A 57,671-nucleotide genomic window follows, 5' to 3' on the forward strand; every position below is an offset into this window, starting at 1 on the left:
GCACGACGCCGGGCTCGGCGGCTTCCTCACCGTCACGCCCGAGCGCGCGCGGGCCCAGGCCGCCGAGGCGGAGGCCCGGGTGCGGGCCGGCGGGGAGCTGCCACCGCTGCTCGGCGTCCCGACCGCGATCAAGGACCTGAACAACACCGCCGGGGTCCGGACGACGTTCGGCTCCGCCGCGCTGGCCGACTTCGTGCCGCAGGTCGACGACGCCGTCGTCACCCGGCTGGCCGAGGCCGGGACGATCAGCGTGGGCAAGACGAACACCCCGGAGTTCGGCTTCCCCTGCTACACCGACAACGACCTCGTCGGGCCGGCCCGCTGCGTCTGGGACCCCTCGCGGCTGGCGGGTGGCTCCAGCGGGGGAGCGGCGGTCGCCGTGGCGGCGGGCTTCGTGCCGTTCGCCCAGGGCAGCGACGGCGGCGGCTCGATCCGCATCCCCGCCAGCGTCAACGGGCTGTACGGGATCAAGCCGACCCGCGGCCGGATCAGCAACGCGCCCTACGGCAGCGAGGTCACCGGGCTGGGCACCAGCGGGCCGCTGGCCCGCACCGTGCGCGACGCGGCCGCGATGCTCGACGCCATGGCCGGCCCGGAGATCGGCGACCCGTCCTGGGCGCCGCCGCTGCCGCCGGGGGAGACCTTCCTCGGATGGGCCGACCGCGACCCGGGCCGGCTGCGGATCGGCCGCTACACCGAGTCGGCCATGCCCGGCACCGAGCTGGAACCGGAGGTCGCCGAGGCGTTCGACGACGCCGGCCGCCTGCTGGAGCAGCTCGGGCACACCGTCGAGGACGTGCCGCACGGGCTCCTGGACCCGGCGGTGCTGCCCTCCTTCGAGCGGGTGTGGGCGCTGAGCGCGACCACGCTGCCGGTGCCCGCCGGCCGGGCCGACCGGCTGCAGCCGCTGACCCGCTGGATGCAGGACCGCGGTCTCGCGCTCTCGGCCCGGGACGCGATGGAGGCGATGTTCGCGCTCCGGGTGTTCTCCCGGCAGTTCCTGCGGGCGACGGCAGGCTTCGACGTGCTGCTCGCGCCCGTGCTCACCATGACGCCCCGGCCGATCGGCTGGTTCACCGAGGACGGCGAGGGCGGCCCGGACTTCGAGCGGCAGAAGCGCTACGCCGCGTTCACCGCGCTGTTCAACGTCACCGGCCAGCCGGCGGTCAGCGTTCCGCTGCACTGGACCGCCGACGACCTGCCGATCGGGACCATGCTCGTGGGCCGGCCCGCGGACGAGGCCACGCTGATCGCGCTGTCGGCCCAGCTGGAGGCCGCCCGGCCGTGGGCGGGACGCCGCCCCGCCGTCTGGACGGCGAGCCGGTGAACCGGGCACGTCACCGGTAAGTTGTCCCCCGTGAACGTCGCCGAAGCCCTCCTCGTGTTCGCGGGCATCCCGCTGGCCATCGTCGTCGTCCTCGCGTTCCTGACCCTCAAGCCCGGCGCCGACCGGCGCCCGCGCTACAAGCCGGGTCAGGCCTGGGACTACGCACCGGTCTGGTTCGAGCCGCACCCCGCCCACACCGGCGGTGGTCACGGGCCCGCCCCGGCGCACGGCCCGGCCGCCGTCCCCGGCAGCAGCGGCACCGCGGCGCTCGGCTCCTCGGTGTACCCGGAGCAGCCGGCGGAGCGCAGCACCGACAGCGGCCACGGCGCGGGCCCCGCGGCCGGCCACTCGCACGGCGGCGCGGTCCGCGCCCCTCAGCCTGCCGGCCCGCTCGGCGGCGCCCGCGGCACCTGGTGACGGTGCTCCGGTGACCCCTTCCGACGTCCTGACGCACACCCCCGGAGACCGGCGATGACCCGAGCGCTCGAAGTTGACTCACACGACACCGCGACGCAGACGACGGCCGCCGCCCGCACCGACGAGGGCGGTGGCTCGGCCGACAAGATCTTCAGCTACAAGGAGCTGGCCCGCCTCGACGAGGCGCTGACCATGTCCTCCCGGGAGACCGGCCTGCGCTTCACCCTCTACGTCGGTGAGCTGCGCTCGCCCACGCGGCTGCACGCCGAGGAGCTGCACGCCCGCTCCGGCGACCACCCGACCGACGCGGTGCTGATCGCGATCTCGCCCGGTCAGCGCGTCGTCGAGGTCGTCACCGGTGCGGCCGCCGCCCGCCGGCTGCCCGACCGCGCGTGCGCGCTGGCGGTGCTCTCGATGACCAGCTCGTTCGCCAACGGCGACCTGGTCGGGGGGACCGTCAACGGTCTGCGCCAGCTCTCGGACCAGGCCGGCCACCCGGCGTCCCTGCGCCACTGACGAAGGACCCCCTGCCCCCACGGCTCGCTAGCTCGCCGCGGGCCCCTGCAGGGGGCCGGACGAAGGCGCCGAACCCCTCGGGGTGCGGCGCCTTCGTCGTTCCTGCTGCTAGGCCTCCGCGGCAGCGGCGTCGGCGTCCCGCTCGCGGGCCCGCAGCGCGCGGGCGATCCCGTCCCGGCCCTCGAACACCAGCCGGCGCAGGGCCGGGGGCTGCTCGCCGTCGGACAGCCAGGCGTCCGCGGCCACGAGGGTGCGCGGCTCCACCACCGGCGGGAACAGGTACTGGACGGCGTTCTTCGCGATCTCGCCCGGCCGGCGGTCCCACATCGGCCTGATGTCGGTGAAGTAGCGGTCGACGTAGCCGGCGGTCAGCTCGCGCTGGGCGTGGTGCCAGAAGCCCTGGAGCATCGCCTCGTGCACGGCGTTGGGGATCGTCTCGTCGGTGAAGGCCCGCTGCCAGGTCTCCTCCTTGGACTCCGCCGTGGGACGCAGCGCCCGGGCGGTGGCCGCCCGGCGGATCCCGGTGGCCGTGGCGTCCCGCTCGGCCTCGGCGTCGATCTCCGCGTCGCCGGCCGCGCCGATGGCGACCAGCCCGTGCAGGAAGGCCCAGCGCGCGTCGGCGTCCACGGTCAGCCCCTCCAGCGTGCGCGAGCCGTCGAGCAGGCCCCGCAGCACCGCGGCGTGCTCGTCGCTGCGGGCAGCGGTGGCCAGGGTGCGCGACCACAGCAGCTGCTGGTCGCTGCCGGCCGGGGCCGACTCGAGCGCGGCGAGCGCGTGGTCGGCCAGCTGCGTCCAGCCCGTCGGCGCCCACGCCGGGTCGGCGAAGCTGGACAGCGCGGTCTGCGTCCGGGCCAGCAGGGACTGGATGACGCTGCTCTCGGTCTCGGTGCCGATCCCGGCCAGCACCAGCTCCACCCAGTCGCGGGCGGGCAGCTCGGCGTCGCGGGTCATGTCCCAGGCGGCCGACCAGCACAGCGCGCGGGCCAGCGAGTCGGGCATGGAGCCGATGCGGGCGCGGAGGGTGGCCAGCGACCGCTCGTCCAGGCGCAGCTTGGCGTAGGTCAGGTCGTCGTCGTTGACCAGCACCAGGTCGGCCGCGGGGTGACCGGCCAGCTCGGGCACCTCGGTGCGGGCTCCGGCGACGTCCAGCTCCACGCGGTGGCTGCGGGTCAGCCCCTCGGGACCCTCGCTGTAGAGACCCACGGCGAGCCGGTGGTTGCGCAGCACCGGGTGCTCGGCGACGGCGGTCTGCTCGATGGCGAAGCTCGCGTAGCGGCCGTCGTCGGTGAGTTCGAAGATCGGGCGCAGGGTGTTCACCTGGCTGGTCCTGAGCCACTGCTCGACCCACTCGGTCAGGTCGCGCCCCGAGCTCTCCGAGAGGGGGGCCAGCAGGTCGGCCAGCGTGGTGTTGCCGTACTCGTGCTTGCGGAAGTACCGCCGCACCCCGGCGAGGAACTCGTCCCGGCCGACGTAGGCCACCAGCTGCTTGAGCACCGAGGCGCCCTTGGCGTAGGTGATGCCGTCGAAGTTGACCGTGACCGCCTCGACGTCGGGGATGTCGGCGGCGATCGGGTGCGTGGACGGGAGCTGGTCCTGCGCGTACGCCCAGGACTTCTCCGCGTTGGCGAACGTCGTCCACGCGGTCGTGAACTCGGTGGCCTCGGCCTGGCACAGCGTGCTGATGTAGGTGGCGAAGGACTCGTTGAGCCACAGGTCGTCCCACCAGCGCATGGTCACCAGGTTGCCGAACCACATGTGGCCCAGCTCGTGCAGGATCGTCTCGGCGCGCCGCTCGTACCGGGCGCGGCTGACCTTCGAGCGGAAGACGTAGTCCTCGAGGAACGTCACCGCACCGGCGTTCTCCATGGCCCCGGCGTTGAACTCGGGCACGAAGAGCTGGTCGTACTTGTCGAACGGGTACGGGTAGTCGAAGACCCGGTGGTAGAAGTCGAAGCCCTGCTTGGTGATCGCGAAGATCTCCTCGGGGTCGAGGAACTCCGCCAGCGACGCGCGGCAGTACAGGCCCAGCGGGATGCCCTCGTGCAGGTCGGTGACGCGGGCGTACGGCCCGGCGATCAGCGCCACCAGGTAGGTGGAGATCCGCTTGGTCGGCACGAAGTGGACCAGCTGGGAGCCGCCCTCACCGGCCTCGATCGTGCGGTCACCGGTGTTGGAGACGACCTGCCAGTCGAACGGGGCCGTCACGTGCATCGTGAACGTGCCCTTGAGGTCGGGCTGGTCGAAGCAGGTGAACATGCGCTTGGCGTCGGCCGGCTCGAACTGGGTGTACAGGTACACCTGGCCGTCGACCGGGTCGAGGAAGCGGTGCAGGCCCTCGCCGCTGTTGGAGTACCGGCAGTCCGCCGTCACCACGAGCGTGTTCTCCTCGGCCAGGCCGGGCAGCGGCAGGCCGCCCTCCTCGGTGTACGTGCTCACGTCGAGCTCGGTGCCGTTGAGGGTCGCCGACAGCACGTTCTCGGCGACGAGGTCGATGAAGGTGTCCGCGCCGGCCCGGCGGCTGGTGAACTCGACCGTCGTCGTCGACCGGAAGGTGTGCTCCCCGGGGCGCCCGGCCCCGTCGGTCACGTCGAGGGAGATGTCGTAGCTCTGGACGGCGAGCAGCTCCGCGCGGGCGGCAGCGTCGGTGCGGGTCAGGTTGGGTACGGCCACTCCCGCAGCTTTCCACGCGGTGGCGACAGCCCGCGCAGCGCACGGGAACAACGGGCGTGCGCCGGGCCTTGCCAGCGACCAGACGGCGTCGGGCGACCACCTGCCCGGCCACGGGAAGAGGAGTACGGATGACCGAGGCAGTGCAGAGCGCCCCCACGAAGGCCCGGGTGGACTTCTGGTTCGACCCGCTGTGCCCGTGGGCCTGGCTGACCAGCCGCTGGGTGCTCGAGGCGGCCAAGGTCCGCGAGATCGACCTCCACTGGCACGTCATGTCGCTCGCGGTGCTCAACCGCGGGCGGGACCTGCCGGAGGAGTACCAGGAGATGATGAAGAAGGCGATCGGCCCGGTTCGCGTGGCCGTCGCCGCCGCCCAGCAGCACGGCGACGAGGTGCTCGGCGACCTCTACACCGCGATGGGCACGCTCCGGCACCACGAGGAGCTGGAGCTGGACGAGCTGATCGCGCCGGCGCTCGAGCGCGTCGGCCTGCCGGCCGAGCTCGCCGCCGCTGCGGAGTCCACCGAGTACGACGAGGCGCTGGAGAAGAGCCACCACGCCGGCATGGACCCGGTCGGTGACGACGTCGGCACCCCCGTCATGCACATCGACGGCGTGGCCTTCTTCGGTCCGGTCATCAGCAAGGTGCCGACGGGTGAGGACGCCGGCAAGGCCTTCGACGGCGCCGTCCTGCTGGCCAACCTGCCGGACTTCTGGGAGCTCAAGCGCACCCGCAGCACCGGCCCGGACATGTCCTCGGTGCCCGCCGACGCCCTGGAGCTCACCCGGTAAGGACCCCGCTGCCCCCCGCCGCTCGCGAGCTCGCGGCGGGCCCCTGCAGCGGGGCCGTTCCAGACGGTCACGGTGGGGGCGGCATGCTGTCGGCGTGCCGCACCCCACTCGTCAGCGCATCTTCATCTCCGGCGCCAGCGCGGGCCTCGGCGAGGGCATGGCCCGCCGGTTCGCCGCCATGGGCCGCGACCTCGCCCTCTGCGCCCGCCGCCTCGACCGGCTGGAGAGCCTGCGCGAGGAGCTCCTCGCCGCGCACCCGGGGATCCGGGTCGAGGTGGCCGCGATGGACGTCGACGACCCCGCGTCCGTCGCCACCGTGCTGCCCGAGCTGGCCGACCGGCTCGGCGGGCTCGACCGGGTGATCGTCAACGCCGGGATCGGCAAGGGCGGCTCGATCGGCACCGGCGAGGCTGCCGCCAACCGCGCCGTCCTGGTCACCAACGTGCTCGGCTCGCACGCCCAGTGCGAGGCGGCCATGGAGCTGTTCCGCGCCCAGGGGATGGGGCACCTCGTGCTGATCTCCTCGGTCGCCTCGGTGCGCGGCATGCCGGGCACCCGGACGGCGTACGGCGCGAGCAAGGCGGCGCTCAACTCGCTGGCCGAGGGCATCCGCTCCGACGTCTACGGCTCGCAGATCGTCGTCACCTCGATCCTTCCCGGGTACATCGCCACCGACATCAACGTCGGGCGCCGCGGCCCGCTCACCGTGGGCCTGGACAAGGGCGTGAAGGCGCTCACCGAGACCATCGAGCGGGAGCCCGTGCGCGGCTACGTGCCGGGGGTCCCGTGGCGGCCGGTCGCCGGACTACTCCGCGTCCTCCCGCTGTCGGTCGTCCGGAAGCTCACCGGCTCCTAGTCACCAGGAGATCCGCATCGGCCGGCCGCGGGCGTCGCGGACGTCGTCGCCGACGGACTCGCCCTCACCTCTGGCCAGCCGGGCTGCCGACCACGCGGCGGCGCACGCGTCCAGCGCATCGATCACCGGGACGCCGGTCGGTGCCTCGACCAGCGCCTCCTCGACGTCCATCACCGACCGCAGCGCACGAAGCCGCTGGACGGTTCCGCGGGCCGACCCCTTGCGGTCCCTGACCTCGCCCGACAGGGCGCGGAAGGCCAACTCCGGGTGCACCTCGACGATCCGTTCGTCGGGCGGGTCCCCGAGGGCGTCGTCGAGCTGGCGTATCGCCCTGACCAGCTGGAACGCCTGGGCGGACGGGGCCCGTGGCGGATCGGTGTGCGCCCGGGAGATGTCCCGGGCGGTCGCGTAGTCGTCGGTGGCGAGCACGGCGCGAACCGGTGTCTGGAACACGGAGCCGGCGGCGCCCAGCTTCGCCAGCGTCTTCGCTGCGACCACGTCACAGGCGCGCACGCCGTCGTCCGACAGCCCGATGGGCATGTCGATCGCGACCAGCTCGACGTCCGGTACGGCGAGGACGGCGGTGACGTCCTCCAGGACCAGGAGCTGGACCGACCGGCCCTCCAGTCGCGCACCCACCCAGCGGTTGCGCCAGCCGTCGACCCCCAGCACCGCCACCCCGGGAGCCTGACAGACTCGCCGTCATGCGCGTCTTCATCGGTACCGACCACGCGGGCCTGGAGTTCAAGGAGCACCTGAAGAAGGTGCTGGCCGACGCCGGGCACGACCCGGTCGACTGCGGCGCCTTCGAGTACGACGCGCAGGACGACTACCCGCCGTTCTGCTTCGAGGTCGGCGAGCGGGTCGTGACCGAGCCCGGGTCGCTCGGCGTCGTCATCGGCGGCTCCGGCAACGGCGAGCAGATGGCCGCCAACAAGGTGCCCGGCGTCCGCGCCGCCCTCGTCTGGAACACCGCCACCGCCCAGCTGGCCCGTCAGCACAACGATGCCAACGTCGTCTCCATCGGTGCCCGGCAGCACAGCGACGACGAGGCGGCCCAGCTCGTGCTCGAGTTCCTCGCGACGCCGTTCAGCGACGACGAGCGGCACGTGCGGCGGATCGGGCTGATCGCGGACTACGAGCGCGACCGCCACCGCCCGGCCGGCGGGCTGCCCACCCGCACCGACCACCCCTGACGCGTCAGAAGTCCTCGGAGGCTGACGGCCCGACCGGCCAGCCGAACGCGGTGCTGGCCAGCGTGACCGCACCTGGGCTCACCTCGGTGACCCGGCCGGCGCCCTGCAGCGTGGCCAGCGAGACCCCGCCCAGATAGGCCGCCGAGAGCGCCTCGATGTCCAGCACGAGGTCGGGGTCGCTGTCGGTCCGCCCGCAGTAGCCGCCGGCGGGGTGCCCGGAGAGCCGCCAGCGCCCGTCGTTCCACGGGCAGAACGGGTCGCGCACCTCGAGCACCAGGTCGATCGGGGCGGGGTAGCGGCGCGCGGCGAGCGCCCGGTCGACGTCGACCAGCCGCACCCACAGCGCGTCGACCGGCCGGGCGTGCAGTGCCCGGGGGTCGCGCAGGAGGTGGGGCAGCGGGTCCTCCGGCGAGAAGCCGGGTGCTTCGACGGTGCGCATCAGGTCGTGGGCCAGGAGGAACTGCCACAGCGAGGCGTAGGCGGCCGGGGTGGTGGCCCGCACGTCCTCCACGGTGAGGGTGCCGTCGGGCTCGCCGGCGTCGGTCCACGTCGCCTTCACCCGGTACGTGGCGTAGCCGGTGACCGAGCCGTCGGCCTCGGTGTGCAGCGCGAACCGGCGGGCGGTCGCGCCGCGCCGCCGCTCGGGGAGGTCCAGCAGCGCGCGGTCCCACCAGCGCGCGTCGCGAGCGGTGTTGCCCGGCACGAAGCGGCGCACGGCCTCGTGCACGGCCGCCGCCGGCGCGCGGAACTCGTCCTGCTCGACCATGCGCACCCGCCCGCTGCCGGTGTCGACGTCGTCGCGCAGCCGGAGCCGTTCGAGCTGCCCGCTCCAGCCGCCCTTCCGGCTCGCGGTGGCGTAGCCGAAGCGGCCGTAGATCGAGGCCTCGGCCGCCCAGAGCGCGGCGACCGGCTCCCGCCCCTGCTCGTGCAGCTCGGTGAGCTGCCGCCGCATGATCGCGGTGAGGATCCCGCGCCGCCGGTGGGTGGGGGCGACCGTCACCCAGGTGACCCCGGCCATCGGCACCACGGCGCCGGGCACGGTCAGCTGCATGCTGTAGATGCCCGACGTCGCCACCACCCGGCCGTCCTCGACCATGCCCAGGGAGCGGTCCAGCTCGGCGACCGGCGACGGCTCGTCCTGGAAGGGCCCGTCGGGATCGTTGCCGAACACCGAGCTCATGGCCCGGCTGACCGCCGGCCACTCGTCGACGGTGAACGGGCGCAGCTGGGAGGAGACGTCGTCGGCCACGTCCTGTGTCTACCTGCCGGGTCCGACGGGCGGCCAGCCGATATAGGTGCGCCAGGATGACGGCCATGACGCGCAGCTGGGCGGAGATGATGACCGGGATCGCCGAACGGCTCCGGGCCACCACCGGCGACGACGTCGCGACCTGGAACGAGCGGGTGCGGGGCACCGGCCTGGAGACGGAACCGGAGCTACGGGCCTGGCTCGCCGAGCAGGGGATCAACGGCTACGCGCAGATGATGCTGGTGATGGAGCGCTTCGGTTACCCCGACTTCCTCACCGCCTCCGCCGACGAGCTGGTCGACGCCCAGTACGCCGACCGTCCGGCCCTGCGCCCGGTGTACGACACCGTCGTCGCGGCCGCCCTGGCGCTCGGCGAGGTGCACGTGCAGGCGCGCAAGGGGTACGTGCCGCTGGTCGGACCCCGGCGAACCTTCGCCGTCCTCCAGGCCTCCACGAAGGGCCGGGTCGACCTCGGGCTGCGGCTCGAGGACCGGGAGCCGGGCGGCCGGCTGCTGCCCGCGCGCAGCGTCGGCAACCGCGACTGCGCCGTCCGGGTGGCCCTGACCTCGGTGGACGACGTCGACGACGAGGTGCGCGATCTGCTGGCGGAGGCGTACCGCGAGAACCTCTGAGGCCCGCCGCCCTGTGACATGGTGCGCCGATGGACCCGGAGCAGCGGCCGATCGGCTGGTGGGTGAAACGGCTGGACACCCTGCTGGACGAGGCAGTCGACGCCGTCGTCGAGGGGGAGAAGCTGAGCCGCCGGCACTGGCAGGTGCTGCACTCGCTGGCGGAGGGACCGGTCCGGGATCCCGCGCTGCACGCCGCCCTGCAGGACTTCGGGAGCCCCGGTGACCTCGCGGTGGTGGTCGCCGACCTGATCGGCCGGGGCTGGGTGGTGTCGGGGCACGGCGGGGTGACGCTGACCGCCGACGGCGCCCTCGCGCACGACCGGGTGGAGCGCGCCGTGGGGCGGATCCGCCGGCACGTCGCCGACGGGCTGTCCCGGCAGGAGTACGAGCGCACGATCCTCGTGCTCAACCGCATGGTGGAGAACGTCGAGCGCGCGCTCGGCCGCCGCTGAGCGGATCGCGCTCCTCCGCTCGCTAGGGTCGGACGTTTCCCAGGACCACCGAGGAACGGAGACCTCCCCGTGCGCTCCCGCACGTTGCCGCTCGTGCTCACCGCCGGCCTGCTGGCCGGGTGCACCGGTACCGACGACGGCTCCGGGGGCGACGGCGCGACCGTCACCCTCTCCGCCCCCGGCGAGCAGCTCACGCTGGTGGCCGACGAGGACCCGGCGGCCGCCTCGGTCAGCACGAGCCGCGCCCTCTTCGAGCGGTCCGGCGTCGCCGTCGTCGCCGACGCCGACGACCGGGCGGGCACGCTGCTGGGCTCCTCGGCCGCCGTGGGTCTCGGCGTCCCGCTGCTCGTCGTGGGAGCGGACGCCGAGCCGCTGACCGCCGAGCTCGAGCGCCTCGGCGCGACGCACGTGCTCGCCGTCGGAGAGGTGGAGTTGACCGCGGAGGAGCGCGAGGTCCTCGCCGTCCCGGCGAGCGCCGAGGCCGTGGAGCAGGCGACCGGCCTGGAGTTCGCCGGCGACGAGGAGGTGCCGGCCGACGGCGACGCGCCGGCCGTGGCCGGTCTGACCGGGGATCCCGTCGTCGCGCTGCGGGGCGAGGAGCCGGCGCCGGGTGGGTCGGTGGACGGGTCGCTGCCCCCGGTCGAGCGTGCCGACCCGCTGGAGGACGTGCTCGTGCTGGCGACCGGTGAGTCGGTCGCGGGCATCGCGACGGCGCGGGCGGCGGGAGCGCAGGTGGTCCTCACCGGCACCACCGACCCGCGGGCGTCGGCGGACGTCGTGAGCGCGCTGGCAGAGGCGCCGAACGCGTCCGTCGTCGCGCTCGGCGCCGGCTTCGCCGCCGAGGAGGGCCTGGACTGGAAGACGGCGACCGCCGCGACGGGGGAGCAGCTGCCCGGCGGCGGGCAGACGCTGTTCCCCGGCCGGCTGATCGTGGCGCTCTACGGCCACCCGGGGACGTCGTCGCTCGGACTGCTGGGGGAGCAGGACCTCGACGGCGCCATCACGCGGGCGCAGGAGGTGGCCGCCCCGTACGAGGAGGTCGTGGACACCCCCGTGGTGCCGGCGTTCGAGGTCATCGCGACCGTGGCGTCCTCCAGCGCGGGGGAGGACGGCGACTACTCCTACGAGGCGCCGGTCGAGCAGCTGCGCCCGTGGGTCGAGGCCGCGGGCGAGGCGGGGCTGTACGTCGTCCTCGACCTGCAGCCCGGGCGCACCGACTTCCTCACCCAGGCGAAGCGCTACCAGGAGCTGCTGGAACTGCCGCACGTCGGGCTGGCGCTCGACCCGGAGTGGCGGCTCCGGGCCGATCAGGTGCACCTCACCGAGATCGGTCAGGTCGGCGTGGACGAGGTCAACCAGGTGATCACCTGGCTCGCCGACCTGACGCGGGAGAACGCGCTGCCGCAGAAGCTGCTGGTCCTGCACCAGTTCCAGCTGCGCATGCTGCCGGGCCGGGAGAGCGTCGACCTGACCCGCGACGAGCTCGCGGTGATGATCCACGCGGACGGCCAGGGAGCGCCGGGGGACAAGCTGGCCACCTGGGCGGCGCTGCGGGCCGGGGCCCAGCCGGAGCTGGCCTGGGGCTGGAAGAACTTCATCGACGAGGACCTCCCCATGCTCTCGCCGGCGGAGACGATCGCCCGGGTCTCCCCGACGCCGCAGCTGATCAGCTACCAGTAGCCCTCGACCTCTCCCGTTCCGTCGGTGGGCTGTGGTGTGCTGATCGGCACATCGACCCCGGAGGTGCTTCCAGGTGACCAGCGTCGCGCTCGGCCCCATCGACCAGCTGGACCCGCGGCTGCTCGAGCACCGCCGGGAGCTCACCGGGTACTGCTACCGCATGCTCGGCTCGGTCTTCGACGCCGAGGACGCCGTGCAGGAGACGATGGTCCGCGCCTGGCGGGGGATCGCCGACTTCGAGGGCCGGTCGGCGCTGCGCTCCTGGCTGTACCGCATCGCGACGAACGTCTGCCTGGACTCCCTCAACGGCCGGCAGCGCCGCGCGCTGCCCATGGACCTCTCCGGCTCGCCCTACCCGCCGGTCGAGGCCTCGCTGGCCGGCCGCCTGCCGGCCTCGGCGTGGGTGGAGCCGGTGCTCGACCGGCAGGTCATCCCCGAGGACGGCGACCCGGCCGAGCAGGCCGTGGCCAAGGAGTCGGTGCGGCTGGCCTTCGTCGCGGCGCTCCAGCACCTGCCCCCGCGCCAGCGGGCGGTGCTGATCCTGCGCGAGGTGCTGCGCTGGAAGGCCGAGGAGGTCGCCCAGCTGCTCGACACCACCGTCGCGTCGGTGAACAGCGCGCTGCAGCGCGCCCGGGCCACGCTGGCCGACCTCGACGGCCGGCCCGCGCCACGTTCGCTGGACTCCGACGACCGCGCGCTGCTGGCCCGCTACCTCGACGCCTTCGAGCGCTACGACATCGACGCGTTCGTGCAGCTGCTGCACGAGGACGCGACCCAGCACATGCCGCCGTTCGAGATGTGGCTGAAGGGTCGTCAGGACATCGGCACCTGGATGCTCGGGCCGGGCGCCGGCTGCAAGGGCTCGAAGCTGCTCCAGACCTCGGCCAACGGAACCCCGGCGGTGGCGCAGTACCGCCCCGCGGAGGGCGGTGGTCACGTGCCGTGGGGTCTGCACGTGCTGGAGATCGAGGACGGCCGGATCGCCCACATCTCCAGCTTCCTGAACCTCGACTGCGAGCTGTTCGCCGCGCTGGGCCTGCCGACGGAGATGTGACCGGCGGGGTCCGGGCGGCTCCGCGCCGACCCTCCTCGACCGCCTCGAGACGTCGGGGAAGCCGTCGCCCACCGGCGGCCGCGAGCGTCAGCCACGGGGAGATCGCGACGAAGGCCCGGCAGTGCCGGTCCAGCCGGTGGTCTCCGTCGTCCAGCGCGGGGGTTCGGTATCCGGCGACGGCGTCAGGTGCGCTCACCCGCTGACCGCAGAGGCCGCCGACGACGGGTCCGGGGAGCCGGGATCCGTCGCGCCACGCCGTGTGGCCCTTGACACATTCCGGACGCCAGTAGTCAAATCCTCAACTACCCCCGCGAGCCCGACCGCGCCGGTTCCACGAGAGGACGACATGACCGTTCCGCCCACGCCCCCGAGCGCCGCCGTCACGACCGATGTGCTGGTGGTGGGGTCCGGTCCGGCCGGCGCCTCCGCCGTCCTCTTCCTGGCCACCTACGGCACCTCCGCGCTCCTGATCACCAAGTACTCCCGCCTGTCCGACACCCCCCGCGCGCACATCACCAACCAGCGCACCATGGAGGCGATGCGGGACATGGGCCTGGAGGACCGGCTCATGCGCGAGGCGACCCCCTGGGAGTACATGGGGAACACGACGTTCTGCACCAGCCTGGCCGGTGAGGAGCTCGGCCGGATCCCCTCCTGGGGCACCGACACCGTGCGGCACGCCGACTACGAGCTGCAGAGCCCGTGCACGATGCTCGACGCCCCGCAGACGATCACCGAGCCCGTCCTGATCCAGGCCGCCCAGGAGCGCGGTGCGCAGGTGCGGTTCGACACCGAGTACGTCACCCACGTGCAGGACGACGAGGGCGTGAGCACCACCGTCCGCGACCGGCTCACCGGTGCCGAGTACGTCGTCCGGTCGAAGTACCTGGTCGGCGCGGACGGCGCCCGCAGCAGGGTCGCCGCCGACCTGGACCTGCCCTTCGAGGGTCCCGGCGCCGTGGGCGGGGCGCTGAGCATCGTGTTCGAGGCCGACCTCTCCCGGTTCGTCGCCCACCGGCCCTCGGTCCTCTACTGGATGCTGCAGCCGGGCGCCGAGAAGGAGGGCGTCGGGCTGGGCGTGCTGCGCATGATCAAGCCCTGGACCGAGTGGATGCTCATGTGGGGCTACGAGGTCGCCGCCGGGCCGCCGGAGCTCACCGACGACGTCGTCCGGGAGCTGGCGGTCGCGCTCGTCGGGACCGACGACTTCGAGATGCAGGTGAAGTCCCGCTCGCCGTGGACCGTCAACCACCACTTCGCGACGACGATCTCCCGCGGGCGGGTCTTCTGCGCCGGCGACGCGATCCACCGCCACCCGCCGACGAACGGGCTCGGCTCCAACACCTCCATCCAGGACTCCTACAACCTGGCCTGGAAGCTCGCCGCCGTGATCTCCGGGGCGGCCTCCCCGGCGCTCCTGGAGACCTACGACGCCGAGCGGGCACCGGTCGCCCGCCAGGTCGTCGAGCGGGCCAACCAGAGCATCGCCGACACCGGGAAGATCATCACCGCGCTCGACCTGACCGACACCACCGACGTCGACAAGCTCGAGGCCCAGCTCGCGCTGCGCAAGGCTCCGGGTCCGGAGGGCGAGAAGGTGCGGGCGGCGCTGCGGGAGGCGATCGCCTACAAGGCCTACGAGTTCGACGCCCACGGCGTCGAGCACAACCACCGGTACGCGTCGTCCGCGGTCCTCGGCGACGGGACGCCCATGCCGGAGTTCCGCCGCGACCCCGAGCTGTACGCCCAGCCCACGACCTGGCCCGGGGCCAATATCCCGCACACGTGGGTGACGCGTGAGGGCCACCGGGTGTCGACCCTCGACCTGGTCGGGCGCGGCCGGTTCGCCGTGGTCACCGGCATCGGGGGAGAGGCGTGGCTCGAGGCGGCGCAGGTTCTCGGGCCGGAGCTCGGGCTGACCATCACCCCCGTCGCGATCGGCCCCGGGCAGGAGTTCGAGGACCCGTACGGCACCTGGGCCGAGCTCAGCGAGATCGACGACGGCGGCGTCCTGCTGGTGCGCCCCGACATGGTCGTCGCCGCTCGCTCCGCGTCGGCGCCGTCCTCACCGCAGGCGGCGAGCGACTGGCTGCGGAACGCGCTGGTCACCGTCCTCCACCGCGCGGCCGGCCGCGGTGCCCTCCGCTGTCGGGTCGTCCGGCGGGTGCACGGCGGGACCGCTCACGTCGCAGTGCAGGCACCGCTCGACCGGGACCCGCCCGGTCTCCGCCGGCGCCTCGGCGCCCAGGGGACGCCGCACGAACGCGAAGGACACCAGGGCACCGGCGACCAGGAGCCCCGCCAGGATCAGCACCGCGGTGCGGAAGCCGGCGCCGAAGGCTGCCGGGTCGGTGTAGTCCTCGCCGCCCAGACCGGCGGCGACCGGGACGACCGCCACCGCGAGCAGCCCGGCGGCCCGGGCCACGGCGTTGTTCACGCCCGACGCCACCCCGGCGTACCGGTCCTCGGCGGAGTCCAGCACCGTCGCGGTCAGCGGGGCGACCAGCAGGGTGAGGCCCGCCCCGAACAGGGTCACCGCGGGCAGGACGTCGCGCAGGTAGGAGGCCTCCGGGCCGATCCGGAGCATGAGCAGCACCCCGCCGGCGGCCACGAGCGGCCCCGCGGTGAGCAGGAGGCGCGGCCCGATCCGCTGGGCCAGCGCGCCCACCCGGGCGGAGAACAGGAGCATCAGCACCGTGAGGGGGAGCAGCGCGGTGCCGGCCGTCAGCGGGCTGAACCCGGCGACCACTTGCAGCTGCAGGACCAGCAGCACGAAGAGCGCGCCCAACGCGGCGTAGACGAACAAGGTCGTGGCGTTGGCGGCGCTGAACTGCCGGTCGGCGAACAGCTCCGGAGGCACCAGGGGGTGCCGGGAGCGCCGCTCCACCGCGACGAACGCGGCCAGGGCGAGGACGCCGACGGCGGCGCCCAGCCACACCGCCGCCCCCGCCCCCCGCTCCCCGGCGGCGGTGAGGGCGTAGGTCAGCGCGCCGAGCCCGACGACGACCAGCCCCGTCCCGGCCCAGTCCAGCCGGGGCGCGGCGGCCGGGTCCCGGGACTCGGGCACGTGCCGGGCCGCGACGGCGAGGACCAGGGCGGCCAGCGGCAGGTTGACCAGGAAGACCGCGCGCCAGCTCCACTCCACCAGCCACCCGCCGACGAAGGGCCCGACGGCGGCCGCGACACCGGAGAGCCCGGACCACGCGCCGACCGCCGCGGCGCGGTCGGGCCCGGAGAAGGACGCCGACAGGATGGCCAGGCTGCCCGGGGTGAGCAGTGCTCCGCCGACGCCCTGGAGGGCGCGCGCGGCCACCAGCGTGTCGATGTCGGGAGCCAGGCCGCACAGCGCTGAGGCGGCGGCGAACCAGCACACGCCGACGATGAAGACCCGGCGTCGGCCGAACCGGTCGCTGAGCGATCCGCCGAGCAGGATCAGCGCGGCGAGGGTCAGCGTGTAGGCGTTGACCGTCCACTGCAGACCGGAGAAGTCGGCGTCGAGGTCCGCGCCGATGCGCTCCAGGGCCACGTTCACCACGGTCGCGTCGAGCAGGGCCACGCCCGAGCCGAGAACGGTGGCGAGCAGCACCCACCGGGCCTGTGCCGTGCCCATGCGCAGCCCCGCGGGAGGAGCGGTCATGCCCGTACCTCCTCGGCCGGTCCCCGACAGCCTGGTCGTGCTGCCATCCGCGGTCAACGCGCGCCGCGAGCGGGGATTCCCAGGGGCGGGCCGCGGTGGTGCGGCGAGCATGATGTCGGGCATGGCGCCGGAGACACAGCTCGTCATCGCAGCCGGTGAGGTGCCGGGCTACCTGGGCCCGACCGCGGCGCTCGTCGTGGCGGCGGCGGTGATCGGCTACCTGACGGCCCGTGCCCGGGTGGTGCCGATCGTCGGCTTCCTGGTGGCCGGCGTCCTCATCGGTCCTGCGCAGCTCGGCATCGTCGAGAACGGCGAGGCGGTGGAGGCCGCCGCGGACATCGGCGTCATCCTGCTGCTGTTCACCATCGGGATCGAGTTCTCCCTGGAGCGGCTGGCGCGGGTCTGGACCTGGATCGCCGTCGCCGGGGGCCTGCAGCTCCTGATGGCGACCGGCGCGGGCCTCGGGCTGACCCTGCTCGTCGGTGGTGACTGGCGGGACGGGCTGTTCACCGGCTTCCTGCTCGCGCTGTCGTCCACAGCCATCGTGCTGAAGCTTCTCGGGGAGCGGCGGGAGAACTCCGCGGTGCGCGGCCGGCTGGCGCTCGCGGTGCTCATCGCCCAGGACCTGGCCGTGGTCGCCATGGTCCTCGTCGTCCCCCTGCTCGGACCTTCCGCGGACGGCGGAGGATCGGGGGGCGGCTCGCTGCTCTGGGCACTGCTCACCGCCGTCGCGGTCATCGTCGTCGTCCTGGTGCTCGCCCGCCGGGTGATGCCGGCCCTGCTCGACGTCGTCGCGCGGACGTGCTCGCCGGAGGTGTTCCTCCTCGCCATCGTCGCCGTCTGCTTCGGCACCGCCTACCTGACCGCGCTGGCCGGGGTCAGCGTCTCCCTCGGCGCCTTCCTCGCCGGGCTGGTGGTGAGCGAGAGCCGGGCCAGCAGCCAGGCGTTCGCCGAGGTGCTGCCGCTGCAGATCGTGTTCAGCGCGGTCTTCTTCGTCTCCGTCGGCATGCTGCTCGACGTCGGGTTCATGCTCGCCAACCTGCCGCTGGTGCTGGGCGCCGCGGCCGTCGTGCTGCTGGTCAAGACGCTCACCACCGCGGCCGCCGCCACCGTGGCCCGCATACCGCTGCGGACGGCGGTCGCCACCGGTCTGCTGCTCGCGCAGGTCGGCGAGTTCTCCTTCGTGCTGCTCACCGTGGGCACCGCGGCCGGGCTGGCCCCGCTCGGGCTCGGCGACGACGGCTCGCAGGTCGTCGTCGCCACCACGGTCCTGCTCATGCTGCTCACCCCGCAGCTGGCCGCCGCCGGGGCGCGGATCGACCGGCGGCGCACCGTCGCGGACGACGGTTCCGACGCCGACGGCGGCACGCCCCGCGAGCACGTGGCGCTCATCGGCTGGGGCCCCACCGCGCTCGAGCTGGCGGCCACCCTGCGCAGCCGCGGCGTGGACGTCGTCATGACCACGCTCAACCCCGACGGGGCTCGGCAGGCCGAGGCTGCCGGGCACACCGTGGTGCGTGGCGACCCGACGAAGGGCGAGATCCTGCGCACGGCGGGGGTGCCCGACGCCCGGCTCGCCGTCGTCGCCGAGGACGACCCGGAGCAGGCGGTGCGGGTCGTCGCCGCCGCGCGGGCGGTCACCTCCGCGCCGATCCTGGCCCGGCCGCTGGGCGCCGTCGACGTCGCCGAGCTGGCCGACGCGGGCGCCGACCACATCCTCGACCGGACCGGCTCTCCGGTCAGGCGCTGCTGCGCTCGGTGCTCGCCGAGCTCGGTCACCGGTTCGCCGACCGGGAGGGCAACCGCACCGTCGTCGACACCGCCCGGGTGGTCCGGTACGCGTGGCCGCCGGGCAGCGGCTGCGAGCACGGCGCGGCGTCCCGGCCGGTCGTGCCCCTGGCCTCGGGCTGCGTCGGGTGCCTGCAGGAGGGGACCGAGTGGGTGCACCTGCGCACCTGCCTGGGCTGCGGGTACGTCGGCTGCTGCGACTCCTCGCCGCGCCGGCACGCGCGTGCCCACGCCGCGGCCGACGACCACCCGCTGATCGCCTCGGCCGAGCCGGGGGAGAGCTGGGGCTACTGCTTCGTCGACGACGTGACCGTGCCGGCGCCGGCCGGAGCGGCTCCCGAGGCGGAGTCCTCGCCCGCGTCCCAGTGAGGCACACCGCGCCCCGCGGGGCAGGGACCGGAGCCCCCGCGAGGCGCGGGACGGGCTACCGGGTCCCGGGCAGACGCGGGGTGCGCGCCGGTTCGGTCCGCCGCGGTCGGAGCAGCTCGAAGGCGGCGGCCAGGGAGAGCAGCGCGGTGTCGTCGTAGCCACGTCCGGCGAAGGTGAGCCCGACCGGCATCCCGATGTCGGGCATCGTCCCCATGGGCACCGTGACCGTGGGGATCCCGAGGTGGCGCACGACCAGGTTGCCGTTGGCGACCCAGACACCGTTGCGCCAGCCGAGGTCGGCAGATGCCTCGTCCACGTCCATGTCCGCGGGGCCGACGTCCGCCACCGCGGGGAAGACCACGGCGTCCAGGCCGAGGGAGTCCATCCACTCCTCGAGATCGATGCGCCGGGTCTCCTCGAGGCCCCGCAGGCCGGCCTCGAGCTCGGGGATCTCCGTCAGGTCGTCGACGGGGTGGTCCCGGACGTGCGCCGGGTACGCGGCGATGTCGTCGTCGAAGCCGACGTACCGGTCCGGGAGCGCGCCCTCGGGCTGCGGGGAGATCCGGCTGCCGTCGACGGCTGCCAGGCCGGACAACCGCGGGTCGCCGTTCGCCCGCAGGAAGTCGTCCCAGGCCCAGGCGGAGAGGTCGAGGAGCTCGCGCTCGAGGAACGCGGGGGAGACGATGCCGCGGGTCGAGATCGTGGGCGCGCCGTCGCGGTCGCCCTCGTACCGGCTGACGACGGGGAAGTCGACCTCCACCACCGTGGCGCCGGCGGCCACCAGGTCGTCGCGAGCCGCCTGCCAGAGAGCGATCACCGACTCCCGGGTCTCGATCCGGCGGCCCGTCGGCCCGCCGATGCCCGGCGCCGTGCCGGTCCCGGCATCCGGGTCGGCGTTCACGTACATGCGGGGGACCCCGAAGCGACGGCCGTCGAGACGTCGCTCGGCCGAGGGGCGGTCCGCCGGCTGCAGGTCGAGGTACGAGGCGGGACGGAGCTCGGACGCGGGCGGCAGCGGGATCCACGGCTGCGCGCGCCAGAAGTCACCGCGCGTGTCGGGGTCGTCGGCCACGACCACGTCGAGCACCTCGAGGAGGTCGGCCATGGTGCGGGTGTGCGGCACCACGACGTCCATCGTCGGGACCAGCGGCCAGTTGCCCCTGACCGAGATGACGCCGCGCGACGGCGTGTACGCGCAGAGGCCGTTGTTCGACGCCGGACCGCGCCCGCTGGACCAGGTCTCCTCACCCAGGCCGAAGGCGGCGAAGCTCGCCGCTGTCGCGGTGCCCGAGCCGTTCGACGAGCCGGAGGCGAAGGGGGCGGTCAGGTACTCCGCGTTGTAGGGGCTCTCGGCGCGACCGTAGAGGCCGCGCTGCATGCCGCCGTTCGCCATGGGCGGCATGTTCGTCAGGCCGAGGCAGACGGCACCGCCGCGGCGCAGGCGCTCGATGGTGAACGCGTCGCGCTGCGCGACCAGGTCGGCGAAGGCCGGGCTGCCCGCGGCGGCCGACAGGCCCCTGACCAGGTAGCTGTCCTTGGCCGTGTACGGGATCCCGTCGAGCGGCCCCCGCAGGCGCCCCTCGCGGCGGCGGGCGTCGGACTCCTCGGCCTCGGCGAGCGCGTCCGGGTTGAGCACGACCACGGCGTTGAGCGCGGTGTCGGACCCGGGGGAGTCGTAGGCCTCGATCCTGGCGAGGTAGCTCCGGACCAGCTCGACGCTGGTCGTCCTCCCGGCGGCGAGGGCGTCCCGCAGGGCCGCGATGGAGGCCTCGACGACGTCGATCACCGGGCCTCCCCGAGGCTCGGCTGCTGCTGGGTGATGCAGTGGATCCCGCCGCCCCGGGAGAAGATCGGACGGGCGTCGACGGTGACCACGCGGCGGCCGGGGTAGGCGTCGGCGAGGATGTCGCGGGCCCTGGCGTCCGCCTGCTCCTCACCGAAGCCGCAGGCGATGACGCCGCCGTTGACGACGAGGTGGTTGACGTAGCTCCAGTCCACGAAGCCCGTGTCGTCGCGGAGCGTCCGGGGCGCCGGCAGGTCGACGATCTCGAAGGGCCGTCCCGCCGCGTCGGTCTGCTCGGCGAGCAACCGGCGGAGCTGGGCGCTCACGGCGAAGTCCGGGTGACCCGGGTCGGTCTGGTCGTGCAGGAGCACGCGACCGGGGGAGGGGATCGTCGCGACGATGTCGACGTGGCCGTTCGTGCCGAAGTCGTCGTAGTCCCGGGTGAGCCCGCGCGGCAACCAGACGGCGTGGGTCGCGCCGAGCGTCCGGCGCATCTCCGCCTCCACCCGGCTCTTGGTGGCGTAGGGGTTGCGGCGCGGGTCCAGCTGCACGGTGTCGGTCAGCAGCACCGTCCCCTCGCCGTCGACGTGGATGCCGCCGCCTTCGTTGACCAGGACGGAGCTGACGTACTCGGCCCCCAGCAGCCCGCTGATCAGCGCGGCGATCTCGGCGGACTTCTCCCACTCGGCCCAGTCCTTGTCACCCCAGCCGTTGAACACCCATCCGACGGCGCCCAGGACGTCGGGGCGGTCGTCGTCGACGACGAAGGTCGGGCCGAGGTCGCGCATCCAGAACTCGTCGAGCGGTGCCTCGACCAGCTCCACGGCGTCGCCGAGCATCCGTCGCGCACGGGCCGTCTCCGTGGGGTCGACGACCATCGTGACCGGCTCGAACTCCGTGATGGCGTGGGCCACGGCCGTCCAGGCCGCGTAGCACTCCTCGCGTTCGGCCGTTCCCTCGCCCAGGGTGAGGCCAGCGCGGGGAAAGGCCATCCAGGTGCGGGTGTGGTGCGCTGTCTCCGATGGCATCCGCCAGGTCATCGTCGTCCTCGTGGTCTCCTATTGACCAAGCGGTCAACAGGCCGGACGCTACAGAACGGGCAGGAATGCAGTCAACGCAGCGCACCCGGATCCGCAAGACACCTGACGGTCGACGCGCCGAGATCGCGGTCGCGGCCAGAGCGATGGCCCTGGAGGAGGGGCTGCAGTCGGTGACGCAGCGGGCGGTGGCCGGGCAGGCCTCGATCGCCCCGGCCCTCGTCGCGCACTACGTCGGCAGCATGGACGAGCTGGTCGCGGAGACCTTCGAGGCCATCGTCGGCGACGAGCTGGACGAGGTCGCTGCACTGCTGGAGGCCATGCCCGATCCGCTCGCCAGGATCGCCGGCTTGATCGAGACCCTCCTGGGCGGGTCCCGCCACGACGTCACGCTCGTCTGGGTGCAGGCGTGGTCGGCCGGTCGGCGCAACGAGGCCCTCGCCGACGCCGTCCGGCGGCAGATGGACAACTGGCAGGCGCTCATCCGCGACGTCATCGACGAGGGCGTGGAGGCGTCGGTGTTCCGGTGCGACGACCCGGCCGGGGCCGCGTGGCACCTCCTGGCGATGGTCGACGGCCTCAACGCGCACGCGCTGGTCCGGTGGGGAGCCCCCGCCGCGCAGGAGACCGCCGCGAGGCGAGCAGCCGAGGCGCTCCTCGGGCTCGACGCGGGGTCGCTGGCCCGGACGGCGGAGGCCGGGACCGGTTGACCACCCGGAGGCGGCCCCCGAGGATGCGCCGCGCCGGCGGTGGACCGGCGTCAGCTCCCCTTCGGGTGCACCCGGTGCTCAAGGTGTGAGCCGTGACTGCCGACACCTCTGACGTCCGCTCGTCGTCAGAAGGTCTCCGATGTCCCGATCACTCACGGTCCGCGCCCGGATGGGCGCCGGTATCGCGGCCATGATGCTCCCGCTGCTGGTGGTCTCCGGCACGGCGGTGGCCGGGCTGGATCTCACGATGGACGGCTTCGCCGAGACCGCGGAGGAGGCGACCGAGGAGGCGCTGCCTCTCGCCCGGTTGCAGACGCTGGTGCTGGAGGTCGAACGGACCGGCTTCCGGGCCGTCCTCCTGCCCCGCACGGCCGATGCCCGCGGGGCCTACCAGGCCAGCCGGGACCGGCTCGACGCCGGCTTCGCCGACCTCGCCGACGACGCCCTGACCGAGGAGGGGGACGACACGGCGGCAGCGCAGGAACACGCCCAGCGCGCCGTGGCGGCCCTCGATGCAGCGCTCGCGGGCGCCGCGGCCGCGAACCCCGCGGAGCGGACCGCGGTGCTCCAGCGGCTGGACGAGGCGAGCCGCCACGTCGGTGCGGCGGTGGCCTCGCTCAGCGCCGCCGAGGCGCTGGCCGAGGCCGACATCCTCGGCGAGTACGCCGAGGCCCGCGAGGCGCAGGAGCAGGTCCTGGGCTGGATCCTCGGGGTCGTCGCCCTCGGACTGCTCATCGCCCTGGCCGGTGCCCTCCGCCTCACCCGCACGGTGCTCGCCCCGCTCGGCGCCTTCCGCGAGGCCGCCCACGCCCTGGGTGACGGAACGCTGTCGCACCGCGTCCCGGTGCTGCGGGAGGACGAGTTCGGTGCGCTGGCGCGCACGTTCAACGCCATGGCCCGCGACCTCGAGAGCCAGCAGCAACACCTCTCCCGGTCCGCGCGATCCGACGCGCTCACCGGCCTGCCCAACCGTCTGCGGCTGGCCGAGCACCTCGAGGCGACCCTCGACGCCGGCGACGCGGTCTCGCTCCTGCTGATCGACCTCGACGGTTTCAAGACGATCAACGACACGCTCGGGCACTCCGTCGGCGACGAGGTCCTGCGGGTCATCGCCGACCGCCTGCGCACGGTCCTGCGCGAGGGCGACCTGGCGGTCCGCCTGGGCGGCGACGAGTTCGCCGTCGTCGTCCCGGGCGACGCGCCCGAGGGGCAGGCGGTGGCCGAGCGCGTACGCACAGCCCTCCGCCCGGCGATCCAGCACGCCGACCAGGAGCTGTTCGTCACCGCCAGCATCGGCGTCGCCACGGCCTCCGGCCCGGCGGGCGCGGCCGAGGACCTGCTGCGCCACGCCGACCTGGCCATGTACGGGGCCAAGAACGGCGGCAAGGACGCGGTCTGCCTCCACGACGCCGCATCGCACGACGCCCTCGAGGACCGCATGCGGCTGGCGACCGACCTGCCCCGCGCGCTGCAGCGCGACGAGTTCGTCCTGCACTACCAGCCGGTGCACGCCCTCGACGGGCAGGCCGTCGTGGGGGTCGAGGCCCTCATGCGCTGGGAGCACCCCACCTTCGGGCTGGTCCCGCCGGGCTCGTTCATCTCGTTGGCCGAGCGGACCGGTCTCATCGGGCCCCTCGGTGCCTGGGCCCTCGACGAGGCCTGCCGCCAGCTGCGCGAGTGGTACGACCTGCTCGGCGATGACACGCTGCAGATGAGCGTCAACGTCTCCGCCCGCCAGTTGGCCGACGAGGAGTTCCCGGCCCTGGTCGCCCGCACCCTGGTCCGGCACCGCATCCCGGCCGGCCGGCTGGTCCTCGAGATCACCGAGAGCATGCTCGTCGAGGACCTCAGCGCCGAGGTGAGCCGCCTGTTCGAGCTGAAGGAGATGGGCGTCCAGCTCGCCGTCGACGACTTCGGCACCGGCTACTCGTCGCTGAGCTACCTGCCGCGCTTCCCCGTGGACCTGCTCAAGCTCGACCGTTCCCTGATCGAGCAGATCGACCAGCCGCGGGGGCAGGCGGTGGCCGCCGGCATCATCGACCTGGCCCGCGTGCTCGGCCTCCAGCCGGTAGCCGAGGGCATCGAGACCGCCCACCAGCTCGACGCGCTCGGAGCGCTCGGGTGCACGCTGGGACAGGGCTTCCACCTGGCCCGGCCGGCCGGCGCGGCCGAGATCACCAGGATCCTGTCCGACCTGGTCGGCGAGCACCCGGACGCGGCCGTCCGGGTGTGACCCCCCCGGCTCCCGGCCCTGCTCGACGCCGGGGCTCCGGGCACCGGCGCCCGCGGGCGACGAGCTGCGCGTCGGGTCGGGCTCAGCGGGCGTCGCGCCGCCGTGAGCGGTCCGCAGCGGTCGGCAGCTCGCCCGTCGTCGCCACCTCGTCGGCGATGTCCCGCAGCTTGCGGTTGAGGTGCTGGCTCGCGCTGGTCAGCTGCGCGAACGCCTGGTCGGCGGTCATCAGCTCCCGGGCCATCAGGATCCCGATCGCGGTGCCGATCTGCCGGGAGGACTGCAGCGCCGTCTCCAGGTTCGTCGTCTGTTGCTGGTGGAGGGCGGCCTGGACGGCCAGCGCCGCGAAGGGGGCGAAGATCGCGCCGACCCCGATGTCCAGGTCGTCAAAAGCGCCCGGGCTGCGGGCGTAGAAGTTCAACGCCGCCGTGTCCGACCCGCTCAGCGGCAGACGCACGCTGAACATGCTGCGGACGCCGGTGTCCCGCACGCAGCGATCGGCGAAGCCTGGCCACCGCGGCTCGTGGGCCAGGTCGTCCACGTGCACGAAGTCGGCCGTCTCGGAGGCTTCCAGGCACGGGCCTTCCCCCGCCTCGTACTGCAGCTCGTCCACGCGTGGGGAGATCTCACCGGCCGAGCTGATCGTCCTCGGCCGCCGCCGTGCCTCGATGAGGGTGAGAGCGCAGTCCTCGCTGTGCGCCACCGCCTGCCCGGCGACGTGCACGATCCGGTCGGGGTCCAACGTGCCCGAGTGGCTCTGCGACAGCAGGTGGGTCAGCTCCTCGAACTGCCCGCCCAGCCGCCTCATCAGCGCCGAGTCGCCCGTCGCTGGAGTGTCCGACATGCTGTCCGCCCCTGCTCACGAGATGCGTCATCGCGACCGACTTGACCGGGTCACACCGGATGTGGGCCAACCTACCGCCCGCGGGCGGGCACCGGCACCGTCCTGCTGGAACCGCATGTTCCACGGACTGGTCGGCAGGGCATGGGGTCCGCACGCCCCAGGCTCAGGGCGGGCAGCCGGACCGAGGCTGCCCGCTCGCTTGCACACCGGGTGGTACTCACGAGGCAGGAAGAGCGGGCGAGCGGAGATGCACGGGTGAGCGACGAGCTGCGCCGGCGGGTGGGCGACGCCGAAGGGGTGCGGGCGGCGTTCGAGGAGATGCCGCTGCTGCTCATGAGCACCGAGGGCCCGGAGCACGTCTTCGTGGCGGCGAACGCGGTCTATCGCGAGTTCGTCGGGAGATCGGAGTTCATCGGCACGGCGATCCGCGTGGCGATGCCCGAGCTGGCCGGGCAGCAGATCTTCGAGATGTTCGACCGGGTCTACGCCACCGGGGAGCCGCAGACGGCCCGGGAGTGGCGGGTGCAGGTGGACCGCGAGGGGACCGGCACCGTCCAGGACGCGTGGGCGGACTTCTCCTGCTTCCCGCGACGGGCGCCGGACGGGACGGTCGTCGGGCTGCTCGCCTTCGCCACCGACGTCACCGACCGGGTCCTGCAGCGTCGGGCGGCGGAGAAGGAGGTCGCCGAGGCGGAGCGGCGCTACCGCGACGCCCGCGACGTCGTGACCGCGCTCCAGGAGGCGTTGCTGCCGACCGCGTTGCCGGTGCTGCCCGGTGCCCGGGTCGCCGCGCGGTACCTGGTCGCCGCGCACGACCAGGTCGCCGGAGGCGACTGGTTCGACGCCGTTCCGCGCGCCGACGGCAGCGTCGTCCTCGTCGTCGGCGACGTCGTCGGGCACGGGGTCGCGGCGTCGGCCGCGATGGGCCAGCTGCGGGCGGTGCTCGCTGATGCCCTGACCACCGGGGGCGATCCGCTGTCCGCGCTGGTGCGGGCCGATGCCTTCGCGGCGCGCACCCCGCTGCTGCGCGCGACCACGCTCGCGCTGGTGGTCCTCGATCCCGGCACCGGGGCGCTGTTCTACGCCACGTGCGGCCACCCGCCGCCGCTGGTCGTCACCCCCGACGGCAGGACGCGTCTCCTCGACGGTGCCGCCAGCGGCCCCCTGGGCACCGGCGCCACCCTGGTGCTCACCCACGACACCCTGGCCCCTGGTGAGCTCGTCCTGCTCTACACCGACGGGTTGGTCGAGCGCCCCAACCGCGACCTCGGGGCCGGCATCGCCGAGCTGAGGACCGTCGCTGCCGACGCCGCCGCGAACCGCGCGCTGCCGCTGCACGCCGCCCCCGTGATGGCCGAGCGGGTCTGCCGGCTCACCGTCGAGCTGCTGACCCGCACGGGCTACGCCGACGACGTGACCGTCCTCGCCGCCCAGCGGCTCCCCGGCCCCGTCGGCCCGCTGGACCTGCAGACGTCGACCGCCCACCGGGACATCCGGCAGCTGCGGCGGGGCCTCGACGAGTGGCTCGAGCTCCTCGACCCCGACGACAGCGACCGGGTGGCGGTGGAGCTGGCGGTGTGGGAGGCCGTCGCGAACGCCGTCGACCACGCCTACCCCGACGAGCGACCGGGACCGGTCCGGGTGCAGGCGGCGCTGGGTGCTGACGGCGTGCTGGAGTGCCGGATCAGCGATCGCGGCCGGTGGCGCCGGCCCGATCCGGCGGACACCACCGGGGTCGGGGACTGCTGCTCGCGGAGCGGCTCGTCGACTCCCTCGAGGTGCACCACCCGGAGGACGACGCGGCTCCGGGAGGCACCGTCGTGGTGCTCCGGCACCGGCTGCACCGGCCCGCCGTGCTCGGTCCCGGCATCGATGCGCCACCGTCGCCCCCGGTCGGCCGCCCGGAGTTCGCCGTCGAGGCCGAGCGCGCCGACGGCGGTCCGCGCCTGCGGGTCCGCGGCCCGGTCGACGTCACCACCGCCGAGGAGCTCGCCCGGGCCATGTCCGGCTCCTCGCGGGGCGGGGTGCAGTCGCTGACCGTCGACCTCACCGAGGTCACCCTCCTGGCCAGCGCCGGCGTGCAGGTCCTGCACCGCATGCGCGACCAGTTCATCGGGCAGCGGCAGCAGCTGAGCCTGCTCGCTCCGTCGGGCAGCCCCGCCCACGCGGTGCTGGAACTGGTGCAGCTGCCCCACCTGGACGGCGACGGGGGCGACGGCTGATCGTCGGTGGAGCGGGTGACCGGGATCGAACCGGCATGGCCAGCTTGGAAGGCTGGGGCTCTACCATTGAGCTACACCCGCGAGGTGCCCGGACAGCCTAACGGCCGCCGGTGCGCCGAGCCCGCAGGGCCGCCGCTACGGTCGCGCTGTGACCGAGACCACGTGGCTCGACGCCACCGCCCAGGCCGAGCTCGTCCGGGCCGGTGAGGCCACGCCGGCCGAGCTCGTCGACGCGGCCATTGAGCGCATCGAGCGGGTGGACCCGCAGCTGGACGCGGTGCTGCGCGACCGGTTCGACGCCGCTCGCGCCGAGGCCCGCGGCGACCTTCCCGACGGCCCGTTCCGCGGCGTCCCGCTGCTGCTCAAGGACCTGGGCTGCCACGTCGCCGGCGAGGAGACCCACTACGGCACGTCGTTCCTGCGCGACGCCGGCGTCCGGTGGCCGAACGACAGCCACCTAGCGCAGCGGTTCCGGGCGGCGGGCTTCGTCGTCCTCGGCCGCACGAACGTGCCGGAGTTCGGCACGACGATCACCACGGAGCCGGCCGCGAACCCACCGGCCCGCAACCCCTACGACACCGGCCGCTCCACCGGGGGCTCCAGCGGCGGCTCGGCCGCCGCGGTCGCCGCGGGGATGGTCCCGATCGCCCACGCCGGCGACGGCGGGGGCTCGATCCGCATCCCGGCCGCCGCGTGCGGGCTGGTGGGGCTCAAGCCGACGCGAGCCCGGGTCAGCCAGGGGCCGGACGTGGGGGAGAGCTGGGCCGGCGCCACGATCGACGGCGTCGTCACCCGCTCGGTGCGCGACACCGCCGCCGTCCTGGACCTCGTCGCCGGCCCGATGCCCGGTGACCCCTACGCCGCCCCGCCGCTGCCGCGACCCCTGGCCGAGGAGGTGGGCGCACCCGTGGGCCGGCTGCGCGTCGGCCTGCTCGACGCCGCCCCGGGGGAGCAGTACCTGGACGACCCGGCCTGCCGGGAAGCGGTGGCGCGGGCCGGCCGGCTGCTGGCCGACATCGGCTGCGACGTCGAGCCAGGTGCGCCGGAGGCCATGTTCGAGCCGCTCTTCCCGCGGTTCTTCACCACGACCATCGCCGCCGACGTCGCGCTCACGCTCTCCGCCCTCGAACGCTCGGCGCTCGGCCGGCCGGTGGACGACGCCGAGCTCGAGCCGCGCAACGCCCTGTACCGCGCCGTCGGGCGGAAGCTCTCCGCCGAGGACTACGTCGGGGCGCGGGCGTGGCTCGGGGCGTGGTCCCGCCGGATGGCCGGGTGGTGGGCGCCGCCCGGGCTCGGCGGCCAGGGCTTCGACCTCCTGGTGACGCCGACGCTCGCCGCGCGGCCGCCCGAGCTGGGCTGGCTCACCGCGGGCGGCGACGCGGAGGAGGGACGGCGGATCAACAGCCTGATGCCGTTCACGGCGCAGTTCAACGTCACCGGGCAGCCGGCGGTCAGCCTGCCGCTGCACCGGACCGACGAGGGCCTGCCCATCGGGGTGCAGCTCGTCGCGGGCTTCGGTCGGGAGGACGTGCTGGTGCGGGTCGCGGCGGCGCTGGAGGAGGCGGCACCATGGGCCGATCGCCGTCCCGGGGTGTCGGCCTGATCAGCCGGACCGGACGCGCGCAGGGGGCCGGTCGGCCGACCGGCCTAGACTCGCCCTCGCTACGGGGTGTAGCGCAGCTTGGTAGCGCACCTGCTTTGGGAGCAGGGGGCCGCAGGTTCAAATCCTGTCACCCCGACCGTGGGCGCTCAGGCGGCGCATCCCGCCCCCGCGCCCGTGCCCCCGACGTCCGTAGACTCGGGGGTCGACCGGCGCCGTCGGAGCACCCTGGCGCCCCATCCGCTGTCTTACCGAGGAGCACTGCCGCTGTGAAGAGCACCATCGAGGAACTGGGCCCCACGCGGGTCCGGATTGCGATCGAGGCGGCATGGGGGGACCTGGACCACGCCTTCGGTGAGGTCTACAAGGAGCTGGGCAAGCAGGTCCGCGTCCCCGGCTTCCGCCCCGGCAAGGTGCCCAACCGCGTCCTCGACCAGCGCATCGGCCGCCCGGTCGTCCTGGAGCAGGTCGTCCAGCACGCCATCCCGGAGATCTACTCCGAGGTCGTCCGCGAGAACCAGGTCCGCGTCCTCGGCCAGCCCGAGGTCGAGGTGACCCGCCTCGACGACAACGAGTCCCTCGCCTTCACCGCCGAGGTCGACGTCGCCCCGCAGCTCACCCTGCCCGAGCTCGACAGCATCGCCGTGACCGTCGACGACGTCGAGGTCACCGACGAGGAGATCGACCAGCAGGTCACCGTCATGCGCGAGCGCTTCGGCATGCTCCAGTCGGTCGAGCGCGCGGCGCAGCAGGGCGACTTCGTCTCCATCGACCTCGAGGCGAAGCTGAACGGCGAGATCCTCGAGGACGGCTCGACCACGGGCATGTCCTACGAGGTCGGCTCCGGCAACCTCATGGAGGGCCTGGACGACGCCGTCGTCGGCCTGTCCGCCGAGGAGTCGAAGACCTTCGAGACGGCGCTGCTGTCCGGCCCGAACTCCGGCGAGATGGCCGAGGTCACCGTGACGGTGCGCTCGGTCAAGGAGAAGGAGCTGCCGGAGCTGGACGACGACTTCGCCCAGACCGCCAGCGAGTTCGACACCCTCGACGAGCTCCGCGAGGACGTCCGCACCCGCCTGGCCCGCACCAAGGTGATCCAGCAGGGCGCGCAGGCCCGCGACAAGATCGTCGAGCAGCTGCTCGAGACCGTCGAGGTGCCGATCCCGGAGAACCTGGTCGAGCGCGAGATCCAGTGGCGCAACCAGTCCTTCGAGAACGAGCTGCGCCAGGCCGGCATGGACTGGGACGCCTTCCTCCAGATGACCGGTTCCGAGAGCCGCGAGGCCTACGACGCCGAGCAGCAGAAGAACGTCGAGGAGGCGGTCAAGACGCAGTTCATCCTCGACGCGATCGCCGACGCCCGTGAGGTCACCGTCGACAACGACGACCTCTCGGCGCAGATCATGGCGCAGGCGCAGCGCAACCGGATGAGCCCGGAGCAGTACGCCCAGCAGCTGCAGCAGTCCAACAACATCGCCGAGTTCGTCGCCGACGTGCGCCGGACGAAGACGCTGGCCCAGCTGCTCGAGCAGGCGACGATCACCGACGCGTCGGGGAACAAGGTCGACCTCGAGGCCATGCGGCCCAAGACGGTCCAGGCGCCCGCCGCCGAGACCGCCGAGGACACCGACGAGGCCTGATCCGCCTCCCGCGCCACCGACGACGCCGTCCCACCCCACCGGGGAGGGGCGGCGTCGCCGCTTTCCGGGCCCGGTCGCTGCGCCGACGGCGAACACCGCCCTGATCGGGACTGCCTCGTCGGAGGTCCGCGTTAGGGTCGACAGGACTCAGGCGATCACCGGGAGGCACCACCTCCCGGAGGGCCGTTCGAAGCCCGTACCACCCACCGAGACCGACTGCTCAGACAGTTCTACGGAGGTCACCGCACCCGTGAGCACTACCGACCCGAACATGGCGAGCGCGCCGATGCTGCGCGGCGCCGGCGGAATGATGAACCTCGGCGACTCGGTCTACGAGCGACTGCTGCGCGAGCGCATCATCTTCCTGGGCACCCAGGTGGACGACGTGATCGCCAACCAGCTGGCCGCCCAGATGCTGCTGCTGTCCGCCGAGGACCCGAAGCAGGACATCCACCTCTACATCAACTCGCCCGGCGGCTCGGTCAGCGCCGGCATGGCGATCTACGACACGATGCAGTTCATCGACTGCGACGTCGCCACCTACGGCATGGGCCTGGCCGCCTCGATGGGGCAGTTCCTGCTCACCGCGGGCACCAAGGGCAAGCGCTACGCCCTCCCGCACGCGCGGATCATGATGCACCAGCCCTCCGCCGGCGTCGGTGGCACCGCGGCCGACATCGCGATCCAGGCGGACCTCTTCCGCCGCACGAAGAAGGAGCTCAACGAGCTGCAGTCCTTCCACACCGGGCAGAGCGTGGAGCAGATCGAGCAGGACTCCGACCGCGACCGCTGGTTCACCGCGCAGGAGGCCCTCGAGTACGGCTTCGTCGACCACGTGGTGAGCCGCGCGACCATGACCGACAGCGCCAACCCGGTCTCCGACAACTGAGCTTCCGAGGACAGACGCAGATGAGCTTCGAGATGCCCTCCAGCCGTTACATCCTGCCCTCCTTCGTGGAGCGCACGAGCTACGGCATGAAGGAGTCCAACCCCTACAACAAGCTCTTCGAGGAGCGCATCATCTTCCTCGGGGTGCAGGTCGACGACGCGTCGGCGAACGACGTGATGGCGCAGCTCATCACGCTCGAGTCGAACGACCCGGACCGCGACATCACCATCTACATCAACTCGCCCGGTGGCTCCTTCACCTCGCTGATGGCCATCTACGACACGATGATGTTCGTCCGCCCGGACATCCAGACCGTCTGCATGGGCCAGGCCGCCTCCGCCGCCGCCGTCCTCCTCGCGGCCGGCACCCCGGGCAAGCGCCTCGCGCTGCCGTACTCCCGCGTGCTGATCCACCAGCCCTCCGGCGAGGCCGGCGGCCAGGTCTCCGACCTGGAGATCCACGCCGCCGAGATCGAGCGCGTGCGCACGCAGATGGAGGAGATCCTGGCGCGGCACACCGGTCGCTCGGCCGAGCAGGTCCGCAAGGACATCGACCGCGACAAGATCCTCACGGCCGAGGAGGCCAAGGAGTACGGGATCGTCGACCAGGTGATCCAGAGCCGCAAGCTCAACGCCCTCCCGGGCTGACGACGGGTGCGGGCCGGGACGCGCGTGACGCGTGCTCGGCCCGTACCGTCGGAGGCCTGAGGGCACGACGGGACACGAGTGGGACGGCCGGGACGAACCGGGTGAGTCATTGCCCGAGGTCGTGGACGGCGGCAGGTACGTTCGGCGAACGCCCGAACCCCGGAGCCCAGCGCCGGGAGGAGAGCCTCGTGGGGCAGCCTGTCAGCGAGGTCGAGCAGGGGCACGACAAGCAGCAGGATCCAACCCGCAGGTACCTGGCACCAGGACCGGCGATTCCGAGGTGGAGGTCAGCAGGTGGCACGAATCGGTGAGAGCGGTGACCTGCTCAAGTGCTCGTTCTGCGGGAAGAGCCAGAAGCAGGTCAAGAAGCTCATCGCGGGCCCCGGGGTCTACATCTGCGACGAGTGCATCGACCTCTGCAACGAGATCATCGAAGAGGAGCTCTCGGAGTCGTCGGACCTCAAGTTCGACGAGCTGCCGAAGCCCAAGGAGATCCACGACTTCCTCGACCAGTACGTCATCGGCCAGGACAAGGCCAAGCGGACGCTCTCGGTCGCGGTCTACAACCACTACAAGCGGATCCAGGCCGGCGGCGCCGGTGGCTCCCGCGAGGACGCGGTCGAGCTGGCCAAGTCCAACATCCTGCTGATCGGCCCCACCGGCTGCGGCAAGACGCACCTCGCGCAGACGCTCGCCCGGATGCTCAACGTGCCCTTCGCCATCGCCGACGCCACCGCGCTCACCGAGGCGGGCTACGTCGGTGAGGACGTCGAGAACATCCTGCTGAAGCTGATCCAGGCCGCCGACTACGACGTCAAGCGCGCCGAGACCGGCATCATCTACATCGACGAGGTCGACAAGATCGCCCGCAAGAGCGAGAACCCGTCGATCACCCGCGACGTCTCCGGTGAGGGCGTGCAGCAGGCGCTGCTGAAGATCCTCGAGGGGACGACGGCGTCGGTCCCGCCGCAGGGCGGCCGCAAGCACCCGCACCAGGAGTTCATCCAGATCGACACGACGAACGTGCTGTTCATCGTGGGCGGTGCCTTCGCCGGCCTGGAGCAGGTCATCGAGGCGCGCGCCGGCAAGCAGGGCATCGGCTTCGCCGGGGAGATCCGCGGCAAGGCCGAGATCGAGGAGGCCAACTCCTTCGCCGAGGTCATGCCCGAGGACCTGCTGAAGTTCGGCATGATCCCCGAGTTCATCGGCCGTCTCCCGGTGATCACCAGCGTGAAGAAGCTCGACCGCCAGGCGCTGATCAACATCCTGACCGAGCCGAAGAACGCCCTGGTGCGCCAGTACCGCAAGCTCTTCGAGCTCGACGGCGTGGAGCTGGACTTCACCGACGACGCGCTCGAGGCCGTCGCCGACCAGGCGATCCTCCGCGGCACCGGCGCCCGCGGCCTCCGCGCGATCATGGAGGAGGTGCTCCAGTCGGTGATGTACGACATCCCCGGCCGCGAGGACATCGCCTCCGTGGTGATCACCAAGGAGGTCGTCCTGGAGCACGTCAACCCGACGATCGTCCCGCGCAAGCCGACCCGCGCCCCTCGCGAGAAGTCGGCCTGAGCCTCGGTCGCAGCGAGCCCGTCCCCGATCCGGGGGCGGGCTCGCAGCGTGTCGAGGGCCCTAGGGCGTTGGGCGATGTGCGCTCAGGGCGCGTCTGGAGGGCAGAAGCACGCCGCAGGCGCACACTGCTCAGCGCAGCAGGAGGGCGGCACGCGCTCGGCACACGGCGAGGATTTCGCGACGGCAGGCCTCCGGCTCCTGGCGCAGCCGCCGGTAGCTGAATCGCAGCACCACCCAGCCCCGGGCAGCGAGCGCGGCGTCCCGGCGGATGTCCCGCTCGCGCGCCTCCGCGCTCCCGTGGAACGCGGCGCCGTCCATCTCCACCGCGACCTTCAGCTCGGGAACCGCAGCGTCCAAGCGGACCGTGCCGAACGGCAGGCTCACGCGGTACTGCTGCTGGAAGACCGGCATTCCGGGGCCGCGCAGCACGTGCTGCACGCCCCAGATCTCCAGCTCGCTCTCGCAACCCTGGGCGACCAGCTCGGCCAGCTCGACCAGTCCCCGCCGGCCGGCGAGAGCGGGCTGCCGGCCGAGTTCGAACCGCAGCGCGGGTAGGTCCACCTGGCGGTCACGCAGGGACTCGAGGACTGCTCGGCGAGCCGTCTCCACCAGCTCGGCGCTGCCGCGTGCCGAGTGCGCCCAGCCCCATGCGTCCACCAGCGAGCGGGGGAGAGGCGTGACCGGGAGTCCACCCAGCCGGTCGACCGGCACCTCGGTCGCGCGGTGGACGACGAGCCCACGACGTCGGAGTGCGCGACGCGACGCCGGCACGGACACGTGCACGGCCCCGTCACGGGACGCCCGCCGCCAGAGTGCCAACGCGGAGGTGTGGCTGAGCGTCCCACCCGTGGCCAGGACGGCGGCGACCACCTGGGTGTGCCACTCGGCGAAGGCGCCTGGCAGCGTGACCACGCCCGGGTAGGGCCGCAGGAGACGACCGCTCGCCACCCAGGCGCTGACGGAGTGGCGATCAACCCGGCGCGTCAGCTCGCGTGTGGTGGCGACGCCGTCGGGGCCGAGGAGCGCGTGGAGGTCATGGGCCACCGCCCTACCGTGCCTGTCGGAACGTGACCGTGGCGGGCATGATCGGCTTCTGTGGACGGCGGCCGGGAGGCGATGTGCGCCCAGGGCACGCTCTTCGGGCGAAGGGGCGCCCCACGTGCACATCGCCCCCTGGCACCCGCGTTAGCGTGCGGGCGTGACGACGCGGTACGTGGCGCTGCTGCGCGCGGTCAACCTGGGCGCCACCCGCCGGGTGCCCATGCCACGGCTGCGCGAGCTCCTCACCGAGCGCGGGTACGGCGCCGTCCGCACGCACCTGGCCAGCGGGAACGTCCTGCTCGACAGCGCTCTGCCGGAGGCGGAGCTGGCGGCCGACCTCACGGAGGCCATCCAGGAGGAGTTCGCCCTCGATGTCCCGGTGGTCCTGCGGACGGCGGCCGAGCTGGCCGAGGTCCACGCCGCCGACCCCCTGGGCAACCTGGTCACCGATCCCTCCCGCTACTCCGTCACGTTCTTCCCCGAGGCGCCGGACCCCGACCGCGTCGCAGCGGCGCCGAAGGCGGAGGGCGGTGGGTCGGTGCTCCGCGGCCGCGAGCTCTACCTCTGGCTGCCCGACGGCTTCCGGAACAGCGGCGTGGGCGCCGTGAAGTGGGACCAGGTGCTCGGGGTCGCCGGGACCAACCGCAACTGGAACACGGTGACGAAGCTGGTCGAGCTCACCCGCTGATCCACCCGCGGGGCCGAACCGGGGCATGCGTGGCACATTCGGGGCATGCGCGCCCTCACGTCACTGCCCGAGCAGGCGCGACAGGCTTTCCGGGCCCGGGTCTCCGGTGACCCCACCGGCGCCCCGGACTGGGTCCGCGACATCGCCCGCGTCGGCACCGGCCCCGGCTGGTTCGAGCCCGACGGCGTCGTCTGGCGCGTGCACGGCGATCTCTCGACGCTGGTCGGCGGGGTCGCCGCGCTCCTGGGTCAGGGGGCGCACCCGCTGGCGCTGGCCGGCGTCCAGCGGCACTCGGCCTACCGCGAGGACCCGTGGAAGCGGCTGGCCGGCACCGCCCGCTGGCTCGTGGTCAGCACCTTCGGCTCGGCGGAGCTCGCCGAGCGCGAGGCGGCGCGGGTCCGGGGGATGCACGCCGTCGTCCGCGGCCGGGTCGCCGGGCAGGCCTACTCGGCGTCGGACCCCGCGCTGCTCCGCTGGGTGCACCTGGCGTTCACCGACGCGTTCCTCGCCGCCCAGCAGGCGGTCGGCAGCGACCTGACCCAGCGGTTCGGCCGCGGCTGGGCCGACGCCTACGTGGGGGAGTGGGCCCGCGCCGCCGAGGAGCTGGGCGCGACCGATCTGCCGCTGACGACGGCCGAGCTCGCCGAGGCCCTCGCCGCGTACGGCCCGGAGCTGCGGCCCGTCCCCGACCACCTGCGCGAGTTCCTCGCCGCCCCGCCCGGCCTGAGCGCGCCGGAGCGCGTGGTCTACCGCGGGCTGTCCGGCGCCGCGGCGTACGTCGTCTCGCCCACGATCGCCGGGTGCGCCGGGGTCCCCGGGCGCGGCCGCGGCGGCTCGGCGCAGCTCGCCCTCACGCGCGTGCAGCTGCGGGCGCTGGGCTTGGCGCTCGGCCCGTTCAGCCCGTCGGAGGAGGCGGCGCGATGGCGGCTCGGCACGGGACCCGCTCCGGGGTGGGCCGCCGGCGACGCCTGACGCCGCCGCCGACGACCCGGAGCGGTCAGTCCTCGGCCACCGGAGCCAGGACGACGTCGACCCGCAGCTCGCCCTCGCCGGCGTCGATGGACAGCGAGCTGATCCGGCCGGCGTTGGCCAGGTCCACCCGGGCCGCCTCGACCAGCGGCACCTGGTCGGCCGGTGCGGTCACCGTGGCGGTCTCCACCTCGGCCCGCATGGAGACCTTGGCGTCGGACTTGGCCTTGCGCACCCCGGCCAGGGCAGCGGCCACGGCCGGGATCATCGCCGGGTCGCCCTCGACCGGCAGCTCGGACGTGGCCGGCCACGGCGCGCGGTGCACCGAGCCGGTCTGCCACCAGGACCACACCTCGTCGGTGACGAAGGGCAGCACCGGGGCGAACAGCCGCAGCTGCACGTCCAGCGCCACCGCCAGCGCCGCCTGCGCGGAGGTCGCCTCCGGCCCGTCGCCGTAGGCGCGGGTCTTCACCAGCTCGACGTAGTCGTCGCAGAACGACCAGAAGAACGCCTCGGCCACCTCGAGGGCGCGGGTGTAGTTGTAGGCGTCCAGCGCGGCGGTCGCCTCGTGGACGACGCGGGCGAGCCCGGCGAGCAGCGCCCGGTCGATCGGCTCCGTGACGTCGGCGGGGGTCAGCAACGCCGAGGCGCCCAGGCCGAGCACGAACTTGCCGACGTTGAGGATCTTCATGGCCAGCCGGCGGCCGACCTTCATCTGCGCCTCGTCGAACGGCGAGTCCGCACCCGGGCGGGCCCCGGCCGCGCGCCAGCGCACCGCGTCGGTCCCGTACCGCTCGAGGACGTCGATCGGCGTCGTCGCGTTGCCCTTCGACTTCGACATCTTCTTGCGGTCCGGGTCGACCACGAAGCCGGAGATCGTGGCGTGCGTCCACGGCGCGGCGCCGTGCTGGAAGTGCGCCCGGACCACGGTCGAGAACAGCCAGGTGCGGATGATGTCGTGCGCCTGGGGCCGCTGGTCCATCGGGAAGACCTTGGCGAACAGCTCCGGGTCGGTGTCCCAGCCCGAGGCGACCTGCGGCGACAGCGACGAGGTGGCCCAGGTGTCCATGACGTCGGGGTCGGCGATGAAGCCACCCGGCTTGCCGCGCTGGTCCTCGGTGAAGCCCTCGGGCACGTCGGAGCTCGGGTCGACCGGCAGCGAGGCCTCCGGCGCGAGGATCGGCTCGTCGTGGACCGGCTCGCCCTCGGAGTCCAGCCGGTACCAGACCGGGAAGGGGACGCCGAAGAACCGCTGGCGGCTGATCAGCCAGTCGCCGTTGAGGCCCTCGACCCAGTTGTCGTAGCGGTGCCGCATGTGCTCGGGCACCCACTGGATCTCCCGGCCGCGCGCGATCAGCGCGTCGCGCAGGTCGCCGTCCCGGCCGCCGTTGCGGATGTACCACTGGCGCGTGGTGACGATCTCCAGCGGGCGCTCGCCCTTCTCGAAGAATTTCACCGGGTGGGTGATCTGCTTCGGCTCGCCGTCGAGGTCGCCGGACTCCCGGAGCAGCTCCACGATCCGCTGCTGCGCGCTGAACACGGTCTTGCCGGCCAGCTCGTCGTACGGGGAGGCGCCGACGCCGGCGGGCGGCTCGGCGAGCAGCCGACCGTCCCAGCCGATGATCGGGCGGGTCGGCAGCTGCAGCTCGCGCCACCAGGTGACGTCGTTCAGGTCGCCGAAGGTGCAGATCATCGCGATGCCCGAGCCCTTGTCCGGCTCGGCGAGGCGGTGCGCGACCACCGGCACCTCGACGCCGAACAGCGGCGTCGTGACCGTCTTGCCGAACAGCGGCTGGTAGCGCTCGTCGTCGGGGTGGGCCACCAGCGCGACACAGGCCGGCAGCAGCTCGGGGCGGGTGGTCTCGATGAAGACCGGCCCGTCGGCGCCGTGGAAAGAGATCCGGTGGTAGGCGCCCGGGCGCTCGCGGTCCTCGAGCTCGGCCTGCGCGACCGCCGTGCGGAAGGTGACGTCCCAGAGGGTCGGCGCCTCCTGGGCGTAGGCCTCGCCGCGGGCCAGGTTGTTCAGGAACATCCGCTGGGCGGTGGCCCGGGAGCTCTCGGAGATGGTCCGGTAGACGTTGGACCAGTCGACCGACAGGCCCACGCGGCGCCAGAGCTTCTCGAACTCGGCCTCGTCGTCCTCGGTGAGCTGCATGCACAGCTCGACGAAGTTGCGGCGGGAGACCGGGACCTGGTCCTTGCCCGGCTTCTCCGGCGGCGTGAACGACGGGTCGTAGGGCAGGGCCGGGTCGCAGCGGACGCCGTAGTAGTTCTGCACCCGGCGCTCGGTCGGCAGGCCGTTGTCGTCCCAGCCCATCGGGTAGTAGACGTGCTTGCCGCGCATCCGCTGGTAGCGGGCGACGATGTCGGTGTGGGTGTAGCTGAACACGTGGCCCACGTGCAGCGAACCGCTCGCCGTCGGCGGAGGGGTGTCGATCGAGTAGATCTGCTCGCGCGGTGACTGCAGCGCGGCGTCGCGGTCGAAGCCGTAGGTGTCCTGCTCGGCCCACCGGGCGATCCACTTGTCCTCGAGGCCGTCGAGCGTCGGCTTCTCGGGTACGGCGACGGACGCAGCCGGGGCAGCAGTGTCCGAGGTCGCGGTGTGGGGAGCAGCCATGGGGCTCAGTCTAGGAACTGACCGGCTGGCATCCTGAGCAGGATGAGCAACGGCAGCACCGGTGACCTCGCCCGGGTGGAGAACGAGCTCCTGGCCCGGTGGCCGGAGAACCGGCTGGAGCCCTCGCTCACCCGCATCAACGCGCTGGTCGACCTGCTCGGGTCACCGCACCGCGCGATGCCGGTGGTCCAGGTCGCCGGCACCAACGGCAAGACGACGACGGCGCGGATGATCGACGAGCTGCTGCGCGGGTTCGGCCTGCGGGTCGGCCGCTTCACCAGCCCGCACCTGCAGTCCATGCGCGAGCGGATCGTGCTCGACGGGGAGCCGGTGAGCGACGAGCGCTTCGTCGAGACCTACGAGGACATCGCGCCGTACGTGCAGATGGTCGACGCCGCGGGCGAGGTCCCGATGTCGTTCTTCGAGGTGATGGTCGGGATGGCCTACGCCCTCTTCGCCGACGCCCCGGTCGACGTCGCCGTCATCGAGGTCGGCATGGGCGGTACCTGGGACGCCACCAACGTGGCCGACGCGCGGGTCGCCGTCGTCACCCCGGTGGACATGGACCACGCCGAGTACCTGGGCCCCGACGTGCCGACGATCGCGGGGGAGAAGGCCGGGATCATCAAGGCCGGCTCCATCGCCGTGCTCGCCCACCAGCAGCCCGGGGCGCTCGACGCCCTGGTGCGCCGCGCGGTCGAGGTCGAGGCGGTCGTGGCCCGCGAGGGCACCGAGTTCGGCGTGCTGGAGCGCACGGTCGCCGTCGGCGGCCAGCAGGTGCGGCTGCAGGGGCTCGGCGGTGAGTACGACGAGGTGTTCCTCCCGCTGTTCGGCCAGTACCAGGCGCAGAACGCGGCGACGGCGCTCGCCGCGGTCGAGGCGTTCCTCGGCGCGGGGGCTTCCACCGGGCCGATCGAGCAGGAGACCGTGCGCGCGGCGTTCGCCGGCGTCCGCTCGCCCGGCCGCCTCGAGAAGGTGCGCACCAGCCCGACGGTGCTGGTCGACGCCGCGCACAACCCGGCCGGGATGACGGCGACGGTGGCGGCGATCCGCGAGTCCTTCGACTTCACCCGGCTCGTCGGCGTCGTCGGCGCGGTCCACGGCAAGGACGTCACCGGCATGCTCGCCGCGCTGGAGGAGATCTGCGCCGAGCTGGTGGTCACCCAGAACAGCTCCGACAGGTCGATCCCGGCCGACGAGCTCGGCGCGCTGGCCGTGGAGGTCTTCGGCGCCGACCGCGTGAGCGTCTCGCCGCGGTTGCCCGAGGCGGTGACCGAGGCGATCGAGCTGGCCGAGGCCGGCCCGGACGACGCCCTCGGCGGGTCCGGCGTCCTCGTGACCGGCAGCGTCATCACCGCGGGCGAGGCGCGCAGCCTCTTCACCGGGGGTGGGGCGTGACCGCCCCTGATCCGCTCCGGGCGGCCAAGGCGCTGCGTGGTGCTGCGGCCGGCGTCCTCGTGCTGGAAGGCCTGGCCGTCCTCTTCGTGCCGCGCGGCATCGCGCAGACCGAGGAGGGGCTCGGGGGAGTGCGGCTGACGCTGCTGCTCGTGCTCTCCCTGGTGCTGATCCTGGCCAGCGGGGTGCAGCGCCGAGAGCGAGGGCTGCTGATCGGCACCGCCCTGCAGGTGCCGCTGCTGCTCACCGGCCTGATCAACAGCGTCATGTGGTTCGTCGCGGGCGCCTTCGTGCTCATCTGGCTCTACCTGCTGCAGGTGCGCAAGGAGCTGGTCGGCAGCCGGTTCGCCCCCGTGACGGCGGCCCGGACGGGTGACGCGGACGGTGCTGGTCCAGCCACCCCGTAGGCTCCGGCCCCGTGACTGAACGCACTCTCGTCCTGGTCAAGCCCGACGGCGTCGCCCGTGGTCTCGTCGGCGAGGTGATCACCCGCCTGGAGCGCAAGGGCCTGCGGCTGGTGGCCGCCGAGCTGCGCACGCTGCCCCGTGAGGTCGCCGAGACCCACTACGCCGAGCACAGCGAGCGCCCCTTCTTCGGCGACCTCGTCGAGTTCATCACCGGCGGCCCGCTCCTGGCCCTCGTGGTGGAGGGCCCCCGGGCCATCGAGGCGTTCCGCGCGCTGGCCGGCGCCACCGACCCGGTCAAGGCCACCCCCGGCACCATCCGCGGCGACTTCGCCCTCGAGGTGCAGAACAACATCGTGCACGGCTCGGACTCGCCCGAGTCGGCCGCGCGCGAGATCGGCCTGTTCTTCCCCGACCTGGGCTGACCCCGGCTCCTCCGGCGGGCAGTGGCAAGCGGCACTGACCCGTTCGGGGGATACGGCCCTCCGCCTGCTCCGGGGAAGCCCGGTGCCGCCCGATGGGGTGGTGTCGGCCCCACCCGGGGGCCGCGGCAGGCGGAGGGGGCGTGGTGCGCACCAGGTCTCCTGCGCTGCGTCCCCTGCTGGCCGTCGTGCCGGTGGGGCTCCTGCTCGCCGGTGCTCTCGTCTGGCAGTCCACGGCGGCGGCGTTCACCGCGACCACAGACAACGCCGGCAACACCTGGCGGGCCGGGAGCGTCGCCCTCACCGACTCCGCAGGTGGCTCCGCGCTGTTCGACCCGGCCACCGACGGCGCCCTCCAGCCGGGGTCCACCGGCTCGCGGTGCATCCGCGTCGACTACACCGGCGACCTCCCCGCCGACATCCGCCTGTACGTCACCACCCCGACCGCCGGCGCGGTCACGCTCGACCCGTTCCTGGTCATGAGCGTCGAGCAGGGGCAGGACGTCACCGCCGCCACGACGGTCGATGCGGACTGCACCGGCTTCACGTCGACAGCTACGCCGACGTTCCGCTTCAACACCGCGTCGGCCGACCTCGGGTCCGCGGACCAGACGAAGACCCTGGCCGCGCTCAAGGCGGCCAGCCCGGACTACGCCCGCGGGCTCCCCGTGGGCAGCTCCGTGCCGGGCGGCACCTCGCTCACCTTCCGGATCACCTACTCGGTGGTCGACGACAACAACGCGCAGAACGCCCGGTCGTCGACCACCTTCACCTGGGAAGCGCAGAACACCCCGTGACCCGCGTCGAACGCGGTGCGGCGTCGGGCACCGGCCGGGTGCGGCCGGTGGCCCGCGCGGTCGTCGTCCTCGGTCTCACCGTGCTGACCGCGCTCGTCCTGGCTGCGCTCGTCCCGCTGGCGGCCGGTTACTCCGCGTACGTGGTGACGAGCGGCTCCATGGCCCCCCGGGTCAACCCGGGGGACGTCGTGGTCACCCACCCGGTCACCCCGGCCGAGCTGCGGACCGGCCAGGTGGTGCTGGTCGAGGACGTCGACGTCCCCGGCGGGCTGCTGCTGCACCGGCTGGTCTCCTTCGACGAGGAGGGCCGGCTGGTCACGCGCGGGGACGCGAACCAGTCCGACGACAGCGTGCACCCCGAGCCGTCCCAGGTCCGGGGCGTCGCCGCGCTGCGGGTCCCGTGGGTGGGCCTGCCGGCGCTCTGGCTGGAGCAGGGCAGCTACGGCGCCGTCGCCGCGACCGTCGCCGTCCTGGCCGCCGGGGCCGTCTTCGCCGCCAGGCCGGGCCGGCGTCGCGCCGCCGACGTCCCGCGCGACGGTGCGACGGAGAGCCCGGACGTCGACCCGGAGGCCCCCACCGCCTGGGACCTCCCGCCCGTCGGCGATGCCGAGCCCGTCCGGGAGGCTCCGTCGCTCCCGCCCGTGCCGCCCGCCCGACGCGCCGAGCCCCTCCGGGAAGCCCCCTCGGCCCACCCGCTCCCGCCCGTCCGCCACGCCGCGCCGGTCCGGGAAGCCCCCTCGGCCCGCCCGCTCCCGCCGGTCCCGCCCGTCCGCTCGATGCGGCACGACCGGCCCGTCGTCGTGGCGGCGCTCCCCATCCACCTCACGTCCAGCTCAAGCGGGGCCGCACGCCTGTCGAAGACAGGGACGGAGCGACGTGCCACCGTGCGCAGCTTCGCCCGGCCGGCCGTCTCGACCACAGGAGGGGAGGGGAGCAGTGCGCCCACCACCCGTCAGGCACGTCCGCCGGTCTCGTTCGCGGTCGGCGACCGTCGCGACGATCGGGGTGCTGCTGCTCGGGCTCCTGGCCCTCGGGTCGCTCCGGCTGGCGAGCGCGGCAACCGCACCGACGGCGGGAACTTCGGCGGTCAGCCTCGTCGATGACGCCGGCGGCGCCGCGCTGTTCTCCTCCGACGGCCTGCGCCCCGGCGGGGTGGAGTCCGCGTGCGTGGGGCTCACCGCCCGCGGCTCGGTCCACCCGGCCACCGAGGTGTCCCTCGCCGCCAACGTGACGTCCGGCGGGCTGTCCCCCTACCTGCGGGTGTGGGTGGAGCGGGGGAGCGTGCCCGCCGGCGGCACCTGCGGCGCCTTCACCGGCGCCGTCATCTGGAACGGGACGCTCGACTCCTTCCCGGCCACGGGCACGTCCGGCATCGCGACCGGGTGGCGTCCCGCCGTGACCGAGCGCAGCGTGTACCGCTTCACCGTGAGCGTGCTCGACGACTCCCGCGCCGCCGGCCTCAGCACCTCGGCGACCTTCCGCTGGGCGTTCACCGAAGCGGCCCCGCCGCCCCCGACCCCGCCGCCCCCGTCACCCACGACCCCGCCGACCGTCGTGCTGCCGCCCACGACCAGGGCGCCCCAGGTGACCGACGTGCCCACCTCCGCCCGGGCGACGGACACGACGGCGAGGGCTGCGCCCTCCACCTCGGCCGCGCCTGCCGTCGTGACGACGGAGGCGGTGCCGTCGACGTCGCCGTCCACGTCGCCGTCCGTGCCCCTGTCGTCGGCTCCTGTTCCCCCCGCCGACGGCGGGAGCAGGCGCGTCGTCGAGGCGCCGCCGCTGGAGTCCGGCGCCGCCGCGGCGGTGCAGGCCGCCCTCGCGGAGGCCGGTCAGGTGGCCGCCGACGTCGCTCGCACGGTCGAGGCGGTGGCCCAGGACGGGCAGTACCCGCTGGCGCTGGTCGGCGTCGTCGCCGCCTTCCTGTTCCTGCAGGGCCGGCTGGACCGCCGAGACCCCAAGCTGGCGTTCGCGCGCGTGCGCGAGGAGCTGTCGGAGTACCGCGACTTCCCCGGACCACCCCCCACGGAGACGACATGACCGCCCCCGCCCAGTCGATGGAGATGGTGCCGCTGGCCGACCGGCTGCGGTGGCTGCTGGTGGTCCGGATCGGCGTGGTGGCGCTGCCCCTGGTGGCCTGGTTCGTCACCGGCGACCGGAGCGACAGGTCCGTGGCGGTGCTCGCCGTCCCCGGCCTGCTCCTCCTGCTCACCGGGCTGCTGCTGCAGTGGCGGTCGCGCCGCGGGCGCCGCTGGGCGGTCGCGGCGATGACCGTGCCGATCACCCTCGACGCCGTCTACCTGGGGTGGGCGTCGTACCTGACCGGCGGCCTGTCCGGTCCTGTCGTGTACGTCATCGCGCTGCACGTGCTGGCCGTGACCCTGGTGGGATCGTTCCGCACGGGCGTGAAGATGGCGTTCTGGCACTCGCTCGTGATCATGAGCCTGCTCGAGGCGGTCACCACGGGCGTGCTGCCGTCGGGCGGCCCGGGCACCGAGTTCCACGGACTCCGGTACGGCGTCTTCCTGGCGGTCGTGTGGGTCACCGCCGTCACCACCGCCGTGCTGGCCGGGGTGAACGAGCGGGAGCTGCGGCGGCGGCGCTACGACGAGGCGGTGCTGCGCCGCCTCTCGGCGGCGCTCCACGAGGCCGAGACCGGGGTGGAGGTCGCCGAGGCGCTCCTGGACTTCACCCTCGACGCCGGGGACGCCACGCTCGCGGCCGTCCAGTGCCGGCTGGCGGCCGGCGACTCCGAGGCGAGCACCCTGCTCGCCCGCAAGCGGCAGGATGAGCCGCTCGAGGTGCTCCGGGACGTGGCCGAGCCCGGCCCCGGGTCGCTCGTCGAAGCGGTGACGGCGGCGGGCACCACGATGCTGGCGGCGATGCGCGCCCCGGACCCGTGGGTGGACGACGTGCTCGACGGGGCGCCCCGGGTGGTCGCGGTGCCGTTCGCCATCGAGGGGCAGGGCACCGGCGCGCTGGTCTTCCAGAACGATGCCCGCGCCGGGTCCCGGATCGAGCAGCGCCGGGTCGCGGTCGTGGAGCAGGCGGTCGCGCACACCGCCACCGCCCTGGCCCGCGTCGCGCTGCTCGAGCAGCTGCAGCGCAGCGCCCTCACCGACGGCCTGACCGGGGTGGCCAACCGGCGCGCCTTCGACGTCGCGCTGACCCGGGAGATCGCGCTCGCCGGCCGCACGGATGCGGCGCTGGCGGTGATCATCCTCGACCTCGACAAGTTCAAGAGCCTCAACGACACCTACGGCCACCTCGCCGGCGACGACGTCCTCCGCGGGGTCGGCGCGGCCCTGCGGCAGTGCACCCGGCAGGGCGACCTCGTCGCCCGCTACGGCGGCGAGGAGTTCGTGCTGCTGTTGCCCGGGGCGACCGAGGAGGACGCCATCAGCGCCGCCCGGCGGGTGCGCAGCGTCCTGCGAGGGGTCGAGGGCCCCCGGACGATCACCGCCAGCCTCGGGATCGCCCGCTGGCCCGTCCACGGGGCCACCGGCCCGGAGCTGCTGGCCGCCGCCGACTCCGCGCTCTACGCCGCGAAGGAGGGCGGGCGCGACCAGGCGCGGGTGGCCGGCCGGGAGGGCCCGGTCACCGGCGGCGACGGCGAGGACGGCCTCGACAGCTGGGACGACGTCCGCCCGCTCGACGTGCGGGCGGTGCCGGTGCCGCCCCCGCTGCGGTCGGCCTCCGTCATCGGCTGACCTCCGCCGCCGCGCCGCTCAACCCCGGGCACGTTTCTGCCGACATGGGGGAGAGGACCCCGACCCACGGAGCGGGCGGGCGGAGCGTGGAGGTGGCATGCGGGCGCAGCGTGGTTCCCGCCGAGGGCTGCGCGCCGTCGCGGCGGCGCTCGCCGCGCTGGCCCTCGTCCTCGCGCCGACGGCCCTCGACGGCACCCGCGCGGCCTTCTCGGCGACGACGTCGAACGCCGGCGACGAGATGGCGACTGCCCAGCTGCAGCCACCGTCGACCCTGTCGGCCACGCAGAGCTGCGCGTCCACGCCGACGATCACGCGTCGGCCCTTCAGGGGTGGCGCCGGTACCACGACGGTCACCGCCGCGATCCCCACCGGGACCACCACCGGGGACGTGATGTTGGCGCAGATCGCCTACCCCGGCGGACCCGAGACGATCACCGCGCCCAGCGGCTGGACCCTGCTGCTGACGACCAGCAGTGGCACGCGGCTCACCTCGGCGATCTACTGGAAGGCCGCCACCGCGGCCGAGCCCTCGGTGACCTTCAGCCGGCCGGCGGGCAGCACCGGCGACTTCGCCCTCGGGGTCGTCACCTACGTCGGCGCCCGGCTGAGCGTCCCCACGGTGCACGGGAGCGGCGCCGGAACAGGGACGACGGCGACGACCCCGTCGCCGAGCACCACGGGCACCACGACCGAGGTCACGCACTTCCTGACCCAGCGGCAGGGGCTCCTGTCCGTGCCCGCCGACACCGCCCAGGTGTACAGCGGCTCCACCAGCAGCACGACCGCCGCCGTGGGTCTGGTCGCGGCTGCCGAGACCTTCCCCGGGCCCGGGGCCCTCCCGACCCGCACGGCCACCTCGACGACCAGCGACGCGTGGGTCGCGCAGACCGTCGTGCTCCGGCGGGTCGCCGGGACGCCGACGGCCGGCCTGGCGTGGACGGCGAGCCCGAGCTCGTGGGGGAGCGGCTACCAGCTCGCCCGGCAGGTCGGCGGCAGCACCCAGTCGACCGGGACCGTCGCGGACCCGGCGACGACCAGCACGACGGACGGCCCGCTCGTCAACGGCACCACCTACACCTTCCGGCTGGCGGCGTACCGGGGCAGCTGGCGTTCCACCGCGGTGACGGCGAGCCTCACCCCGGACTGCTGATCGAGCCCTGCCGCGAGGGAAGCGGCTCAGCGGGACGAGCGCACCACCGCGACGGCGACCAGCACGATGCCGGCCACCAGGCCCGCCCAGCACAGCAGCAGCATCGCGCCCTCGGCGCTGCCGCGGGTGGACTCCTGCGCCAGCCCGATCCACATCAGCCCGAGCACCGACAGCAGTGCGACGACCCCGCCCACGAGCGCGATCGCGCCGTTCCGTGATGTCCGCTGCTCCACCGGGCTCTCCTCGTCTGGCGTCGGACGGCCAGTCTGCCCTCTGCACCCAGAGGCGCGCCGCGCCGGGAGATCGGGCCCGCGGCGCCCGAGGGCGGGGAGCGGCGGGGAACGCCGTCTACCCTGGACCGGTCATGACTGCAGAGCTCCGCACCACCGCAGGCGAGTCGCTCTACCCGCGACTCGAGCCGCTGCTGGCCCAGATCCAGAAGCCGATCCAGTACGTCGGCGGTGAACTCAACGCCCAGCTGAAGCCGTGGGAGACCGCGGACGTGCACTGGGCGCTGATGTACCCCGACGCCTACGAGGTCGGCCTGCCCAACCAGGGCCTCATGATCCTGTACGAGGTGCTCAACGAGCGCCCGGACACCCTCGCCGAGCGGACCTACGCCGTCTGGCCCGACCTCGCCGCGCTGATGCGCGAGCACGGCGTCGGCCAGTTCACCGTCGACGGCCACCGCGCCGTCCGCGACTTCGACCTGCTCGGCGTCAGCTTCGCCACCGAGCTCGGGTACACCAACCTGCTCGAGGCGCTCGACCTCGCCGGCGTGCCCATCCACGCCATCGACCGCGACGAGAGCCACCCGGTCGTCGTCGCCGGCGGGCACGCCGCCTTCAACCCCGAGCCGGTGGCCGACTTCGTCGACTGCGCGGTGCTCGGCGACGGCGAGCAGGCCGTCGGCGACATCACCGACGTCGTCAAGGCGTGGAAGGCCCAGGGCCGCCCCGGCGGTCGCGAGGAGCTGCTCGCCCGGCTGGCCCGGGTCGACGGCGTGTACGTGCCGCGCTTCTACGCCGTGAGCTACGGCGTCGACGGCACGATCGCGGCCGTCACCCGCACCCGGGACGACGTGCCCGAGCGCGTCGGCAAGCGCACCGTCATGGACCTCGACGAGTGGCCCTACCCGAAGACGCCGCTGGTCCCGCTGGCCGAGAGCGTCCACGAGCGCATGAGCGTGGAGATCTTCCGCGGCTGCACCCGTGGCTGCCGCTTCTGCCAGGCCGGCATGATCACCCGTCCGGTGCGCGAGCGGACGATCACCGGCATCGGCTCCATGGTCGAGCAGGGCCTCAAGGCGACCGGCTACGAGGAGGTCGGCCTGCTCTCGCTGTCCAGCGCCGACCACTCCGAGATCGGCCAGGTCGCCAAGGAGCTCGCCGACCGCTACGAGGGCACCAACACCGGCCTGAGCCTGCCCAGCACGCGCGTGGACGCCTTCAACGTCACGCTGGCCAACGAGCTGTCCCGCAACGGCCGGCGCTCCGGGCTCACCTTCGCCCCCGAGGGGGGCAGCGAGCGCATCCGCCGGGTCATCAACAAGACGGTGTCCAAGGAGGACCTCGTCCGCACGGTGACGACGGCGTACGCCAACGGCTGGACGCAGGTGAAGCTCTACTTCATGTGCGGGCTCCCCACCGAGACCGACGAGGACGTCCTGGAGATCGCCGAGCTCGCGGTCGAGGTCATCCGCGCCGGCCGCGAGGCCAGCGGGCGCAAGGACATCCGCTGCACCGTCTCCATCGGTGGCTTCGTGCCCAAGCCGCACACCCCGTTCCAGTGGGCGAGCCAGGCCAGCGCCGAGACCATCGACCACAGGTTGAGGGTGCTGCGGCAGGCGATCAACGCCGACCGGCGCATCGGCCGCTCGATCGGCCTGCGCTACCACGACGGCAAGCCCGGCGTGATCGAGGGACTGCTGTCCCGCGGTGACCGCCGCGTGGGCCGGGTCATCGAGCGCGTCTGGCGCGAGGGCGGCAAGTTCGACGGCTGGAGCGAGCACTTCTCCTTCGACCGCTGGACGGCGGCCGCCGCCGAGGAGCTCGCCGCCTTCGGCGTGGACCTCGACTGGTTCACCACCCGCGAGCGCACCCAGCACGAGATCCTGCCCTGGGACCACCTGGACTCCGGGCTGGACAAGGAGTGGCTCTGGGACGACTGGCAGGACGCGCTCTCCGAGGAGGAGGTCGCCGACTGCCGGTGGACCCCCTGCTACGACTGCGGTGTCTGCCCGACCATGGGCACCGAGATCCAGATCGGCCCGACCGGGCGCAGCCTGCTGCCGCTGACGGTCGTCTGATGGCCCGTCAGCCCGACGGCCCGCCGCCGCCGCCGACCGTCCAGAAGCTGCGCATCCGGTACGCCAAGCGGGGTCGCCTCCGCTTCGCGAGCCACCGCGATCTGGCCCGTGCCCTGGAGCGCGCCCTGCGCCGGGCGCAGGTGCCGATGGCGTTCTCGGCCGGGTTCAGCCCGCACCCCAAGATCTCCTACCTGGGGGCGGCGCCCACGGGCTCGGCCAGCGAGGCGGAGTACCTGGAGGTCGGCCTGGCGCGCAGGTGCGACCCGGAGGCCGTGCGGGCCGCGCTGGACGCCGCGCTGCCGGTCGACATCGCCGTGATCGAGGCCGTGGAGGCCGCCGAGGGCACCGGCTCGCTCGCCGACCGGATCGACACCTCGGTGTGGCGGCTGGAGCTCCCGGGCCTGAGCCTGGCGGAGCTCCAGCCGGCCGTGGAGGCCTTCCTCGCCAGCGAGGTCGTCACCGTCGCGAAGCGCACCAAGAACGGCCTCAGGGACATCGATGCACGCCCGGCCGTGGCCAGCGCGTCGGCGGCCGAAGAGGCCGGTTGTGCCATACTGCACATGGTCGTCCGGCAGGTCACACCCGCTGTTCGACCAGACGACGTGTTGGCCGCCCTGGCTGCCGTCGCCGACCTGCGCCCGCCGTCGCCCCCACGGGCCGTGCGTGTGGCGCAGGGCCGGCTCGACGACACCGGGACCGTGGCTGATCCGCTCGGTCCCGACCGCATGGCGAGCACCCGCTGCCAGGGGGAGCCCGCACCGGTCTGACCGGACGGAGCCCTGGAGGACTCGCGCCGTCGAGCGGCACGGCTGCCAGACGTGACGCACCCGTCCCGGGCCAACCCGGCCCGGACGCCCCAGCCCAGCACCACCGCAGACCACCGCAGGACCGGCACCACCGAGTTCCACCGCGTCCAGCACCACCGGGCGCGGGCACCGCAGCACTCCGGCCCTCGCAGCGGCAACCGCCGCGCGAGAGCCGCATCAGACTTTTCGCAGGACGAGCCCGACCGCCGTAACCCCGCGCGGCGGCCCGTCCCGCCCAACCCGTGCACCTGCGCGGCCGCCAGTCCCCCCAGATCGGCGCCCGGGAGCACCACACAGGAGGCGAGAGCCCTCGTGGCTGACACCGACCACAGCACCAGCGGCACGACCGACCAGGGAGCCGGCACCGGGCCGGACACCCCGCAGCCGGCCGAGGCCGAGGTGACCGGCATGCCGGCGACCCCCGACGAGGGGGCCCCTGCCGAGGAGTCCCCGGTCGACGCCGCTCCCGAGGACGCGGCCGACGAGGACGTTCCCGACGCCGACGTCGCGCCGAACACCCCCCAGCCCGCCGAGGCGGAGGTGACCGGCATGCCGGCGACCCCCGACGAGGGCGCACCCGAGGAGCCGGCCCACTCGCCCTTCGGCGCGCACTTCAGCTCTCCGGAGCCCACCGCCGTCGTCGCCCGGCCCCGCCGCCGGGCCACCCGGCCGGCCGCCGCCCCCGATCCCGACGCCGCCCCGCCGGTGACGCCGCCCGCCCCCGTCGCAGCGGCCCCGGCCTTCATCAGCTTCATGGCGCCCGCCGCCGACGCTCCGGCGCCCCGCCGCCGCAGCCGCCGGCCGGCGGAGTCGCCCGACCCCGAGGTCCTCGACGAGGTCGCGGACGCCGCCGACGACGACCGCGACGAGGCCGACGTCGAGGCCCCCCGCAGCCGGCGCGGCCGCTCCCGCGGCCGCCGTCCGGCCGAGGACCGCCTCGAGGCCGAGCCGGTCGACGCCGACGACGACGAGCAGGCCGAGGACGCCGAGGACCGCGACTCCGGTGAGGACCGCGAGGACGGCGGCTCGGCGGGCAGCCGGCGCCGCCGCCGCGGACGTCGCGGCCGCGGCCGTGGCCGCAGCGGGGAGGACTCCGCGGACTCCGACGACGAGGCCGACGACCGTCCCGCCGATGCCGGGTCCGACGAGGACGACGACGACACGGAGTCCGCCGACGAGCAGGCCGGGTCCGACGACGACGGCGAGGAGGGCACGTCCGGGTCGAGCACCCGCCGGCGCCGCCGCCGTCGCCGTCGTGGCGGCAGCTCCGGGGGCGACGACGCCTCCGACGACGGCGACGACGACGACCGCCCGGAGCGGGCCGGCCGCAACGGTCGCGCCACCAGCGACGACGACGTCCGCGGCATCACCGGCTCCACCCGCCTGGAGGCCAAGCGCCAGCGCCGCCGGGACGGCCGGGACACCGGTCGCCGCCGCCAGCCGATCCTCAGCGAGGCCGAGTTCCTCGCCCGCCGCGAGGCCGTGGACCGCAAGATGGTCATCCGGCAGCGGGGCGAGCGCACGCAGATCGCCGTCCTCGAGGACGACGTGCTCGTCGAGCACTACGTGACCCAGGCGCAGGCGACGTCCTTCGCCGGGAACGTCTACCTCGGCCGCGTGCAGAACGTGCTGCCCTCGATGGAGGCGGCGTTCGTCGACATCGGCAAGGGGCGCAACGCCGTCCTGTACGCCGGTGAGGTCAACTGGGACGCCGCGGGTCTCTCGGGCAAGCAGCGCTCGATCGAGACGGCGTTCAAGTCCGGCGACAAGATCCTGGTGCAGGTCACCAAGGACCCGATCGGCCACAAGGGCGCCCGGCTGACCCAGCAGATCAACCTGCCCGGCCGCTTCCTGGTCTACGTGCCCGGCGGCTCGATGACCGGGATCAGCCGCAAGCTGCCCGACACCGAGCGCCAGCGGCTCAAGGACATCCTCAAGCGGATCGTCCCCGAGGACGCCGGCGTGATCATCCGGACCGCGGCGGAGGGCGCCTCGGAGGAGGAGCTCACCCGCGACGTCAACCGGCTGACCGCGCAGTGGGAGGTCATCAAGCAGAAGTCGGAGTCGACGTCGAGCGCGCCGACCCTGCTCTACGGCGAGCCGGACCTCGCGATCCGCGTCATCCGCGACGTCTTCAACGAGGACTTCAAGGACCTGGTCGTCCAGGGCGACGACGCCTGGGACACCGTCGAGGCCTACGTCGCGCACGTGAGCCCCGAGCTGACCGAGCGGCTGTCCCGCTACACCGGCCAGGGCGACGTCTTCCACGACCTGCGCATCGACGAGCAGCTGGCCAAGGCGCTGGACCGCAAGGTGTGGCTGCCCAGCGGCGGCTCGCTGGTGATCGACCGCACCGAGGCGATGACCGTCGTCGACGTCAACACCGGCAAGTTCACCGGCTCCGGCGGCAACCTCGAGCAGACCGTGACGCGGAACAACATGGAGGCCGCGGAGGAGATCGTCCGCCAGCTCCGGCTGCGCGACATCGGCGGCATCATCGTCATCGACTTCATCGACATGGTGCTCGAGAGCAACCGCGACCTCGTGCTGCGGCGGCTCACCGAGTGCCTGGGCCGCGACCGCACGAAGCACCAGGTCGCCGAGGTCACCTCGCTGGGCCTGGTCCAGATGACCCGCAAGCGCGTGGGCCAGGGCCTGCTCGAGGTGTTCTCCGAGAACTGCGAGCACTGCCGCGGGCGCGGCATCATCGTCAGCACCGACCCGGTCGACGAGAAGCGCCGGGGCAACGGCGGCGGCAACGGCAACGGGAACGGCGGCGGCGGCAAGGACTCCGGCGGTGCCAAGGAGTCCGGTGGCCGGAACCGCGGCGGCCGGGACCAGTCCCGCGACGCCGGCAAGGAGACCGCGCCGGAGCCGGACACCGACGAGAGCGCCGAGGCGTCGACGGCGACCGACGCCGAGCCGACGGAGGGCACCCGCAGCGGTGGTCGTCGCAACCGCGGCCGTCGCAACCGCGGGCAGTCGGGGGAGGACCGCGCCGCCGAGGACGCCGCCGTGCTCGCCGGTACCCGGGACGAGGGCGGCTCGCCGGTCGAGCCGGCTGCCGACGGCTCCGCGGAGACGGTCGAGGACGTCGTCCCGCCCGTGCCCGCGGTCGAGCCGCCGGCCGCAGCGGTAGCCGACGCCGAGCCTGCCGCCGAGCCCGAGGTCGACGACGTGCTGCCCGCCGGCGAGGTCGCGATGGTGGAGGCGCCGGAGCAGGACGCGATGCCGATCACCCCGGCCACGACGGCCGCTGACGTGACCCCGGACGGCGTCGCGCACAGCACCGACGCCGGTCCGGAGGCGTCGGTGGCCCCGGCCGCCGCGGAGGAGGAGGCGCCGGTCGCGGCCTCCCGTCCGCGCCGTCGCCGGGCCGCCAGCCGCCCGGCCGGGCCGCCGGCCTGAGGCCCCGTCCGGAGGCTCGCCCCGAGCTCGCGAGGGGCGAGGAGAACGGGGTCCTTCGATCGGGTACGCTGGTCGGGTTGCTGCGCCACCGCGCAGGCGCTCCCGGGCGCCGCGGGATCGGTGGGAGCGGCTCGTCCAAGCACCCGGCGCCCCCCGGTCGTGCGCGCCGGACACAGAGCTTGACGTGAAGAAGCAAAACGAGGAGTCAGTGGTGTACGCAGTGGTGAAGGCCGGCGGCAGCCAGCACAAGGTGGCCGTGGGCGACACGTTCACGATCAACCGCCTGGCTGGTGCGGCGGGCGACAAGGTCGCTCTCCCGGCCATCCTCCTGGTCGACGGCGACACCGTCACCAGCGACGCGGCGGCCCTGGCCAAGGTGACCGTGACCGGTGAGATCGTCGAGCACGGCAAGGGCCCGAAGATCCACATCCACAAGTTCAAGAACAAGACCGGCTACCACAAGCGGCAGGGGCACCGTCAGCCCCTGACCAGCGTCGTGGTCCGCGACATCTCGAAGGGCTGACCTCGACATGGCACACAAGAAGGGCGCATCGTCCTCCCGCAACGGTCGTGACTCGAACGCGCAGCGCCTCGGCGTCAAGCGCTTCGGTGGTCAGGTCGTGAAGGCCGGCGAGATCATCGTCCGCCAGCGCGGGACCCACTTCCACCCGGGCCTGGGCGTCGGTCGCGGCAGCGACGACACGCTGTTCGCGCTCGCGGCCGGTGCGGTCACGTTCGGCACGCGGCGGGGACGCAAGACGATCTCCATCTCCGCGGTCGAGGCCTGACGAAGGACCCCGTCCTCCCCGCCCTTCGCACGCTCAGGGCGGGACCCGGGACGGGGCCGTTCCATCCGCGTTCGAGCGCACGGGCCGACGCCCGTGCGCTCGAGGCGTTTCTGGAGTAATTGACACATGGCCGCTTTCGTCGACCGCGTCACCATCCACGTCGCCGCTGGTAACGGCGGGCACGGCGTGGCCTCGGTGCACCGCGAGAAGTACAAGCCGCTCGGTGGACCCGACGGGGGCAACGGAGGAGACGGCGGCGACGTCGTCCTCGAGGTGGACCCCAGCGTGCACACCCTGCTGGACTTCCACCACCGCCCGCACCAGAAGGCCGCCAACGGCCGCCCCGGCGCCGGCAGCAACCGGCACGGCGCCCGTGGTGAGGACCGCGTGCTGCGCGTCCCCGAGGGCACCGTCGTCACCGCCGGCGGGCGGGTGATCGCCGACCTCATGGGTTCCGGCACCCGCGTCGTCCTGGCGCACGGCGGCAAGGGCGGGCTCGGCAACGCCGCGCTGGCCAACTCCCGGCGCAAGGCCCCGGGCTTCGCGCTGCTCGGCGAGCCGGGCGAGGAGCTCGACGCCGTCTTCGAGCTCAAGAGCATCGCCGACGTCGGCCTGGTCGGGTTCCCCTCGGCGGGCAAGTCCTCGCTGGTCGCGGCGATGTCCGCGGCCCGGCCGAAGATCGCCGACTACCCGTTCACCACGCTGGTCCCCAACCTCGGCGTGATCCGCTCCGGCGACACCGTCTACACGATGGCCGACGTCCCCGGCCTGATCCCCGGGGCGTCGACCGGCAAGGGCCTGGGCGTGCAGTTCCTCCGCCACGTCGAGCGCTGCGCCGTGCTGGTGCACGTGATCGACATGGCGACGATGGAGCCCGGCCGCGATCCCGAGACCGACATCGACGCCCTCGAGCACGAGCTCGCGGAATACGGTGGCGACGAGCTCGACCTGGTCGGCCGGCTGCGGATCGCCGTCCTCAACAAGATCGACGTCCCCGACGGCCGGGAGCTGGTGGACCTCGTCCGCGGCGCCCTCGAGGCGCGGGGCCTCGAGGTGTTCCCGATCAGCGCCGTCACGGGGGAGGGGCTCAGCGCCTTCGGCTACGCCCTCGCCCGCGCCGTCGAGGAGCACCGCGCCTCGCTGCCCGCGCCCGAGCCGGTGCGCATCACGCTCACCCCGCGCGCGGTGGACGACTCGGGCTTCACCGTCGAGCGCGACCCGGAGGACCCGGACGGCTTCGTGGTCCGCGGCGTCAAGCCCGAGCGCTGGGTGCGGCAGACCGACTTCACCAACGACGAGGCCGTGGGCTTCCTCGCCGACCGGCTCAACCGGCTGGGTGTCGAGGAGGAGCTGGCCAAGTCCGGGGCCCGCGAGGGCGACGCCGTCACGATCGGCGGGGTCACCTTCGACTGGTCGCCCACGCTGCCCGCGGGCACCCTCACCGTCGAGGAGGCCGCCGGGCTGGGAGGCCGCGGTACGGACAACCGCCTCGAGGACAACAAGCGCGTGGGCGCCGCCGAGCGGCTGGCCGCCAAGCAGGCCCGCCGCATCCCCTTCGAGGCGACCGACGAGGGCTGGACCGACGAGGACCTCGAGGGCCTCGACCCCCTGGCCGACGACGTCCTGGTGGACGGCGACCGGTGACCGCGCAGGTCCCCGTCGACGTCCCCGCCCGCCCGGAGATCGCCGGTGCGGGCCGGGTCGTGGTCAAGGTCGGCTCGTCGTCCCTGACCACGCTGCCCGGAGGGCTCGACGTCGACCGGCTCACCGCGCTGGTCGACGTGCTCGCCGCCGTCCGGGCCTCCGGGCGCGAGGTCGTGCTGGTGTCCTCCGGCGCCATCGCGGCGGGCCTGTCGCCGCTGGGTCTGGACGGGCGCCCTCGCGACCTGGCCACCGCGCAGGCTGCGGCCAGCGTGGGGCAGCTGCGGCTGGTGCAGACCTACGCCGACGCCTTCGGCCGGCACGGGATCACCGTCGGGCAGGTGCTGCTCACCGCCGACGACCTCACCCGCCGCAGCCACTACCGCAACGCCCGCCAGACCGTCGACCGGCTGCTGGACCTGGGCGTGCTGCCGATCGTGAACGAGAACGACACGGTGGCCACCGAGGAGATCCGGTTCGGCGACAACGACCGGCTCGCCGCGCTGGTCGCGCACGTGGCCCGCGCCGAGGCGCTGGTGCTGCTGTCCGACGTCGACGGGGTCTACGACGGCGACCCGCGCACCGGGCCGGCCGAGCTGGTGGACACGGTGCGGGAACCGGCCGACCTGGCCGCGGTCACGCTCGGCTCCGCCACCCGCAACGGCGTGGGCACCGGCGGCATGGCGACCAAGGTGGAGGCCGCGTTCATCGCCGCCCACGCCGGCGTCCCCGTCGTCGTCACCTCCACCCCGCAGGCCGGCGGCGCGCTCGCCGGCGACCGGGTGGGCACCCTGTTCGCCCCGATGGGCAAGCGGCCCAGCGCCCGCCAGTTCTGGCTGCGCTACGCCAGCCGCCCCCGTGGCCGGCTGATCCTCGACGCCGGCGCGGTGACCGCGGTGGTGGAGCGGCACGCCTCGCTGCTGGCCGCCGGCATCACCGGGCTGGCGGGGGAGTTCGTCGCCGACGACCCGGTCGAGCTGGTCGGGCCCGACGGAGCCGTGGTCGCCCGTGGGCTGGTGGCCTACGACGCCCGCGAGATGCCGGCGCTGCTCGGGCGGAAGACCGGGGACCTGCCGCCGGAGCACCGCCGCGAGGTCGTGCACCGCGACGAGATGGTGCTCGTCTCCCGCCCGCGCCGCGTCTGACCGCCGCGTGCGGCGTGCTCGTGGCGGCGGGAGCCGACGGGGCCGGTCGGGGCCCCGTCGAGCGGCTGAGAGACTGCCCCGGTGACGATCCGCCCCATCCGCGAAGTCGGTGACCCCGTCCTGCGCACGCCGGCCGACGAGGTGCGCTCGTTCGACCGCGACCTGGCCGCGCTGGTGCGCGACCTGCTGGAGACCGTCGACCACCCCGGCCGCGCCGGCCTCGCGGCGACCCAGATCGGCGTGGGCCTGCGGGCGTTCTCCTACAACATCGACGGCGTCATCGGGCACGTCGTGAACCCGCGGATCGTGGAGCTGTCCGAGGAGACCCAGGACGGCGACGAGGGCTGCCTCTCGGTCCCCGGCATCTGGGCGCCCACCGTGCGGGCGATGCACGCCGTCGTCGAGGGCGTCGACGTCAAGGGCCGGCCGGTGCGGGTCGAGGGCAGCGGCCTGATGGCCCGGTGCCTGCAGCACGAGGTGGACCACCTCGACGGCAAGCTCTTCCTCGACCGGCTCACCGGCGAGGCGCGGAAGTCGGCCCTGCGGGCGCTGCGCGACCGCTGAACCGAGGGCTCAGGCC

50 protein-coding genes, 2 tRNA genes and 1 pseudogene (2 of these 53 cut by a window edge) are annotated in these 57,671 nt (G+C 73.8%); 41 read left to right on the top strand and 12 right to left on the bottom strand.

Annotated elements, in window-relative coordinates; translation table 11 throughout:
- The 3 genes in view from DQ244_RS05260 to DQ244_RS05270 are tightly spaced (at most 54 nt apart) and all read left to right on the top strand, a layout consistent with a single transcriptional unit that may run on beyond the window.
- On the top strand, positions 1-1,327 hold the 3' portion of the coding sequence (locus tag DQ244_RS05260; protein ID WP_113810321.1) for an amidase. The gene continues 107 nt to the left of window position 1, outside the view; 1,327 of the gene's 1,434 nt are visible here — the last part of the coding sequence; its start codon lies beyond the left edge, outside the window; it ends in the stop codon at positions 1,325-1,327.
- A gap of 30 nt (positions 1,328-1,357) precedes the next feature.
- Positions 1,358-1,744 (top strand): hypothetical protein, encoded by a 387-nt coding sequence (locus tag DQ244_RS05265; protein WP_113810322.1) that lies wholly within the window; start codon positions 1,358-1,360, stop codon positions 1,742-1,744.
- Positions 1,745-1,798: 54 nt separating this feature from the next.
- Positions 1,799-2,260: a DUF5130 family protein gene (locus tag DQ244_RS05270; protein WP_113810323.1), complete on the top strand. Its 462-nt coding sequence runs from the start codon at positions 1,799-1,801 to the stop codon at positions 2,258-2,260.
- Between the two features lie 108 nt (positions 2,261-2,368).
- Here DQ244_RS05270 and pepN read toward each other — a convergent pair whose 3' ends face one another.
- A complete protein-coding gene (gene pepN / locus DQ244_RS05275; RefSeq protein ID WP_113810324.1) occupies positions 2,369-4,930 on the bottom strand; it encodes an aminopeptidase N in 2,562 nt (853 codons plus the stop codon).
- Between the two features lie 128 nt (positions 4,931-5,058).
- On the opposite strand from pepN, the gene DQ244_RS05280 reads away from it, so the two are divergent.
- Positions 5,059-5,718: a DsbA family protein gene (locus DQ244_RS05280; RefSeq protein ID WP_113810325.1), complete on the top strand. Its 660-nt coding sequence runs from the start codon at positions 5,059-5,061 to the stop codon at positions 5,716-5,718.
- A 94-nt stretch (positions 5,719-5,812) separates the two neighbouring features.
- Positions 5,813-6,574 (top strand): SDR family oxidoreductase, encoded by a 762-nt coding sequence (locus DQ244_RS05285; RefSeq protein WP_113810326.1) that lies wholly within the window; start codon positions 5,813-5,815, stop codon positions 6,572-6,574.
- Here DQ244_RS05285 and DQ244_RS05290 read toward each other — a convergent pair whose 3' ends face one another.
- A complete protein-coding gene (locus DQ244_RS05290) occupies positions 6,575-7,252 on the bottom strand; it encodes a DUF429 domain-containing protein (RefSeq protein WP_113810327.1) in 678 nt (225 codons plus the stop codon).
- Positions 7,253-7,278: 26 nt separating this feature from the next.
- On the opposite strand from DQ244_RS05290, the gene DQ244_RS05295 reads away from it, so the two are divergent.
- Positions 7,279-7,770, top strand: coding sequence for a ribose-5-phosphate isomerase (locus DQ244_RS05295; RefSeq protein WP_113810328.1), 492 nt, complete (start codon positions 7,279-7,281; stop codon positions 7,768-7,770).
- Positions 7,771-7,774: 4 nt separating this feature from the next.
- On the opposite strand, the gene DQ244_RS05300 is transcribed toward DQ244_RS05295, so the two are convergent.
- Positions 7,775-9,019, bottom strand: coding sequence for a GNAT family N-acetyltransferase (locus tag DQ244_RS05300; protein ID WP_113810329.1), 1,245 nt, complete (start codon positions 9,017-9,019; stop codon positions 7,775-7,777).
- Positions 9,020-9,084: 65 nt separating this feature from the next.
- Here DQ244_RS05300 and DQ244_RS05305 point away from each other — a divergent pair, with 65 nt between their 5' ends.
- The 5 genes and pseudogenes from DQ244_RS05305 to DQ244_RS20220 all read left to right on the top strand — a co-directional run.
- Positions 9,085-9,651 carry a DUF5655 domain-containing protein gene (locus DQ244_RS05305; protein ID WP_199580196.1) on the top strand — a complete coding sequence of 189 codons (567 nt, stop codon included), beginning with the start codon at positions 9,085-9,087 and terminating at the stop codon, positions 9,649-9,651.
- Between the two features lie 29 nt (positions 9,652-9,680).
- Positions 9,681-10,103: a MarR family transcriptional regulator gene (locus DQ244_RS05310; protein ID WP_113810331.1), complete on the top strand. Its 423-nt coding sequence runs from the start codon at positions 9,681-9,683 to the stop codon at positions 10,101-10,103.
- Between the two features lie 69 nt (positions 10,104-10,172).
- Positions 10,173-11,783: a hypothetical protein gene (locus tag DQ244_RS05315; protein WP_113810332.1), complete on the top strand. Its 1,611-nt coding sequence runs from the start codon at positions 10,173-10,175 to the stop codon at positions 11,781-11,783.
- Positions 11,784-11,856: 73 nt separating this feature from the next.
- Positions 11,857-12,837: a sigma-70 family RNA polymerase sigma factor gene (locus DQ244_RS05320; RefSeq protein WP_113810333.1), complete on the top strand. Its 981-nt coding sequence runs from the start codon at positions 11,857-11,859 to the stop codon at positions 12,835-12,837.
- A gap of 346 nt (positions 12,838-13,183) precedes the next feature.
- Positions 13,184-14,893, top strand: a pseudogene (locus DQ244_RS20220) (FAD-dependent oxidoreductase); the annotation flags it as partial.
- A 9-nt stretch (positions 14,894-14,902) separates the two neighbouring features.
- Here the strand turns inward: DQ244_RS20220 and DQ244_RS05330 are convergent.
- Entirely contained in the window at positions 14,903-16,474 is a 1,572-nt protein-coding gene (locus tag DQ244_RS05330; protein WP_113810676.1) for an MFS transporter, read from the bottom strand.
- 121 nt (positions 16,475-16,595) lie between these two features.
- Between DQ244_RS05330 and DQ244_RS05335 the strand changes: the two genes are divergently transcribed.
- Both DQ244_RS05335 and DQ244_RS19825 read left to right on the top strand, forming a co-directional pair.
- The gene (locus DQ244_RS05335; protein WP_158544470.1) at positions 16,596-18,518 is read left to right on the top strand and encodes a cation:proton antiporter; all 1,923 of its coding nucleotides are present in this window, start codon (positions 16,596-16,598) and stop codon (positions 18,516-18,518) included.
- Positions 18,416-18,631, top strand: a complete 216-nt coding sequence (locus DQ244_RS19825; protein WP_233491181.1) for a UBP-type zinc finger domain-containing protein — start codon at positions 18,416-18,418, stop codon at positions 18,629-18,631. Before DQ244_RS05335 ends, DQ244_RS19825 begins: the two co-directional genes overlap by 103 nt.
- Before the next feature lie 55 nt (positions 18,632-18,686).
- On the opposite strand, the gene DQ244_RS05345 is transcribed toward DQ244_RS19825, so the two are convergent.
- Both DQ244_RS05345 and DQ244_RS05350 read right to left on the bottom strand, forming a co-directional pair.
- Positions 18,687-20,417 carry an amidase gene (locus tag DQ244_RS05345; RefSeq protein ID WP_113810336.1) on the bottom strand — a complete coding sequence of 577 codons (1,731 nt, stop codon included), beginning with the start codon at positions 20,415-20,417 and terminating at the stop codon, positions 18,687-18,689.
- A complete protein-coding gene (locus DQ244_RS05350; protein WP_113810337.1) occupies positions 20,414-21,454 on the bottom strand; it encodes an agmatine/peptidylarginine deiminase in 1,041 nt (346 codons plus the stop codon). The genes DQ244_RS05345 and DQ244_RS05350 overlap by 4 nt, the downstream gene beginning before the upstream one ends.
- Positions 21,455-21,519: 65 nt before the next feature.
- Here DQ244_RS05350 and DQ244_RS05355 point away from each other — a divergent pair, with 65 nt between their 5' ends.
- Both DQ244_RS05355 and DQ244_RS05360 read left to right on the top strand, forming a co-directional pair.
- Positions 21,520-22,161 carry a TetR/AcrR family transcriptional regulator gene (locus tag DQ244_RS05355; RefSeq protein WP_113810338.1) on the top strand — a complete coding sequence of 214 codons (642 nt, stop codon included), beginning with the start codon at positions 21,520-21,522 and terminating at the stop codon, positions 22,159-22,161.
- 139 nt (positions 22,162-22,300) lie between these two features.
- Positions 22,301-24,394, top strand: a complete 2,094-nt coding sequence (locus DQ244_RS05360) for a bifunctional diguanylate cyclase/phosphodiesterase (protein WP_113810339.1) — start codon at positions 22,301-22,303, stop codon at positions 24,392-24,394.
- 82 nt (positions 24,395-24,476) lie between these two features.
- Here DQ244_RS05360 and DQ244_RS05365 read toward each other — a convergent pair whose 3' ends face one another.
- Positions 24,477-25,235, bottom strand: coding sequence for a GAF and ANTAR domain-containing protein (locus DQ244_RS05365; protein WP_113810340.1), 759 nt, complete (start codon positions 25,233-25,235; stop codon positions 24,477-24,479).
- A gap of 255 nt (positions 25,236-25,490) precedes the next feature.
- On the opposite strand from DQ244_RS05365, the gene DQ244_RS05370 reads away from it, so the two are divergent.
- Both DQ244_RS05370 and DQ244_RS19550 read left to right on the top strand, forming a co-directional pair.
- Positions 25,491-27,272, top strand: coding sequence for a SpoIIE family protein phosphatase (locus DQ244_RS05370; RefSeq protein WP_158544471.1), 1,782 nt, complete (start codon positions 25,491-25,493; stop codon positions 27,270-27,272).
- A complete protein-coding gene (locus tag DQ244_RS19550; protein WP_233491218.1) occupies positions 27,182-27,457 on the top strand; it encodes an STAS domain-containing protein in 276 nt (91 codons plus the stop codon). Before DQ244_RS05370 ends, DQ244_RS19550 begins: the two co-directional genes overlap by 91 nt.
- Positions 27,458-27,464: 7 nt before the next feature.
- Here the strand turns inward: DQ244_RS19550 and DQ244_RS05380 are convergent.
- A tRNA-Gly gene (locus DQ244_RS05380) sits at positions 27,465-27,538 on the bottom strand.
- Positions 27,539-27,605: 67 nt separating this feature from the next.
- On the opposite strand from DQ244_RS05380, the gene DQ244_RS05385 reads away from it, so the two are divergent.
- The 6 genes from DQ244_RS05385 (at position 27,606) to clpX (ending at position 33,802) form a co-directional block, all read left to right on the top strand.
- Positions 27,606-29,060 (top strand): amidase, encoded by a 1,455-nt coding sequence (locus tag DQ244_RS05385; protein ID WP_113810343.1) that lies wholly within the window; start codon positions 27,606-27,608, stop codon positions 29,058-29,060.
- A gap of 62 nt (positions 29,061-29,122) precedes the next feature.
- A tRNA-Pro gene (locus DQ244_RS05390) sits at positions 29,123-29,196 on the top strand.
- 130 nt (positions 29,197-29,326) lie between these two features.
- Positions 29,327-30,697 (top strand): trigger factor, encoded by a 1,371-nt coding sequence (gene tig, locus DQ244_RS05395; protein WP_113810344.1) that lies wholly within the window; start codon positions 29,327-29,329, stop codon positions 30,695-30,697.
- Positions 30,698-30,947: 250 nt separating this feature from the next.
- Positions 30,948-31,586 carry an ATP-dependent Clp protease proteolytic subunit gene (locus tag DQ244_RS05400; protein ID WP_369832088.1) on the top strand — a complete coding sequence of 213 codons (639 nt, stop codon included), beginning with the start codon at positions 30,948-30,950 and terminating at the stop codon, positions 31,584-31,586.
- A gap of 20 nt (positions 31,587-31,606) precedes the next feature.
- A complete protein-coding gene (locus tag DQ244_RS05405) occupies positions 31,607-32,233 on the top strand; it encodes an ATP-dependent Clp protease proteolytic subunit (RefSeq protein ID WP_113810346.1) in 627 nt (208 codons plus the stop codon).
- A 294-nt stretch (positions 32,234-32,527) separates the two neighbouring features.
- Positions 32,528-33,802: an ATP-dependent Clp protease ATP-binding subunit ClpX gene (gene clpX / locus DQ244_RS05410; RefSeq protein ID WP_113810347.1), complete on the top strand. Its 1,275-nt coding sequence runs from the start codon at positions 32,528-32,530 to the stop codon at positions 33,800-33,802.
- A 129-nt stretch (positions 33,803-33,931) separates the two neighbouring features.
- On the opposite strand, the gene DQ244_RS05415 is transcribed toward clpX, so the two are convergent.
- A complete protein-coding gene (locus tag DQ244_RS05415; protein ID WP_113810348.1) occupies positions 33,932-34,846 on the bottom strand; it encodes a DUF559 domain-containing protein in 915 nt (304 codons plus the stop codon).
- 154 nt (positions 34,847-35,000) lie between these two features.
- Here DQ244_RS05415 and DQ244_RS05420 point away from each other — a divergent pair, with 154 nt between their 5' ends.
- Positions 35,001-35,531, top strand: coding sequence for a DUF1697 domain-containing protein (locus tag DQ244_RS05420; RefSeq protein WP_113810349.1), 531 nt, complete (start codon positions 35,001-35,003; stop codon positions 35,529-35,531).
- Between the two features lie 45 nt (positions 35,532-35,576).
- A complete protein-coding gene (locus DQ244_RS05425; RefSeq protein WP_113810350.1) occupies positions 35,577-36,503 on the top strand; it encodes an oxygenase MpaB family protein in 927 nt (308 codons plus the stop codon).
- Positions 36,504-36,528: 25 nt separating this feature from the next.
- Here DQ244_RS05425 and valS read toward each other — a convergent pair whose 3' ends face one another.
- Entirely contained in the window at positions 36,529-39,117 is a 2,589-nt protein-coding gene (valS, locus tag DQ244_RS05430; RefSeq protein ID WP_113810351.1) for a valine--tRNA ligase, read from the bottom strand.
- Positions 39,118-39,159: 42 nt separating this feature from the next.
- Between valS and DQ244_RS05435 the strand changes: the two genes are divergently transcribed.
- The 8 genes from DQ244_RS05435 to DQ244_RS05465 all read left to right on the top strand — a co-directional run bounded on the left by DQ244_RS05435 (position 39,160) and on the right by DQ244_RS05465 (position 46,995).
- Positions 39,160-40,515: a folylpolyglutamate synthase/dihydrofolate synthase family protein gene (locus DQ244_RS05435; RefSeq protein ID WP_113810352.1), complete on the top strand. Its 1,356-nt coding sequence runs from the start codon at positions 39,160-39,162 to the stop codon at positions 40,513-40,515.
- Complete coding sequence (locus DQ244_RS05440) at positions 40,512-40,919, top strand: DUF4233 domain-containing protein (RefSeq protein WP_113810353.1); 408 nt, start codon at positions 40,512-40,514, stop codon at positions 40,917-40,919. Before DQ244_RS05435 ends, DQ244_RS05440 begins: the two co-directional genes overlap by 4 nt.
- 11 nt (positions 40,920-40,930) lie before the next feature.
- On the top strand, positions 40,931-41,341 hold the full coding sequence (gene ndk, locus DQ244_RS05445; RefSeq protein WP_113810354.1) for a nucleoside-diphosphate kinase: 411 nt from the start codon (positions 40,931-40,933) through the stop codon (positions 41,339-41,341).
- Positions 41,342-41,481: 140 nt separating this feature from the next.
- A complete protein-coding gene (locus tag DQ244_RS19315; protein ID WP_158544473.1) occupies positions 41,482-42,135 on the top strand; it encodes a hypothetical protein in 654 nt (217 codons plus the stop codon).
- The gene (locus DQ244_RS19320; RefSeq protein WP_158544474.1) at positions 42,132-43,238 is read left to right on the top strand and encodes a signal peptidase I; all 1,107 of its coding nucleotides are present in this window, start codon (positions 42,132-42,134) and stop codon (positions 43,236-43,238) included. Before DQ244_RS19315 ends, DQ244_RS19320 begins: the two co-directional genes overlap by 4 nt.
- Complete coding sequence (locus DQ244_RS05455) at positions 43,141-44,175, top strand: hypothetical protein (protein WP_113810355.1); 1,035 nt, start codon at positions 43,141-43,143, stop codon at positions 44,173-44,175. Before DQ244_RS19320 ends, DQ244_RS05455 begins: the two co-directional genes overlap by 98 nt.
- Positions 44,172-45,845: a diguanylate cyclase gene (locus DQ244_RS05460; RefSeq protein ID WP_113810356.1), complete on the top strand. Its 1,674-nt coding sequence runs from the start codon at positions 44,172-44,174 to the stop codon at positions 45,843-45,845. Before DQ244_RS05455 ends, DQ244_RS05460 begins: the two co-directional genes overlap by 4 nt.
- Positions 45,846-45,942: 97 nt before the next feature.
- Positions 45,943-46,995: a hypothetical protein gene (locus DQ244_RS05465; protein ID WP_113810357.1), complete on the top strand. Its 1,053-nt coding sequence runs from the start codon at positions 45,943-45,945 to the stop codon at positions 46,993-46,995.
- A gap of 26 nt (positions 46,996-47,021) precedes the next feature.
- Here DQ244_RS05465 and DQ244_RS05470 read toward each other — a convergent pair whose 3' ends face one another.
- On the bottom strand, positions 47,022-47,228 hold the full coding sequence (locus tag DQ244_RS05470) for a hypothetical protein (RefSeq protein WP_113810358.1): 207 nt from the start codon (positions 47,226-47,228) through the stop codon (positions 47,022-47,024).
- A 131-nt stretch (positions 47,229-47,359) separates the two neighbouring features.
- Here DQ244_RS05470 and DQ244_RS05475 point away from each other — a divergent pair, with 131 nt between their 5' ends.
- The 8 genes from DQ244_RS05475 (at position 47,360) to def (ending at position 57,655) form a co-directional block, all read left to right on the top strand.
- Positions 47,360-49,303, top strand: a complete 1,944-nt coding sequence (locus tag DQ244_RS05475) for a TIGR03960 family B12-binding radical SAM protein (RefSeq protein WP_113810359.1) — start codon at positions 47,360-47,362, stop codon at positions 49,301-49,303.
- A complete protein-coding gene (locus tag DQ244_RS05480) occupies positions 49,303-50,070 on the top strand; it encodes a TIGR03936 family radical SAM-associated protein (protein WP_113810360.1) in 768 nt (255 codons plus the stop codon). The genes DQ244_RS05475 and DQ244_RS05480 overlap by 1 nt, the downstream gene beginning before the upstream one ends.
- Positions 50,071-50,421: 351 nt before the next feature.
- On the top strand, positions 50,422-53,517 hold the full coding sequence (locus tag DQ244_RS05485; RefSeq protein ID WP_233491182.1) for an Rne/Rng family ribonuclease: 3,096 nt from the start codon (positions 50,422-50,424) through the stop codon (positions 53,515-53,517).
- Between the two features lie 211 nt (positions 53,518-53,728).
- Positions 53,729-54,040: a 50S ribosomal protein L21 gene (rplU, locus tag DQ244_RS05490; protein ID WP_104524746.1), complete on the top strand. Its 312-nt coding sequence runs from the start codon at positions 53,729-53,731 to the stop codon at positions 54,038-54,040.
- Positions 54,041-54,047: 7 nt separating this feature from the next.
- The gene (rpmA, locus tag DQ244_RS05495) at positions 54,048-54,305 is read left to right on the top strand and encodes a 50S ribosomal protein L27 (protein ID WP_113810361.1); all 258 of its coding nucleotides are present in this window, start codon (positions 54,048-54,050) and stop codon (positions 54,303-54,305) included.
- A 126-nt stretch (positions 54,306-54,431) separates the two neighbouring features.
- Complete coding sequence (gene obgE, locus DQ244_RS05500; protein ID WP_113810362.1) at positions 54,432-55,949, top strand: GTPase ObgE; 1,518 nt, start codon at positions 54,432-54,434, stop codon at positions 55,947-55,949.
- Positions 55,946-57,091, top strand: a complete 1,146-nt coding sequence (proB, locus tag DQ244_RS05505; protein ID WP_233491183.1) for a glutamate 5-kinase — start codon at positions 55,946-55,948, stop codon at positions 57,089-57,091. Before obgE ends, proB begins: the two co-directional genes overlap by 4 nt.
- An 81-nt stretch (positions 57,092-57,172) precedes the next feature.
- On the top strand, positions 57,173-57,655 hold the full coding sequence (def, locus tag DQ244_RS05510; RefSeq protein ID WP_113810363.1) for a peptide deformylase: 483 nt from the start codon (positions 57,173-57,175) through the stop codon (positions 57,653-57,655).
- Between the two features lie 9 nt (positions 57,656-57,664).
- On the opposite strand, the gene DQ244_RS05515 is transcribed toward def, so the two are convergent.
- Positions 57,665-57,671 carry the 3' portion of a Fur family transcriptional regulator gene (locus tag DQ244_RS05515; RefSeq protein ID WP_113810364.1) on the bottom strand. Its footprint extends 413 nt past the window's final position, so 7 of the gene's 420 nt are visible here — the last part of the coding sequence; its start codon lies off the right edge, out of view — the gene reads right to left on this strand; the stop codon is at positions 57,665-57,667.

This window comes from Blastococcus sp. TBT05-19 (assembly GCF_003319095.1).
Taxonomy (GTDB): domain Bacteria; phylum Actinomycetota; class Actinomycetes; order Mycobacteriales; family Geodermatophilaceae; genus Blastococcus.

Excerpts from the sequence above, each read along its gene's own strand:
- obgE (WP_113810362.1), top strand. The coding sequence starts at position 54,432 with ATGGCCGCTTTCGTCGACCGCGTCACCATCCACGTCGCCGCTGGTAAC.
- DQ244_RS05435 (WP_113810352.1), top strand. The coding sequence starts at position 39,160 with ATGAGCAACGGCAGCACCGGTGACCTCGCCCGGGTGGAGAACGAGCTC.
- DQ244_RS05350 (WP_113810337.1), bottom strand. The coding sequence starts at position 21,454 with ATGACCTGGCGGATGCCATCGGAGACAGCGCACCACACCCGCACCTGG.
- DQ244_RS05280 (WP_113810325.1), top strand. The coding sequence starts at position 5,059 with ATGACCGAGGCAGTGCAGAGCGCCCCCACGAAGGCCCGGGTGGACTTC.
- DQ244_RS05270 (WP_113810323.1), top strand. The coding sequence starts at position 1,799 with ATGACCCGAGCGCTCGAAGTTGACTCACACGACACCGCGACGCAGACG.
- valS (WP_113810351.1), bottom strand. The coding sequence starts at position 39,117 with ATGGCTGCTCCCCACACCGCGACCTCGGACACTGCTGCCCCGGCTGCG.
- DQ244_RS05405 (WP_113810346.1), top strand. The coding sequence starts at position 31,607 with ATGAGCTTCGAGATGCCCTCCAGCCGTTACATCCTGCCCTCCTTCGTG.
- DQ244_RS05310 (WP_113810331.1), top strand. The coding sequence starts at position 9,681 with ATGGACCCGGAGCAGCGGCCGATCGGCTGGTGGGTGAAACGGCTGGAC.
- DQ244_RS05460 (WP_113810356.1), top strand. The coding sequence starts at position 44,172 with ATGACCGCCCCCGCCCAGTCGATGGAGATGGTGCCGCTGGCCGACCGG.
- DQ244_RS05335 (WP_158544470.1), top strand. The coding sequence starts at position 16,596 with ATGGCGCCGGAGACACAGCTCGTCATCGCAGCCGGTGAGGTGCCGGGC.
- DQ244_RS05465 (WP_113810357.1), top strand. The coding sequence starts at position 45,943 with ATGCGGGCGCAGCGTGGTTCCCGCCGAGGGCTGCGCGCCGTCGCGGCG.
- DQ244_RS05360 (WP_113810339.1), top strand. The coding sequence starts at position 22,301 with ATGTCCCGATCACTCACGGTCCGCGCCCGGATGGGCGCCGGTATCGCG.
- DQ244_RS05355 (WP_113810338.1), top strand. The coding sequence starts at position 21,520 with ATGCAGTCAACGCAGCGCACCCGGATCCGCAAGACACCTGACGGTCGA.
- DQ244_RS05475 (WP_113810359.1), top strand. The coding sequence starts at position 47,360 with ATGACTGCAGAGCTCCGCACCACCGCAGGCGAGTCGCTCTACCCGCGA.
- DQ244_RS05330 (WP_113810676.1), bottom strand. The coding sequence starts at position 16,474 with ATGACCGCTCCTCCCGCGGGGCTGCGCATGGGCACGGCACAGGCCCGG.
- DQ244_RS05305 (WP_199580196.1), top strand. The coding sequence starts at position 9,085 with ATGACGCGCAGCTGGGCGGAGATGATGACCGGGATCGCCGAACGGCTC.
- DQ244_RS05425 (WP_113810350.1), top strand. The coding sequence starts at position 35,577 with ATGCGCGCCCTCACGTCACTGCCCGAGCAGGCGCGACAGGCTTTCCGG.
- DQ244_RS05365 (WP_113810340.1), bottom strand. The coding sequence starts at position 25,235 with ATGTCGGACACTCCAGCGACGGGCGACTCGGCGCTGATGAGGCGGCTG.
- DQ244_RS05295 (WP_113810328.1), top strand. The coding sequence starts at position 7,279 with ATGCGCGTCTTCATCGGTACCGACCACGCGGGCCTGGAGTTCAAGGAG.
- rpmA (WP_113810361.1), top strand. The coding sequence starts at position 54,048 with ATGGCACACAAGAAGGGCGCATCGTCCTCCCGCAACGGTCGTGACTCG.
- DQ244_RS05480 (WP_113810360.1), top strand. The coding sequence starts at position 49,303 with ATGGCCCGTCAGCCCGACGGCCCGCCGCCGCCGCCGACCGTCCAGAAG.